The 54,509-nt window shown below is 67.9% G+C and carries 54 protein-coding genes, 1 tRNA gene, 10 pseudogenes and 1 riboswitch (2 of these 66 only partly in view); of the genes and pseudogenes, 33 read left to right on the plus strand and 32 right to left on the minus strand.

Features of this window, described 5'->3' with window-relative positions; translation table 11 throughout:
- From ASD25_RS29515 to ASD25_RS32050, 3 genes and pseudogenes are all read right to left on the minus strand, one after another.
- The coding region annotated (locus tag ASD25_RS29515) for an aldehyde dehydrogenase family protein (RefSeq protein WP_156389361.1) crosses the window boundary (this coding region is incomplete at its 5' end): on the minus strand, positions 1-376 show 376 of its 1,086 nt. 710 nt of the annotated region lie to the left of the window's left edge.
- Position 377: 1 nt separating this feature from the next.
- Positions 378-775, minus strand: a pseudogene (locus ASD25_RS32045) (aldehyde dehydrogenase family protein); the annotation flags it as partial.
- A gap of 1 nt (position 776) precedes the next feature.
- Positions 777-2,601, minus strand: a pseudogene (locus tag ASD25_RS32050) (proline dehydrogenase family protein); the annotation flags it as partial.
- A 214-nt stretch (positions 2,602-2,815) separates the two neighbouring features.
- Here ASD25_RS32050 and ASD25_RS32055 point away from each other — a divergent pair.
- On the plus strand, positions 2,816-3,252 hold a 437-nt coding region (locus tag ASD25_RS32055; protein ID WP_369816611.1), incomplete at its 3' end, for a glycosyltransferase.
- A gap of 1 nt (position 3,253) precedes the next feature.
- A pseudogene (locus tag ASD25_RS16015) lies at positions 3,254-4,053 on the plus strand (glycosyltransferase family 4 protein); the annotation flags it as partial.
- A 135-nt stretch (positions 4,054-4,188) separates the two neighbouring features.
- On the opposite strand, the gene ASD25_RS16020 reads toward ASD25_RS16015, so the two are convergent.
- The 6 genes and pseudogenes from ASD25_RS16020 to ASD25_RS16040 form a co-directional block, all read right to left on the minus strand.
- Positions 4,189-5,202, minus strand: coding sequence for a substrate-binding domain-containing protein (locus ASD25_RS16020; RefSeq protein WP_056618771.1), 1,014 nt, complete (start codon positions 5,200-5,202; stop codon positions 4,189-4,191).
- A 69-nt stretch (positions 5,203-5,271) separates the two neighbouring features.
- Positions 5,272-5,796, minus strand: a complete 525-nt coding sequence (locus ASD25_RS16025) for a hypothetical protein (protein ID WP_056618773.1) — start codon at positions 5,794-5,796, stop codon at positions 5,272-5,274.
- A 59-nt stretch (positions 5,797-5,855) separates the two neighbouring features.
- Positions 5,856-7,808, minus strand: coding sequence for a dihydrolipoyl dehydrogenase (lpdA, locus tag ASD25_RS16030; protein WP_255356168.1), 1,953 nt, complete (start codon positions 7,806-7,808; stop codon positions 5,856-5,858).
- A 12-nt stretch (positions 7,809-7,820) separates the two neighbouring features.
- Positions 7,821-8,020 (minus strand): annotated as a pseudogene (locus ASD25_RS30530) (2-oxo acid dehydrogenase subunit E2); the annotation flags it as partial.
- Positions 8,021-8,057: 37 nt separating this feature from the next.
- Positions 8,058-9,110 (minus strand): annotated as a pseudogene (locus tag ASD25_RS29530) (biotin/lipoyl-containing protein); the annotation flags it as partial.
- A 97-nt stretch (positions 9,111-9,207) separates the two neighbouring features.
- A pseudogene (locus ASD25_RS16040) lies at positions 9,208-10,140 on the minus strand (alpha-ketoacid dehydrogenase subunit beta); the annotation flags it as partial.
- Positions 10,141-10,184: 44 nt separating this feature from the next.
- Between ASD25_RS16040 and ASD25_RS33235 the strand changes: the two are divergent.
- On the plus strand, positions 10,185-10,252 hold a 68-nt coding region (locus ASD25_RS33235), incomplete at its 3' end, for a peptidogalycan biosysnthesis protein (RefSeq protein ID WP_369816612.1).
- 1 nt (position 10,253) lies between these two features.
- Here ASD25_RS33235 and ASD25_RS32060 read toward each other — a convergent pair.
- Together ASD25_RS32060 and ASD25_RS16050 are read right to left on the minus strand one after the other, a co-directional pair.
- Positions 10,254-10,649, minus strand: a pseudogene (locus ASD25_RS32060) (alpha-ketoacid dehydrogenase subunit beta); the annotation flags it as partial.
- A 229-nt stretch (positions 10,650-10,878) separates the two neighbouring features.
- On the minus strand, positions 10,879-12,090 hold the full coding sequence (locus tag ASD25_RS16050; RefSeq protein WP_235562752.1) for a thiamine pyrophosphate-dependent enzyme: 1,212 nt from the start codon (positions 12,088-12,090) through the stop codon (positions 10,879-10,881).
- A gap of 140 nt (positions 12,091-12,230) precedes the next feature.
- Between ASD25_RS16050 and ASD25_RS16055 the strand changes: the two genes are divergently transcribed.
- Together ASD25_RS16055 and ASD25_RS16060 are read left to right on the plus strand one after the other, a co-directional pair.
- The gene (locus ASD25_RS16055) at positions 12,231-12,719 is read left to right on the plus strand and encodes an Lrp/AsnC family transcriptional regulator (RefSeq protein ID WP_056618779.1); all 489 of its coding nucleotides are present in this window, start codon (positions 12,231-12,233) and stop codon (positions 12,717-12,719) included.
- A gap of 36 nt (positions 12,720-12,755) precedes the next feature.
- On the plus strand, positions 12,756-13,706 hold the full coding sequence (locus ASD25_RS16060; RefSeq protein ID WP_056618780.1) for a pirin family protein: 951 nt from the start codon (positions 12,756-12,758) through the stop codon (positions 13,704-13,706).
- A gap of 3 nt (positions 13,707-13,709) precedes the next feature.
- On the opposite strand, the gene ASD25_RS16065 is transcribed toward ASD25_RS16060, so the two are convergent.
- Positions 13,710-15,074 (minus strand): S9 family peptidase, encoded by a 1,365-nt coding sequence (locus ASD25_RS16065; RefSeq protein ID WP_082572463.1) that lies wholly within the window; start codon positions 15,072-15,074, stop codon positions 13,710-13,712.
- Positions 15,075-15,173: 99 nt separating this feature from the next.
- Between ASD25_RS16065 and ASD25_RS16070 the strand changes: the two genes are divergently transcribed.
- Positions 15,174-16,160: an LLM class flavin-dependent oxidoreductase gene (locus ASD25_RS16070; protein ID WP_056618788.1), complete on the plus strand. Its 987-nt coding sequence runs from the start codon at positions 15,174-15,176 to the stop codon at positions 16,158-16,160.
- Between the two features lie 152 nt (positions 16,161-16,312).
- On the opposite strand, the gene ASD25_RS16075 is transcribed toward ASD25_RS16070, so the two are convergent.
- The 5 genes and pseudogenes from ASD25_RS16075 to rpmH all read right to left on the minus strand — a co-directional run bounded on the left by ASD25_RS16075 (position 16,313) and on the right by rpmH (position 20,293).
- Entirely contained in the window at positions 16,313-17,272 is a 960-nt protein-coding gene (locus tag ASD25_RS16075) for an alpha/beta fold hydrolase (RefSeq protein ID WP_056618791.1), read from the minus strand.
- A gap of 41 nt (positions 17,273-17,313) precedes the next feature.
- Entirely contained in the window at positions 17,314-17,955 is a 642-nt protein-coding gene (gene yihA, locus ASD25_RS16080; RefSeq protein WP_056618795.1) for a ribosome biogenesis GTP-binding protein YihA/YsxC, read from the minus strand.
- Position 17,956: 1 nt separating this feature from the next.
- Positions 17,957-19,725, minus strand: a pseudogene (gene yidC, locus ASD25_RS16085) (membrane protein insertase YidC).
- 5 nt (positions 19,726-19,730) lie between these two features.
- The gene (gene rnpA / locus ASD25_RS16090) at positions 19,731-20,132 is read right to left on the minus strand and encodes a ribonuclease P protein component (RefSeq protein WP_056618798.1); all 402 of its coding nucleotides are present in this window, start codon (positions 20,130-20,132) and stop codon (positions 19,731-19,733) included.
- Positions 20,133-20,158: 26 nt separating this feature from the next.
- Complete coding sequence (gene rpmH, locus ASD25_RS16095) at positions 20,159-20,293, minus strand: 50S ribosomal protein L34 (RefSeq protein WP_003164000.1); 135 nt, start codon at positions 20,291-20,293, stop codon at positions 20,159-20,161.
- A gap of 119 nt (positions 20,294-20,412) precedes the next feature.
- On the opposite strand from rpmH, the gene ASD25_RS16100 reads away from it, so the two are divergent.
- The 6 genes from ASD25_RS16100 (at position 20,413) to ASD25_RS16125 (ending at position 25,605) form a co-directional block, all read left to right on the plus strand.
- Entirely contained in the window at positions 20,413-21,114 is a 702-nt protein-coding gene (locus ASD25_RS16100) for a TVP38/TMEM64 family protein (RefSeq protein WP_056618800.1), read from the plus strand.
- A 40-nt stretch (positions 21,115-21,154) separates the two neighbouring features.
- Positions 21,155-22,618 carry a sensor histidine kinase gene (locus ASD25_RS16105; protein WP_056618803.1) on the plus strand — a complete coding sequence of 488 codons (1,464 nt, stop codon included), beginning with the start codon at positions 21,155-21,157 and terminating at the stop codon, positions 22,616-22,618.
- Positions 22,619-22,721: 103 nt separating this feature from the next.
- Positions 22,722-23,201, plus strand: coding sequence for a hypothetical protein (locus ASD25_RS16110; protein WP_056618806.1), 480 nt, complete (start codon positions 22,722-22,724; stop codon positions 23,199-23,201).
- 72 nt (positions 23,202-23,273) lie between these two features.
- Positions 23,274-24,098, plus strand: a complete 825-nt coding sequence (locus ASD25_RS16115; protein ID WP_056618808.1) for a cytochrome b/b6 domain-containing protein — start codon at positions 23,274-23,276, stop codon at positions 24,096-24,098.
- The gene (locus ASD25_RS16120; protein WP_056618813.1) at positions 24,095-24,853 is read left to right on the plus strand and encodes a molybdopterin-dependent oxidoreductase; all 759 of its coding nucleotides are present in this window, start codon (positions 24,095-24,097) and stop codon (positions 24,851-24,853) included. Before ASD25_RS16115 ends, ASD25_RS16120 begins: the two co-directional genes overlap by 4 nt.
- Positions 24,835-25,605, plus strand: a complete 771-nt coding sequence (locus ASD25_RS16125) for an energy transducer TonB (RefSeq protein WP_082572464.1) — start codon at positions 24,835-24,837, stop codon at positions 25,603-25,605. Before ASD25_RS16120 ends, ASD25_RS16125 begins: the two co-directional genes overlap by 19 nt.
- Here the strand turns inward: ASD25_RS16125 and ASD25_RS16130 are convergent.
- On the minus strand, positions 25,602-26,642 hold the full coding sequence (locus tag ASD25_RS16130; protein WP_056618819.1) for an oxidoreductase: 1,041 nt from the start codon (positions 26,640-26,642) through the stop codon (positions 25,602-25,604). The two genes, ASD25_RS16125 and ASD25_RS16130, sit on opposite strands and share 4 nt — an antisense overlap.
- Before the next feature lie 4 nt (positions 26,643-26,646).
- Positions 26,647-27,702, minus strand: a complete 1,056-nt coding sequence (locus ASD25_RS16135; protein WP_056618823.1) for a ribonucleotide-diphosphate reductase subunit beta — start codon at positions 27,700-27,702, stop codon at positions 26,647-26,649.
- A 247-nt stretch (positions 27,703-27,949) separates the two neighbouring features.
- Here ASD25_RS16135 and ASD25_RS16140 point away from each other — a divergent pair, with 247 nt between their 5' ends.
- On the plus strand, positions 27,950-28,600 hold the full coding sequence (locus ASD25_RS16140) for a glutathione S-transferase family protein (RefSeq protein ID WP_056618825.1): 651 nt from the start codon (positions 27,950-27,952) through the stop codon (positions 28,598-28,600).
- Here the strand turns inward: ASD25_RS16140 and ASD25_RS16145 are convergent.
- Positions 28,597-30,693, minus strand: a complete 2,097-nt coding sequence (locus ASD25_RS16145; RefSeq protein ID WP_056618827.1) for a response regulator — start codon at positions 30,691-30,693, stop codon at positions 28,597-28,599. The two genes, ASD25_RS16140 and ASD25_RS16145, sit on opposite strands and share 4 nt — an antisense overlap.
- Positions 30,694-30,923: 230 nt before the next feature.
- On the opposite strand from ASD25_RS16145, the gene ASD25_RS16150 reads away from it, so the two are divergent.
- Together ASD25_RS16150 and ASD25_RS16155 are read left to right on the plus strand one after the other, a co-directional pair.
- Complete coding sequence (locus ASD25_RS16150) at positions 30,924-31,703, plus strand: nucleotidyltransferase family protein (protein ID WP_056618830.1); 780 nt, start codon at positions 30,924-30,926, stop codon at positions 31,701-31,703.
- A complete protein-coding gene (locus ASD25_RS16155) occupies positions 31,687-32,493 on the plus strand; it encodes a metallophosphoesterase (protein WP_082572466.1) in 807 nt (268 codons plus the stop codon). Before ASD25_RS16150 ends, ASD25_RS16155 begins: the two co-directional genes overlap by 17 nt.
- Here the strand turns inward: ASD25_RS16155 and ASD25_RS16160 are convergent.
- The 3 genes from ASD25_RS16160 to ASD25_RS16170 all read right to left on the minus strand — a co-directional run bounded on the left by ASD25_RS16160 (position 32,472) and on the right by ASD25_RS16170 (position 34,348).
- A complete protein-coding gene (locus ASD25_RS16160; RefSeq protein ID WP_056618833.1) occupies positions 32,472-32,837 on the minus strand; it encodes a VanZ family protein in 366 nt (121 codons plus the stop codon). The genes ASD25_RS16155 and ASD25_RS16160 overlap by 22 nt on opposite strands.
- Before the next feature lie 39 nt (positions 32,838-32,876).
- Complete coding sequence (locus ASD25_RS16165) at positions 32,877-33,404, minus strand: TMEM165/GDT1 family protein (RefSeq protein WP_369816613.1); 528 nt, start codon at positions 33,402-33,404, stop codon at positions 32,877-32,879.
- Positions 33,405-33,457: 53 nt separating this feature from the next.
- A riboswitch (yybP-ykoY riboswitch) is annotated at positions 33,458-33,589 on the minus strand.
- The gene (locus ASD25_RS16170) at positions 33,569-34,348 is read right to left on the minus strand and encodes a phosphatase PAP2 family protein (RefSeq protein ID WP_056618841.1); all 780 of its coding nucleotides are present in this window, start codon (positions 34,346-34,348) and stop codon (positions 33,569-33,571) included. (Overlaps the previous riboswitch by 21 nt.)
- A gap of 179 nt (positions 34,349-34,527) precedes the next feature.
- On the opposite strand from ASD25_RS16170, the gene ASD25_RS29535 reads away from it, so the two are divergent.
- The 4 genes and pseudogenes from ASD25_RS29535 to ASD25_RS16180 all read left to right on the plus strand — a co-directional run.
- A partial coding sequence (locus tag ASD25_RS29535) for a ribonucleotide reductase N-terminal alpha domain-containing protein (protein WP_304439656.1) occupies positions 34,528-35,082 on the plus strand: 555 nt, incomplete at its 3' end.
- Between the two features lie 4 nt (positions 35,083-35,086).
- Positions 35,087-35,369: pseudogene (locus ASD25_RS30545) on the plus strand (hypothetical protein); the annotation flags it as partial.
- 1 nt (position 35,370) lies between these two features.
- A pseudogene (locus tag ASD25_RS16175) lies at positions 35,371-36,732 on the plus strand (ribonucleoside-diphosphate reductase subunit alpha); the annotation flags it as partial.
- A gap of 183 nt (positions 36,733-36,915) precedes the next feature.
- On the plus strand, positions 36,916-37,788 hold the full coding sequence (locus ASD25_RS16180) for a lipid A-modifier LpxR family protein (RefSeq protein ID WP_056618843.1): 873 nt from the start codon (positions 36,916-36,918) through the stop codon (positions 37,786-37,788).
- 11 nt (positions 37,789-37,799) lie between these two features.
- On the opposite strand, the gene ASD25_RS16185 is transcribed toward ASD25_RS16180, so the two are convergent.
- Positions 37,800-39,560 (minus strand): gamma-glutamyltransferase family protein, encoded by a 1,761-nt coding sequence (locus tag ASD25_RS16185; RefSeq protein WP_056618846.1) that lies wholly within the window; start codon positions 39,558-39,560, stop codon positions 37,800-37,802.
- A 170-nt stretch (positions 39,561-39,730) separates the two neighbouring features.
- Between ASD25_RS16185 and ASD25_RS16190 the strand changes: the two genes are divergently transcribed.
- Positions 39,731-39,807, plus strand: a tRNA-Arg gene (locus tag ASD25_RS16190).
- Between the two features lie 393 nt (positions 39,808-40,200).
- Here the strand turns inward: ASD25_RS16190 and ASD25_RS16195 are convergent.
- The gene (locus tag ASD25_RS16195) at positions 40,201-40,626 is read right to left on the minus strand and encodes a MerR family DNA-binding protein (protein ID WP_056618848.1); all 426 of its coding nucleotides are present in this window, start codon (positions 40,624-40,626) and stop codon (positions 40,201-40,203) included.
- Positions 40,627-40,696: 70 nt separating this feature from the next.
- Between ASD25_RS16195 and ASD25_RS16200 the strand changes: the two genes are divergently transcribed.
- The 3 genes from ASD25_RS16200 to copD all read left to right on the plus strand — a co-directional run bounded on the left by ASD25_RS16200 (position 40,697) and on the right by copD (position 42,834).
- The gene (locus ASD25_RS16200) at positions 40,697-41,452 is read left to right on the plus strand and encodes a glutaredoxin (protein ID WP_056619238.1); all 756 of its coding nucleotides are present in this window, start codon (positions 40,697-40,699) and stop codon (positions 41,450-41,452) included.
- Between the two features lie 100 nt (positions 41,453-41,552).
- The gene (gene copC, locus ASD25_RS16205) at positions 41,553-41,915 is read left to right on the plus strand and encodes a copper homeostasis periplasmic binding protein CopC (RefSeq protein WP_056618851.1); all 363 of its coding nucleotides are present in this window, start codon (positions 41,553-41,555) and stop codon (positions 41,913-41,915) included.
- Between the two features lie 4 nt (positions 41,916-41,919).
- Positions 41,920-42,834, plus strand: coding sequence for a copper homeostasis membrane protein CopD (copD, locus tag ASD25_RS16210; protein ID WP_056618853.1), 915 nt, complete (start codon positions 41,920-41,922; stop codon positions 42,832-42,834).
- A gap of 16 nt (positions 42,835-42,850) precedes the next feature.
- Here copD and ASD25_RS16215 read toward each other — a convergent pair whose 3' ends face one another.
- Positions 42,851-43,342: a nuclear transport factor 2 family protein gene (locus ASD25_RS16215; protein ID WP_056618855.1), complete on the minus strand. Its 492-nt coding sequence runs from the start codon at positions 43,340-43,342 to the stop codon at positions 42,851-42,853.
- A gap of 49 nt (positions 43,343-43,391) precedes the next feature.
- Positions 43,392-43,865, minus strand: coding sequence for a DUF411 domain-containing protein (locus tag ASD25_RS16220; protein ID WP_056618857.1), 474 nt, complete (start codon positions 43,863-43,865; stop codon positions 43,392-43,394).
- A 180-nt stretch (positions 43,866-44,045) separates the two neighbouring features.
- Here ASD25_RS16220 and ASD25_RS16225 point away from each other — a divergent pair, with 180 nt between their 5' ends.
- The 10 genes from ASD25_RS16225 to ASD25_RS16270 all read left to right on the plus strand — a co-directional run bounded on the left by ASD25_RS16225 (position 44,046) and on the right by ASD25_RS16270 (position 52,220).
- On the plus strand, positions 44,046-44,312 hold the full coding sequence (locus ASD25_RS16225; RefSeq protein ID WP_235562753.1) for a hypothetical protein: 267 nt from the start codon (positions 44,046-44,048) through the stop codon (positions 44,310-44,312).
- Positions 44,309-44,749: a Spy/CpxP family protein refolding chaperone gene (locus tag ASD25_RS16230; RefSeq protein WP_056618862.1), complete on the plus strand. Its 441-nt coding sequence runs from the start codon at positions 44,309-44,311 to the stop codon at positions 44,747-44,749. Before ASD25_RS16225 ends, ASD25_RS16230 begins: the two co-directional genes overlap by 4 nt.
- Before the next feature lie 9 nt (positions 44,750-44,758).
- Complete coding sequence (locus ASD25_RS16235) at positions 44,759-45,328, plus strand: RNA polymerase sigma factor (protein ID WP_056618864.1); 570 nt, start codon at positions 44,759-44,761, stop codon at positions 45,326-45,328.
- Positions 45,329-45,454: 126 nt separating this feature from the next.
- The gene (locus ASD25_RS16240; protein WP_082572467.1) at positions 45,455-47,266 is read left to right on the plus strand and encodes a copper resistance system multicopper oxidase; all 1,812 of its coding nucleotides are present in this window, start codon (positions 45,455-45,457) and stop codon (positions 47,264-47,266) included.
- Positions 47,263-48,474 (plus strand): copper resistance protein B, encoded by a 1,212-nt coding sequence (locus ASD25_RS16245; protein ID WP_056618867.1) that lies wholly within the window; start codon positions 47,263-47,265, stop codon positions 48,472-48,474. The genes ASD25_RS16240 and ASD25_RS16245 overlap by 4 nt, the downstream gene beginning before the upstream one ends.
- 91 nt (positions 48,475-48,565) lie before the next feature.
- Positions 48,566-48,787 (plus strand): hypothetical protein, encoded by a 222-nt coding sequence (locus ASD25_RS16250; RefSeq protein WP_056618869.1) that lies wholly within the window; start codon positions 48,566-48,568, stop codon positions 48,785-48,787.
- Between the two features lie 191 nt (positions 48,788-48,978).
- Complete coding sequence (locus ASD25_RS16255) at positions 48,979-49,191, plus strand: DUF4287 domain-containing protein (protein WP_056618872.1); 213 nt, start codon at positions 48,979-48,981, stop codon at positions 49,189-49,191.
- A 288-nt stretch (positions 49,192-49,479) separates the two neighbouring features.
- A complete protein-coding gene (locus ASD25_RS16260) occupies positions 49,480-50,529 on the plus strand; it encodes a hypothetical protein (protein WP_056618874.1) in 1,050 nt (349 codons plus the stop codon).
- Positions 50,530-50,542: 13 nt separating this feature from the next.
- Entirely contained in the window at positions 50,543-51,559 is a 1,017-nt protein-coding gene (locus tag ASD25_RS16265) for a hypothetical protein (protein ID WP_056618877.1), read from the plus strand.
- A 10-nt stretch (positions 51,560-51,569) separates the two neighbouring features.
- On the plus strand, positions 51,570-52,220 hold the full coding sequence (locus ASD25_RS16270; RefSeq protein ID WP_056618879.1) for a hypothetical protein: 651 nt from the start codon (positions 51,570-51,572) through the stop codon (positions 52,218-52,220).
- Positions 52,221-52,223: 3 nt separating this feature from the next.
- On the opposite strand, the gene ASD25_RS16275 is transcribed toward ASD25_RS16270, so the two are convergent.
- The 5 genes in view from ASD25_RS16275 to ASD25_RS16295 are tightly spaced (at most 4 nt apart) and all read right to left on the minus strand, a layout consistent with a single transcriptional unit that may run on beyond the window.
- Positions 52,224-52,670 carry a hypothetical protein gene (locus ASD25_RS16275; protein ID WP_056618881.1) on the minus strand — a complete coding sequence of 149 codons (447 nt, stop codon included), beginning with the start codon at positions 52,668-52,670 and terminating at the stop codon, positions 52,224-52,226.
- Positions 52,667-53,269, minus strand: coding sequence for a response regulator (locus tag ASD25_RS16280; RefSeq protein WP_056618884.1), 603 nt, complete (start codon positions 53,267-53,269; stop codon positions 52,667-52,669). Before ASD25_RS16280 ends, ASD25_RS16275 begins: the two co-directional genes overlap by 4 nt.
- A gap of 4 nt (positions 53,270-53,273) precedes the next feature.
- On the minus strand, positions 53,274-53,624 hold the full coding sequence (locus ASD25_RS16285) for a hypothetical protein (RefSeq protein ID WP_056618885.1): 351 nt from the start codon (positions 53,622-53,624) through the stop codon (positions 53,274-53,276).
- On the minus strand, positions 53,624-54,166 hold the full coding sequence (locus tag ASD25_RS16290) for a chemotaxis protein CheD (protein WP_056618888.1): 543 nt from the start codon (positions 54,164-54,166) through the stop codon (positions 53,624-53,626). Before ASD25_RS16290 ends, ASD25_RS16285 begins: the two co-directional genes overlap by 1 nt.
- Positions 54,163-54,509, minus strand: the 3' portion of a protein-coding gene (locus tag ASD25_RS16295) for a response regulator (protein ID WP_056618889.1). It continues 43 nt past the right edge of the window; the window shows 347 of its 390 coding nt (coding positions 44-390); its start codon lies off the right edge, out of view; its stop codon occupies positions 54,163-54,165. Before ASD25_RS16295 ends, ASD25_RS16290 begins: the two co-directional genes overlap by 4 nt.

The raw sequence follows: 54,509 nt of genomic DNA on the forward strand, positions 1-54,509 counted from the left end.
ACATGCCATTCAGGCCGCCGGTCTCGGCGATGAAGGGGATGATGGCGCCCGGGCGGGCGGCCAGCGCCTTGTTGATCATGGTCGCCGTGTCGGTGCCGCCAGTGAAGGCGACGCCGTCGATGCCGGGATGCGAGACGAGGGCTGCGCCGACGGTTTCGCCGCGTCCCGGGACGAGGGCCAGCAGGTTCGGGTCGAGGCCGGCCCTGTAGTACAGGCGCACGGCCTCGGCGGCGATCAGGGGCGTCTGTTCGGCGGGCTTGGCCAGCACCGCGTTGCCGGCGGCCAGGGCGGCGACGATCTGGCCGGTGAAGATGGCCAGGGGGAAGTTCCACGGGCTGATGCAGGCGAAGACGCCGCGGCCGTGCAGGACCAGCTGNGCGTTGCCGGCGGCCAGGGCGGCGACGATCTGGCCGGTGAAGATGGCCAGGGGGAAGTTCCACGGGCTGATGCAGGCGAAGACGCCGCGGCCGTGCAGGACCAGCTGGTTGATCTCGCCGACCGGGCCCTTCAGCTCGGTGCGGCCGCCGAAGTCGCGTTCGGCCAGCATGGCGTAGTAGCGGCAGAAGTCGGCGGCCTCGCGGATCTCGGCGACGGCGTCGTTCAGGGTCTTGCCGGCTTCGCGCGACAGCAGGGCGACCAGACGATCCATGTCGGCCTCAAGCGCGTCGGCCATGGCGCGCAGGACGGGGGCGCGGCCCGCGCCGCCCTTGCGATCCCAGGCGACCTGGGCCTTGGCAGGCCCCGGCCCTGGCCGCCCGACGCGCCGTGGCCAGACNGCTTCGCGCGACAGCAGGGCGACCAGACGATCCATGTCGGCCTCAAGCGCGTCGGCCATGGCGCGCAGGACGGGGGCGCGGCCCGCGCCGCCCTTGCGATCCCAGGCGACCTGGGCCTTGGCGGCGGCATCAGCGGCAGCGTCGATGTCGGCCGACGAGGCCTCGGAGACATGGCCAAGGATCTGGGTCGTGTCGAAGGGATTGGTCACGGCCTGCGGGTTGGTTCCCGCCTTCAGCTTGCCGCCGATGATCGGGCCCGAGGTCAGTTTTTCGGCGTCGACCTTTTCGAGGGCGGCGGTGTGCCGGTCGCGGTCGGCGGCTTGCGAATAGTCGCGGCCGAGCGAGTTCTGGCGGTCCATGTACATGTCCTTCGGGGTCGGAATTTTCGCGTGGCGGTCGGGGTGCGCCTCGACGGCGGAGATGGGGTCGGCGGCGACGGCCGAGGCCGGCACTCGCTCGTCCAGCAGGGCGTGGACGAAGGAGGAGTTGGCCCCGTTCTCGAGCAGGCGGCGCACCAGATAGGGCAGCAGGTCCTCATGCCCGCCAACGGGGGCGTAGGCGCGGACCGTGACGGGGCCGAAGGCGTCGCGGGCGGCGTCGTACAGGGCCTCGCCCATGCCGTGCAGGCGCTGGAATTCGATCTTCACCTTCCGCTCGGAAGCCATCTTGTGGACGGCGGCGAGGGAGTGGGCGTTGTGCGTGGCGAACTGGCTGTAAATGTGGGGCGCGGCCTCGATCATCAGCTTCGCGCGTGGTGAAGACCGGATAGTCGGTGCGGCCGAAGACTTGGGCGCGCTTGATCTCGGTGTCCCAGTAGGCGCCCTTGACCAGACGGACCATCAGGCGGCGACCCGAGGTCTTCGCCAGTTCGGCGACGCGGCGGATCACCTCGGGGCAGCGCTTCTGATAGGCCTGAACGGCGAGGCCGAGGCCGGTCCAGTCTCCGAGGTCGGGTTCACGGGCGAGGCGGTCCAGCAGCTTCAGCGACAGGGCAAGGCGGTCGGCCTCTTCCGCGTCCATGGTGAAGTTGATGTCGTGCTTCGCCGCGATCCGGGCGAGGCGCAGGATGCGAGGATAGAGCTCGTCCCAGACGCGGGCCTCGTGCGTGGCCTCGTAACGGGGCGACAGGGCCGACAGCTTGACCGAGACTCCGTGGCCGGCCTCGGGGCCCTGCCCCTTTGCGGTCTTGCCGACGGCCTCGATGGCGTCGGCGTAGATCTTTTCATACCGCTCGGCGTCGGCGGCGGTGCGGGCGCCCTCGCCCAGCATGTCGAAGCTGCACAGCCAGCCCTCGCGGTTCGCCCGCTTCAGCGCCGCCTCGATGGTGCGGCCGACGACGAACTGTTCGCCCATGATGCGGACGGCGGCGGCGACGGCCTCGCGGATCACGGGTTCGCCCAGGCGGCCGACGATGCGCTGTCAGCATCAGCCCCCAGGTCGAGGCGTTGACGAACAGGCTGTCGGACTGGCCGAGGTGGGACGACCAGTCGGCCGAGCCGATCTTTTCGGCGATCAGACGGTCGCGGGTGTCCTCGTCCGGCGTGCGCAGCAGGGCCTCTGCCAGGCACATCAAGGCCAGACCTTCGCGGGTGCCGAGCGAGAATTCCTGCAGGAAGCTTTCGACCACCCCCTGCTTCTTGACGCTGGCGCGGGCGTGTTCGACCAAGCCGACAGCGCTGGAGAGGACTGCGGCGCGCTCGGCTTGATCCAGCGGCATGCGGGCCAGAAGGCCCTGCACCGTGGCGGTCTCATTGGCGAACTTGCCCTGATCCAGCGCATCCCAGTCCTGGGAGAGGGCGACCGGCGGCGAGACGTGTGCGTTCATGGCGCGCGTCCTAGACGCTTTTGAGCAAGAACGGGAGGGGGCGCGGCATCTCGCCAACGCCCGCCGGAACCGCTAGACCGTTTCCTCGATCAACGGCGGAGCCACCCGGCCCATATGCGCATCGTTCTGGCCACCGACGCCTGGGAGCCCCAGGTCAACGGCGTCGTCCGCACCCTGACCCGCACCGTGGCGGAATGCCGGNCACCCGGCCCATATGCGCATCGTTCTGGCCACCGACGCCTGGGAGCCCCAGGTCAACGGCGTCGTCCGCACCCTGACCCGCACCGTGGCGGAATGCCGGGGCATGGGGCACGAGGTCGACGTCATCGAACCCAGCCAGTTCAAGACCATCCCCTGCCCTACCTATCCGGAAATCCGGCTGGCGCTGGGAGCCGAGGAAGAGATTCGCGAACGTCTGCGCGCCTTCGAGCCCGAGGCCGTGCACATCGCCACCGAAGGCCCCATCGGCATCGCCACGCGGCGCATCTGCGTGGAATGGAAGCTGCCGTTCACGACCAGCTATCACACCAAATTCCCGGAATACGTCTCGGCCCGGTTCCCGATCCCGGTGCAGGTCGGCTACGCCTATATGAAGTGGTTCCACAAGCCGTCGGGCCGGCTGATGGTGGCCACGCCGACGCTGCGCGACGANAGCTGCCCTTCACGACCAGCTATCACACCAAATTCCCGGAATACGTCTCGGCCCGGTTCCCGATCCCGGTGCAGGTCGGCTACGCCTATATGAAGTGGTTCCACAAGCCGTCGGGCCGGCTGATGGTGGCCACGCCGACGCTGCGCGACGAGCTGGTGGCGCACGGGTTCCGCAACGTCTCGCCCTGGACGCGCGGCGTCGACACCGAACAGTTCAACCCCGACCTGCCCCGCATCTACGAGGAACTGGGCGGCAAGGACTGGCCCCGGCCCTTCTTCCTCAACGTCGGGCGCGTCGCCGTCGAGAAGAACATCGAGGCCTTCCTCGAGACCGACCTGCCGGGGACGAAGATCGTCGTCGGCGACGGGCCGGCGCGGGCCGAGCTGGAAGTGAAGTATCCGGACGCCAAATTCCTCGGCGCGCGTTTCGGCGAGGAGCTGGCGCGCTGTTTCCGCGACGCCGACGTCTTCGTCTTCCCCAGCTGGACCGACACTTTCGGACTGGTGATCCTTGAGGCCATGGCCACGGGTACGCCAGTCGCCGCCTATCCGGCTCACGGCCCCATCGACATCATTCCCGGCTCGAACGCGGGGGCGATCGACGAGGACCTGCGCACCGCCTGCATGAAGGCGCTGGAATGCGACCGCGCCGACGTTCGGGCCTATGCCGAGAAGTTCAGCTGGCGCGCCTCGGCGGAAGAGTTCGTGGAAAACCTGCAGCCCTACCCCGAGCCCGAGCGCGGCCGTTTCTGGCGCCGTCTGCGCCGGATCGCCCGGCTGAGGCGGAAGGTGGCGGCGTAGGAAATCCGCCTCTTCCTCCCCCTTGTGGGGAGGATGGTCGCGAAGCGACCGGGTGGGGAATTTCAGATGTACCCCACCCTGTCGTCGCTTCGCGCCGACATCCCTCCCCATGAAGGGGAGGGAGAGCGGTTCGTCCTACTTCGCCGGGGCCGTCATCGGCGTCATGGCCGTGGCGATGGCGCGCTGGGCCGCCAACTGGTCCGCCGGCAGCGGCACCAGACCGCGGTCCTGCAGATAGCCGCCGCGGCCGGCGGCGGCCTCGGACATGAACTCCATGACGAACTGCTCGAGGCCCGGGGTCACGCCGACGTGCTGCTTCTTGACGTAGATGTAGAGGCTGCGGGCCAGCGGATACGAGCCGTCGGCGATGGTCTCGGCCGAGGGGGCAACACCGTCGATGGTCTCGGGCTTCACCGTGTCGAGGTTCTGCTCGAGGAAGGAGAAGCCGAACACGCCGAGCGAGCCGGGGGTGCGGCTGAGGGTCTGGACGATGGCGTTGTCGTTCTCGCCCGAGTCCACCCAGGCGTTGTCCTCGCGCAGGGTGTGGGCCAGCGTTTCGAAACGGCCCTTGTCGGTGACGGCGGCGAGGGCCGGGATCAGTTTCGCGCCGGGAGCCATGCCCAGCTCGAGGAAGGCGTCGCGGGTGCCCGAGGTGGGCGGCGGGCCATAGACCTGGATGCGCTGGTTCGGCAGGGCCGGATTGACCTGGTTCCAGGTCGTGGCCGGGTTGGCGACGAAGGCGCCGCCGGCGCCGGGCACTTCCTTGGCCAGGCCAGTGTAGAGGTCCTGCAGGCGGAAGTTGAAGCTGGCGCCCGTGCGGGCCGTGGCGATGACGATGCCGTCGAAGCCGATCTTGATCTCGACGATGTCGGTCACGCCGTTGGTGCGGCACAGCTCGAACTCCGACGCCTTCATCGGGCGCGAGTGGATGCCGCCGCCGGTGCCCAGCGATTCGACGCGCGGCGCGGCGCCGCCCGAGGTGCGGGCGAAATTCTCTGCCACGCGGGTGGCGAAGGGGAAGACGGTCGAGGAGCCCGCGGCCCAGATGCCGGCGCGAGCGGTCTGGGAGCCGGCGGACTGGTCGTTGCCGCAGGCGCCGACGGCGAGCAGGGCGATCGCCGAGGCGGCGGCGAGAAGGGTGCGGGTCATCGTCAGTCTCCGGACAAACGGCTGGTGTCGAGCCGCTTGGACCACAGGTTTGTGACGGTCGACCCGATGCTACCGTGACGGTTCGGCGACGGCTACGGCCCCGACCGAAGCCCGCGTAGGAGAACTGGGGCCAGTCGCGCCGCGTTCGGGCACGCGCCAGTCGTCGACCACATAGCCCTCTTCGGCCAGACAGGTGGTCATGGCGGTCTTGATCTCGCGTTCCTTGTTGGCCCGCTGGATATAGGACACGCCGACGATCGCCAGAGGCGCGAAGACCACAAGGCCGATGGCGAGGCCCGCTCCCGCCGCCGTGCCGGCCAGCATGCCCGCGCCGGAGGCCGCGGAGGCTCCGGTGGCGATCGCCGCCGCGCCGCCGATGGCCATGCCGCCCGCCGCGGAGCCGCCGCGGCCCGAGCGGAAGCTTTCACGGCGGCCGGCCGCGACCTCGGCGCTGCAGACGTTGAAGGCGGTTTCGAACGCGGCCTGATCCGTCGGGACGACCGACATGACGGGCGCGAACCCGCGCGGGTGCGAGGCGCATCCGGTCATGCTGGCGGCCGCGATCAGCGCGACGACACGCGTGGATACCTTCATTGTCCCCTCCCCAGTGGATGACCGGAGAATACCCCGATCACGGACAATGTCGAACCCGGTTATATATGGATGGCGTGGCCCAGCGCGCGCAGCGACGCCTCGTGGAAGGCCTCGCCCAGCGTCGGGTGGACGTGGATGACCCCGGCGACATCCTCCAGAACCGCGCCCATCTCCAGCATCTGGGCGAAGCTGTTGGACATTTCGGCGACGTGCTGGCCGACGGCCTGGACGCCCAGCAGGCGGTGATCACCCTTCGACGCCAGAACGCGGACGAAGCCGCCGTCCTCGCCCGCCTCGATGGCCAGCGCACGACCGATCGCGGCCAGCGGGAAGACGGCCTGGATGACGTCGTCGCGGCCCTCGACGTCCAGCGGGCCGAGGCCGGCGGAGACGATCTCGGGCTCGGTGAAGCAGACGGCGGCGATGGTGACGGGGTCGAAGCAGCGGTCATGGCCGGCGATGATTTCGGCGACGACCTCGCCCTGCGCCGAGCCCTTGTGTGCCAGCATGGGTTCGCCGGTCAGGTCGCCGACGGCCCAGACGTTCTTCATCGAGGTCGCGCAGCGGTCGTCGATCTTCACGAACGGGCCCGCCATGGCGACGCCCATGTTTTCCAGACCCCAGCCCTGCGTGCGCGGGCGGCGGCCGACGGTGACGAGGACCTTGTCGGCCTTGAGCCGGATGGCGGCGCCGTCCTTTGTCGTGACGTTGAGCTGGCCCTTCTCGAACGAGCCGGCCTTGGCGCCGAGGTGCAGTTCGACACCGTGCTTCTGAAGCCATTTGGCGACCGGATCGGTCAGTGCCTTGTCGTAGAGCGGCAGCAGGCGGTCGGCCATTTCGACGATGGCGACCTCGGCTCCCAGCTTGCGGAAGGCGATGCCGAGCTCGAGCCCGATATAGCCGCCGCCGACCACGACCAGCTTCTTCGGCACGGCCGACAGCGACAGGGCCTCGGTCGAGGAGATGACGTCGCCGCCGAATTTGAGGAAGGGCAGTTCAACCGGCTCGGAGCCGGTAGCGAGGATGACGTGCTCGGCGCTGATCGTGACGTCGCCGTCAGCGGTCTTCACCGTGCAGGTCTTGGCGTCGGTGAAGTTCGCCCAGCCCTTGATGACCTTGACCTTCGACTTCTTGAGCAGGGCCGCCACGCCGTTGTTCAGCTTTTTGACGATGCCGTCCTTCCACGCCACCGTCTGCGACAGGTCGATGGCGGGTTTGGCGGCGGTGATGCCCAGCGTGCCGCCGTCGGCGGCCTTGCTGACCGTCTCGAACTTGCCCGCCGCGTGGATGATGGCCTTGGACGGGATGCAACCGACATTCAGGCAGGTGCCGCCCAGACCGTCGCCGCCATCGACCAGCACTGTGTCGAGGCCCAGCTGGCCGCAGCGGATGCCGGCGACATAGCCGCCGGTGCCGGCGCCGATGATCAGGACCCGCTGTACGAAGACCGCCGCGTCGTGGCCGTCGACAATGCGGTGATCGAAGCTGGAGGACAGGTTCATCATCTTGCGCACGACCATCTGGCCGTCCTTCACCACGACCCGTTCCTGGATCTTGTTGGGGCCGACGATGGCGACCTCGGGGTGGTTGATGATCGGGGTGTGGGTGATGCCGCCCAGTGTCCCCAGCGAGGTGATGGTGATAGTCGAGCCCGAGAGTTCGTCGCGCTTGGCCGAGCCGTCCTTGGCCGCGCCCGAGACGCGGGCGATTTCGAGGGCGGTGTCGTAGGGGTCGCGGGCCTCCGCGTTGCGGACCACCGGGACCATCAGGCCATTCGGCGTCTGGGCGGCAATGCCGAGATGGACGGCGTTGTGGGTCGTCAGCACGCCGGCCTCGTCGTCATAGTGCGAGTTGATGGTCGGCTGATCGCGCAGGGCCACGACGATGGCGCGGGCGATGAAGGGCAGGACGTTCAGCTTGGGCTGGTCCTTCTTCTTCGTCGCGTTGAGGTGGGCGCGGAGTTCCTCGAGGGCGGTGACGTCGATCTCTTCCACATAGGTGATGTGCCTCACCGAGATCGAAGNTCGCGCAGGGCCACGACGATGGCGCGGGCGATGAAGGGCAGGACGTTCAGCTTGGGCTGGTCCTTCTTCTTCGTCGCGTTGAGGTGGGCGCGGAGTTCCTCGAGGGCGGTGACGTCGATCTCTTCCACATAGGTGATGTGGGGGATGCGGCGGACGCTCTCGGCCATCTTCTCCGCGATCTTGCGGCGCAGGCCGATGATGCGGGTTTCGGTGGTTCCTTAGATCGGAAGAGCGTCNGTCGATCTCTTCCACATAGGTGATGTGGGGGATGCGGCGGACGCTCTCGGCCATCTTCTCCGCGATCTTGCGGCGCAGGCCGATGATGCGGGTTTCGGTCGTTCCTTCGGCCCTGGCGTAGGACGAGCCGGTCGATCCTCCGCCTACGGACGATCCGCGACCGCCCGAGGCGACGTAGCCGTCGAGGTCGGAATGTTCGATGCGGCCGGCGGGGCCGGAGCCCGGAACGAACTGGAGCTCGATGCCGAGATCACGGGCGCGGTTGCGCACGGCCGGCGAAGCCAGCGGGCGCTGACCGGCGGCGCGGGTGGTGAAGGCTTCGGCGACAGCCTTGGCCGGAGCCTTGGCGGGCGAAGCCGGAGCGGCGGCTTTCGCGACCGGAACGGGCGCAGCCTCGGCCTTCGGCGCGGGCGATGCGGCCGGGGCCGGAGCCGCCGCCTGATTGCCCTTGCCCGCGACGTTGAACGACACCAGCGGTCCGCCGACGGCGAGTTGCTGGCCGGCTTCGCCATGCAGGGCGACGACGGTCCCGGCGACCGGGGACGTCAGTTCGACGGTGGCCTTGTCGGTCATGACCTCGGCGAGAAGCTGGTCCTCGGTCACGGCGTCGCCAACCTTGACGTGCCAGCCCACCAGTTCGGCCTCGGCGGTGCCTTCGCCGACGTCGGGCAGCTTGAAGACGAAATTGCCGCCGGCCGCGGCCGGCGCGGCGGCGGGCGCGGCCTCGGCCTTCGGCGCTTCAGCCTTCGGGGCCGGTGCCGGTTCAGCCATTGCGGGCGCCGAGGCGGCCTCGGCGGACGCGTTCCCCGCGCCCTCGACCTCGAACTCCACCAGCGGAGAGCCGACGGCCAGTTGCTGGCCCGGTTCGCCGTGGGCAGCGGTGACGCGTCCGGCGACCGGGCTGGTCAGTTCTACCGTCGCCTTGTCGGTCATGATGTCGGCGATGATCTGGTCCTCGGCTACATGATCGCCGACCTTGACGTGCCAGGCGACCAGTTCGGCCTCGGCGGTGCCTTCGCCCACGTCGGGCAGTTTGAAGACGTAGCGGCCCATCCTAGCGCCCTCCGGTCATGACNCGTGCCAGGCGACCAGTTCGGCCTCGGCGGTGCCTTCGCCCACGTCGGGCAGTTTGAAGACGTAGCGGCCCATCCTAGCGCCCTCCGGTCATGACGGCCTTCAGGGCCGTGGCGACCCGTTCGGGTCCCGGGAAATATTCCCACTCGAAGGCGTGCGGGTAGGGGGTGTCCCAGCCGGTCACCCGCGCGATCGGCGCCTCCAGATGGTAGAAGCAGCGCTCCTGCACCAGAGCCGACAGTTCGCCGCCGAAGCCCGAGGTCTTCGGCGCCTCGTGAACGATGACGCAGCGGCCGGTCTTCTTCACGCTGGCCTCGATGGTCTCGATGTCCAGCGGCACGAGGGTGCGCAGGTCGATGACCTCCGCGTCGACGCCGGCGTGTTCCGCGCCCGCCAGCGAGACCCAGACCATGGTGCCATAGGCCAGGATGGTGACGTCACTGCCCTCGCGCATGACGCGGGCCTTGCCGATCGGCTCGACGTATTTGCCGGTCGGGACCTGGGCCAGCTCCTGCGCCTTCCAGGGCGAGACGGGCTTCTGGTGCCAGCCGTCGAAGGGACCGTTGTAGAGGCGTTTGGGCTCGAAGAAGATGACCGGGTCGTCGTCCTCGATGGCCGCGGTCAGCAGGCCCTTGGCGTCGTAGGGACTGGACGGGATGACGACCTTCAGGCCGGCGATGTGGGTGAACAGGCTTTCCGGCGACTGGCTGTGGGTCTGGCCGCCGAAGATGCCGCCGCCGTAGGGCGACCGCACGGTGATCGGGCTGGTGAACTGGCCGCCCGAGCGGTAGCGCAGCTTGGCTGCCTCGGAGACGATCTGGTCGTAGGCCGGATAGATGTAGTCGGCGAACTGGATCTCGACGACGGGGCGCAGGCCATAGGCCCCCATGCCGATGGCGGCGGCGACGATGCCGCATTCGCTGATCGGGGCGTCGAAGCTGCGGGTCAGGCCGTGCTTCTTCTGCAGATGGTCGGTGACGCGGAAGACCCCGCCGAAATACCCCGCGTCCAGACGCCGAAGGTGTAGTCGGAATAGAAGCTGGACCGTTTCCCGTGGTCCCCTTCCTCCATTTCGAGCTTTGCTACTATCAGGCCATCGAATTCGCGATCTCGCGCGGCCTNCACGGTGATCGGGCTGGTGAACTGGCCGCCCGAGCGGTAGCGCAGCTTGGCCGCTTCCGAGACGATCTGGTCGTAGGCCGGATAGATGTAGTCGGCGAACTGGATCTCGACGACCGGGCGCAGGCCGTAGGCGCCCATGCCGATGGCGGCGGCGACGATGCCGCATTCGCTGATCGGGGCGTCGAAGCTGCGGGTCAGGCCGTGCTTCTTCTGCAGATGGTCGGTGACGCGGAAGACCCCGCCGAAATACCCCGCGTCCTCGCCGAAGCTGAGTACGTTGGGGTCCTCCGACATCTTGATGTCGATGGCCGAGTTCAGGGCCTGGATCATGTTCATCGGCTGCACCGACGGTCCGGCCGCGGCTTCCGATTTCGGGGCGTGGTTCTGGTCGGCCATGTCGGGCTCGATGCCGTCCTGACGGTCCGCGTCGGTGAAGGTGGTTTGCTCGCTCATGATCAGACCCCCACCTCGCGGCGCTGTTCGGTGATGCGCCAGTCCTCGGTCGCATAGACCTCCTCGAACATGGTCTTCACCGAGGGGCGCGACTGGCCAAGCGTGCCGATGGCCTCGGATTCTTGCCGGCGGCGCGGACNCGCGTCGGTGAAGGTGGTTTGCTCGCTCATGATCAGACCCCCACCTCGCGGCGCTGTTCGGTGATGCGCCAGTCCTCGGTCGCATAGACCTCCTCGAACATGGTCTTCACCGAGGGGCGCGACTGGCCAAGCGTGCCGATGGCCTCGGATTCCTTGCCGGCGGCGCGGACCTGTTCGACGGCCTCAGCCTCGGCGGCCGTCTGCTGCTCGTCGGACCATTCGCCCAAGGCGATCAGGTGTTGCTTCAGGCGGGCGATGGGGTCCCCCAGCGGCCATTTGTCGTGCTCGTCGGCCGGGCGGTAGCGGCTGGGGTCGTCCGAGGTCGAATGCGGGGCGCCGCGGTAGGTGAACAGCTCGATGACCGTCGCGCCCTGGTTCGAGCGGGCGCGTTCCTCGGCCCACTGGGTCGCGGCCCAGACGGCCAGGAAGTCGTTGCCGTCGACGCGCAGGGCCGGAAGGCCATAGCCGATGGCCTTGGAGGCGAAGGTGGTCTCCAGCCCGCCAGCGATGCCCTGGAAAGAGCTGATGGCCCACTGGTTGTTGACGATGTTGAGGATGACCGGGGCGCGGTAGACGCTGGCGAAGGTCAGGGCGTTGTGGAAGTCGCCCTCGGCCGTGGCGCCGTCGCCGATCCAGCTGATGGCGATCTTGTCGTCGCCCTTGTAGGCGCTGGCCATGGCCCAGCCGACGGCCTGCGGCACCTGTGTGCCGAGGTTGCCGCTGATCGTGAAGAACCCATAGTCCTTGGCCGAATACATGATCGGCAGCTGGCGGCCYTTGATCGGGTCYTCRGCRTTSGAATAGATCTGGTTCATCATSGTCGCGAGCGGATAGCCSCGCGCGATCAGCAGGCCCTGCTGGCGGTAGGTGGGGAAGCCCATGTCCTCGCGGGACAGGATCATGCCCTGGGCGACCGCGATGGCCTCTTCGCCCGTGCACTTCATGTAGAAGCTGGTCTTGCCCTGGCGGTGGGCGCGATGCATCCGGTCGTCGAAGGCGCGCGTCAGGATCATGGCCTTGAGGCCGCGCCGCATCGTCTCGGCGTCCAACTTCGGATTCCACGGGCCGACGGCCTTGCCGTCATCGTCCAGCACGCGGATCAGCCGGAAGGCGTGGTCGCGCATGTCGAACGGCGTGGTCGAGACCTCGGGACGCTCGACGACGCCCGCCGGGTCCATCAGCAGGTGGCTGAAGTCCGTGGGGTCGCCCGGCCGGCCCGAAGGCTCCGGCACGCGCAAAGACAAGGCTTGGCTATTGTTGATCCGACCGCGTTTCCTGAGCGGGATTTAGCACGACGCTTGAGGCAAGGCTCGCCTGAATTTGACCTTGCACTATGCCCATCAGCGGTATTTTATTGCGCCATAACAAGATCAGGAGAAACGCCTTGGCTGACGATCTGGATCCCGTCGACGCCCGCATTCTGGATATCCTGCAACAGGACGCCGGATTGTCGGTCGCGGAAGTGGCGGATCGGGTCGGTTTGTCGGCGTCTCCCTGCTGGCGCCGGATCAAGCGGCTGGAGGACACGGGCTTCATCCGCAAGCGGGTGACCCTGCTGGACGCAACCAAGCTGGGCCTGGATTTCGAGGTCTACGCCATCGTCAAGCTGAGCCTGCCGTCGACCGAGAATCTGGACGCCTTCGAGTCCGCCGTGGCGGCCTGGCCCGAGGTGGTGCAGTGCGCCACCATCACCGGGCGCGAGGACTATGTGCTTCGGATCATCACTTCGGACATGCACGCCTTCGACCAGTTCCTGCGTCACAAGCTGCTGAGCCTGGGCATCGTCTCGGACTGCGAGAGCCACATCGTCACGCGCGGCGTGAAGAATGTGACCGCCCTGCCCCTTGGCATCGTCACCCCTCACGTCGGATAGTCCCGTTCGGGCGCGCGCCGCGCCGAGGGATTCGACATGATCGAGATGGTGATCGACGCCCGCCGCAAGGACCTCGGGGGTTTCGAGGTGGGCCGCGTTCTGCCGTTCCATGCGCGCCGCATGGTCGGCCCCTTCATTTTCCTGGACCAGATGGGGCCGGCCGAGTTCGCGCCGGGGTCCGAGGCTATCAACGTCCGCCCGCACCCCCATATCGGCCTGTCGACCCTGACCTATCTGTTCGAGGGCGAGATCATGCACCGGGACAATACCGGCGCGACCCAGGCCATCCGCCCGGGCGAGGTCAACTGGATGACCGCGGGCAGTGGCATCGTCCACTCCGAGCGCACCGATCCGCTGAAGAAGAGCCGGGGCGGCCCGATGCACGGCATGCAGGCCTGGATCGCCCTGCCGGAAGAGTCCGAAGAAACGGACCCGCGCTTCCATCACCACGGCGAGGCCGACCAGCCGGCCTATGAGAACGGCGGACTGTTCGCGCGGCTGGTGGCGGGCGAGGCTTACGGCGCCAAGGCCGCCGTGCCGGTGTCCTCGCCGCTGTTCTATGTCCACTGGGAACTGGCCGAGGGCGTGCGCACCGCGCCGCCGCCGGGCAAGGGCGCCGGCGGCTATTCCGAACGGGCGCTGTATGTCGCCAAGGGCGAGATCGAAGTCGGCGACCGCACGTTCCACGAGGGCCAGATGGTCATCCTCGAACCGACGGCCGAACCGACCATCAAGGCGCTGAAACCCTCGACCGTCATGGTGCTGGGCGGAGAGCCGGTCGGGCCCCGCATCATCTGGTGGAATTTCGTCCACTCGAAACAGGAACGGATCGATCAGGCCAAGGCCGACTGGAAGGCGGGACGCATGTCCCTGCCCAGCGAGGATTCGGTCGAGTTCATCCCCCTGCCCGACGTGCCCTCGACGCCTGAGCCGGCGCCGGCGGCGGCCGCCGCGGGGGTCAGGGTGGAGCCGACACACCCGGCCTGAGGATTACAGACCCGACCGGGCCGCGACCCAGTCCACGACCGTCCGGATCACCGACGGATCGAGCGTGGTCTCGATCTGTCCGTACTCAGCCATGAGGCCGGTGCCGGCCGGCTGGAACAGGTGATTCAGGCCCGGCAGAACGACCACCTCGGCGTCCGGCTTGAGCCGCGTGATCGCAGGCCCGTTCTGGTCGGCGGGCACCTGCACGTCCTTGCCTCCGTAGACGGCCAGCAGGGGCACGCGGATGGACCGGATCGACTCCGCCGGGTCATGGACGATCATCCCCCGGTACCAGTCGCTGGCCATCACAGCCGCAGCCCGGGCAGCCTCCGCGGGCGGTCGGCCTTCCGCGAGAAGCAGGGCCTCGACAGTACGTCGCACCGCCGCCGGGTCTTGCGCGTTGTCGGCGACGGCGACGACGGCGCGGCGCTGAAGGGCGTTGGTGCGTTCGACCTCTTCGGCAGGCAGGCCCGCCGCGACAGCGATGCGCCGCTGCTGCTCCTGGATGATCTCGCCGCCGGACACCGCCGGACCGGCCAGCATGACCAGCCAGGCCGCCTGCGCGCCGTCCTGCATGGCCAGGGGCGCGAAGGTGGCGCCCTCGCTGTGGCCGATCAGGCCGATGCGCGAACGGTCGATGTCGGGTCGCGCCGACAGCCAGTCGAAGGCCGCCTTCACGTCTGAGCCGAAGTCGGCCTGGGTGGCGGCAGCGAAATTTCCGGTCGAGCTGGCCACGCCCCGGTCGTCGAAGCGCAGCACCGCTACGCCCCGGCGTGTCAGGGCGTCCGCCCATATGGCGAAGGACTTGTGCCCCTCAATGGTCTCGTCGCGGTCCTGCGGGCCGGTGCCGGTGATCAGGATGGCCGCGGGGAAGGGCCCGGCGCCTTCGGGCAAGGTCAGGGTCCCGGCCAGCCGCACGCCCGGAGCCTCAGCGTTGTCGAAGGCGACGGCTTCGCTGCGATAGGGGAAGGGCCCAACGGGAGCCTGGGGCCGGGAGGCGATAGCCACCGTGGCCTCCGTGCGGGCCAGGACCAGCGGCAGGCTGACCCCTCCCTGCGACAGAACGCCCGTCAGGGTACGGCCGTCCTCTGACAGGGTCCCCTCGAACTGGCCGCGGATGACCGGGACGACGAAGCGGACGACGCCGCCCTCGACGATCGGGCGGTCGACCGCAATGTTGCGGGCGCCCTGATCGGGGCTGTCCACGACCGCATTGCCACCGGCGTCGACACGGAAGACGATGCGGATGGACTGGCCGCCGACGGCGATCCGACCCTCCCATGACCCACCCAGGTCGGGCGCGGACGCGGCGGCCTGGACGGGCGCGGCGACGATGATGGCGGCGGCCATGGCCGTGAGAATTGTCATGTCGGTCCCCTCTGCGTCCTGCCGACATTATGGCGCGGAGGCCGGGCCGCCAATCGGGCGGGTCTTGAATAGCAACCCGCGGACCCCGATCTGGCGGTCATGACCGCTTTCTCCGTTCTCGACCTGTCGCCCATCGTCGAGGGCGGCGACGCCCGTCAGGCGCTGCTGGAAACCACCGCGTTCGCACAGGCTGCCGACAGGCTGGGGTTCAAGCGGTTCTGGGTGGCCGAGCACCACAACATGCCCGGCATCGCCAGCGCCGCGACCGCCGTGGTGATCGGCCAGATCGCCGGGGCGACCGAACGCATTCGCGTCGGCTCGGGCGGGGTCATGTTGCCCAACCACGCGCCGCTGGTGATCGCCGAACAGTTCGGGACGCTGGAGGCGCTGTATCCGGGCCGGATCGACCTCGGCCTCGGCCGGGCGCCCGGCACGGACGGGGAGACGGCCCGCGCACTGCGCCGTTATTTCGAGGCCGCTGACCAGTTCCCGCGCGACGTGATGGAGCTTCAGCGTTTCCTCGACGATCCGGTCGAGGGGCAGCGCGTCACCGCCTGGCCCGGCGCGGGGGCGAAGGTCCCGATCTGGCTGCTGGGCTCCAGCCTGTTCAGCGCCGAGCTAGCCGCGCATCTGGGTCTGCCGTTCGCTTTCGCCAGCCATTTCGCGCCCGAGCTGCTGATGCAGGCGCTGGAGACCTATCGCGCCAGCTTCCGGCCGTCGAAGGCGTTGGCCGAGCCTTACTCGATGGCGGCGATCAACGTCTTCGCAGCCGAGACCGATGCGGCGGCGCAGCGGCTGTCGACATCGATGCAACAGGCGTTCGCCGCCGTGGTCACCGGCAAGCCGGGGCGGGTGAAACCGCCGGTGGACGACATCACCACCGTTCTGGACCAACGCCAGATCGCAGCGGTGCACAGCCGGCTGACATACGCCGCCATCGGCGGGCGCGAGACGGTGCGGTCGAAGCTGGACGCCTTCGCCAGCCAGACCGGCGTGGACGAGGTCATGGTCACCGGCATGGTGTTCGACATCAACGACCGCATCCGCAGCCTCGAGATCACGGCCGAGGCGGTGGCGGGGCTCTAGACCACGCCGCAAGCCCTTTCGTCATTCCGGCGAAGGCCGGAACCCAGCGGCGCGCCAGAGCGCGAAGCTTTCGGGAGCGCCGGAGGCGGACCGGTCGCCTTCGCTACGCTCCGGCGCCGCTGGGTCCCGGCCTTCGCCGGGATGACGACAGGTCAGAGTCCGTTCAAAAACTCAAGCAGCAGGCGGTTCACCGCCTCGGGCCGTTCCTGCTGGATCCAGTGGCCCGCGCCCGGAACGACGACCTGCATCCGCAGATCGGTCGCCCAGTCCTTCAGTCCCGCCTCGTGCTGGCCCGCATAGTGGCGCACGGGATCGCGCTCGCCGACGACGAAGGCCGACGGCACGCGAATGCGGAGATCCTGCAGATGGGCTGTCAGCGACCAGTTGAGGTCGAGGTTGCGGTACCAGTCGACCGGCCCCTTGAAGCCGCGGCCTGAGAAGGCGTCGACATATTCGGCGAAATGCTCCGGGCTCATCCACGGCGGCAGGGGCGCGTCGTCGGGGATGGTGGAGATGAAGCTTTGCCCCTCGGGAATGAAGCCGGTCGACTGGCGGCCGTCCGGCGTGGCTCCGTCATAGGCGTAGAACATCTTGCGCAAAGCCGTCGCCGGATCGGCGTCGAAGACCGCGTGGGCGTCCGTAGCCTGGAAGCGGCTGATGTAGAGATCGCCCAGCCCCAGCCGTTTCGAGATGGCCGCCATGGCCGGCGTCGGCGGGCCCTTGGGCCGGCGCGGCTGGAAGGGAACCGACAGGCCGAAGACGGCGCGGAACATGTCCGGCCTCATCAGGGCGCAGTGCCAGGCGACCGGCGCGCCCCAGTCATGACCGACGACGACGCACGAGGTCTCGCCCAGCGCCCGGACCAGATCGACCATGTCGCCGACCAGATGCAGGATGGAATAGTCCGCGACGTCGTCCGGTTTCCCGGTTGAACCATAGCCGCGCATGTCAGGCGCGACGGCGTGGTAGCCTGCCTCGGCCAGAGCCTCGACCTGCGCCCGCCAGCTGATCCCGAGCTCGGGGAAGCCATGGATGAGCAGCACCAACGGGCCGGTCCCGGCCTCAAGGATGTGCTGGCTCAGGCCGTCTGTCTGGATCGTGCTCGACTGCATCCGGATACCGGACCACTCGCGGGCGTGGGCCGCAAGTCCGCCTAGAGCTCTGCGCCCGTTGTGCGCATGATCTCGGCGCGCAGTTCGGGCATGCCGTCGCCCTTCTCCGCCGAGGTTACGATCACGGCCGGATAGGCGGCCGGGCGTTTGGAGATGGCCTTCAGCGTCGCGGCCTGGACCTTCTCGGCCTCGCCCTTCTTCAGCTTGTCGGCCTTGGTCAGGACGATCTGGTAGCTGACCGCCGCCAGATCCAGCGCGTCCAGCGCCTCGTCGTCGACCTTCTTGAGGCCGTGACGGGAATCGATCAGCAGATAGACCCGCTTCAGCGTGACCCGCCCTCGCAGATAGTCGCGGCCGAGGTCCTGGAATTTCTTCACCGTCGATTTCGACGCCTTGGCCCAGCCGTAGCCGGGCAGGTCGACCAGCCGCATCTTGCCGTCCAGATCGAAGAAATTGACCTCGCGCGTGCGGCCCGGCTCGTTCGAAGCCCGCGCCAGCTTGTGCATGCCGACCAGACCGTTGATCAGGCTGGACTTGCCCACATTGGAACGACCCGCGAAGGCCACCTCGGGCAGGTCAGGGTCGGGCAGTTGCTCGATCTTGGCGCACCCCATGACGAAGGTCGCGGGGCGCGCGAACAGGATGCGCCCCTGCTCCAGTTCCTCTGGGGTGAAATCGTCCAACTCAGGCCTTCGCCTTCTTCAACCGCGCGATGAAGGTGTCGATCGGGTTCTCGGCCTTCAGGCGGTGCATGATCACATACTGCTGGAAGATGGTCAGGATGTTGGACCACGCCCAGTAGATCAGCAGGCCGGCCGGGAAGGTGGCCATGATGAAGGTGAAGACCACCGGCATGAAGGCGAAGATCTTGCGCTGCATCGGGTCCGGCGCGGGCGGGCTCATGGCCATCTGCAGCCACATGGTCAGGCCGTAGAAGATGGCCAGGATGCTGAGCGCGAAGGTGCCGGTCAGATAGCCGCCGATCAGCGGAGCCGTTGACGGATCCCACGGGATCAGGCCGTAGAGGTTCCAAAGGGTCGAGGGGTCAGGCGCCGACAGGTCGCGGATCCAGCCGAAGAAGGGCGCGTGCCGCATCTCGATGGTCACGAACAGCATCTTGTAGACGGCGTAGAAGACCGGGATCTGCAGCAGCAGGGGCAGACAGCCCGCCAGCGGATTTTCTGCTGGGCGGCCGGATCGTCGGGGTGTTTCTTCTTCAGCTCCTCCATCTTGGGCTGGAGGGTCCGCATCTTGGACATGCTCTCGTAGCTCTTGTTGGCCAGCGGGAACATGATCAGGCGCACGGTCAGGGTCAGGCACAGGATGGCCAGGCCGAAGTTTCCGAGGATGCCGTAGAAGAACTCGATCAGAAGGAAGATCGGGCGGGTCAGGAAGAACAGGAAGCCCCAGTCGATCGCATAGATGAAGCGCGGCAGGCCGAGGTCCTTCTCATAGGCGGAGAGGATTTCGTTGCGCTTGGCGCCGGCGAACAGGCGCTGGGTCTCGGTGATCTGGCGGCCAGGGGCGATCGTATGCGTCTCACCCAGCATGGTGGCCGAGTGGATGTCGGCGTGGGCGGCGTCGGTGACGCGGAAGGCGGCTTGAATACGCTCGTCCTGCTGCGGGATCAGGGCGGCCAGCCAGTATTTGTCGGTGATGCCCATCCAGCCGCCGGTCGAGGTGTGCTCCTGCACCGGCTTCTTGGCCCAGCCTTTGTACTTGAGCTGCTGGGTCGTGTATTTTCCATCCGAGCCGAAGGTGCCGATGCCGCCCTCGTGCAGGATCTGGTTGGTGCCCAGATTGGTCGGCACGCCTTGCCGCTCGATCCGGCCCCAGGGCGCGATACTGATCGGCTGGGCGCTGAAGTTGGCGACCGTGTCGGTGACGGTGAACAGATACTGGGCGTCGACGGCGATGCGGCGCGTGAAGCGCAGGCCCGCGCCATTGTCCCACGTCAGGGTGACCGGGGTCATCGGCGTCAGGGTCGCGCCCTCGGTCAAACGCCAGGGCGTCTGCGGACCGGGCACGCCGCCGGGGACGTTGGGACCGTTCCAGCCGAACTGGGCCTGATAGGCGTGGCGCATGCCCTCGGGGCGGAACAGCTCGACGGCCGGCGACCCGGCTTCCATCGTCTCCTGATATTTGGTCAGGAACAGATCATCGATCCGCGCGCCGCGCAGCGACAGCGAGCCGGTGACGGTGTCGGTCTTGATCGGCACGCGGGCCCCGCCGCGCGCGAGGGCGACGGTGCGGTCGGTGGTGAAGACAACGGCGCCCGGGGTCGACGACGGCAGGGCGGTCGGCGAGGCCGTGGTCTGCTCCGCGGCGGCCTGCTGGGCGGCCTTGCGGCGCTGGGCCTGCGGCTCCATCACGAAATAGCTGTAGGCCAGCAGCATTATGCCGGCGATCACGACAAAGAGGATCGTGTTTCGGCTGTTGTCTTGAGGAGGCATGGAGATCAGGAATCCTGGCCGGCGTTTGCGGGCGTCGTAGGCGCAGTCTTGGGCGCCGGCCGCGGGGTCGCGAGCCTTGTAAGCGCCGATTTCACATCGTCAAGCAAACGGTCCCAGGGACGGTCGGCCGTGCCCGCTCGGGCCACGAACACATAGTCGCTGCCGGGGACCGCCAACAGGGGCGCCATGGCACGCGCCGCTTCGCGCAGGCGGCGTTTGGCGCGGTTGCGGATGACGGCGTTGCCGACCTTGCGCGTGGCGGTGAAGCCGAGGCGCACCATGGGCAAATCGTCGCCCCGGTCCAGACGCTGCACGACCACCGCGCCGCGGGCCTCTGAAACGCCCTTCGCGGCCGCCAGAAACTGGGGCCGCGAAGTCATGCGTTCGATTTTGAAGAGTTCGGCCATGCGCCCGAGCACAGGCGCCGGACGACTTAGGCCGTCAGGCGCTTGCGGCCCTTGGCGCGACGCCGCGCAACGATCTTCTGTCCGTTCTTGGTGGCCATCCGCGAACGGAAGCCGTGACGGCGCTTGCGCACGAGTCGCGACGGCTGATAGGTCCGCTTCACGTTCGGCTCCTGGGACTGAATACAGAGGGGCGACGGAAAGACGTCCGTCGCGGGAAGGGCGGGCGTATAAGCGGCAGGGCCTGAACTGTCAACGCCAACAGCCCTTCGGCGGAGAGAGAATGAACCGGTTCAAACGCTTTGCGCCTCTGATCGTACTGGCCGGCGTCATCGCCCTGATCTTCGCCATGGGCTGGAACCGCTATCTGTCCGGCGCGGATTTTCACGCCTTCAAGGACGCCAACTACATCCTGTGCCTGCTGATCCTGATGGCGGTTTTCGCCGTCCTGACGGCCAGCGTGGTGCCCGGCGTCTTCTTCGTCACCATCACCGCAGGTTATTTGTTCGGGCCTTGGGTCGGCGGGATTTCCACCTCGATCGCGGCCACGGTCGGCGCCCTGATCGTCTATGCGGTCGCCCGGTCGGCGCTGGGCGAGGCCCTGAGACAGAAGGCCGAACGCGACAAGGGAATGATGCAGAAGGTCTGCAACGCCATCGACCGCGACACCTTCTGGTATGTGCTGGCCTCGCGCCTGGCCGTGGTGGTCCCGTTCCATATGATCAACATCGCCGCAGGGATCATGGCGGTGCGGCTGGGCCCCTATACGATCGCAACGGTGATCGGCCTGCTGCCGGCGCACATCATCTACTGCTGGATCGGGGCGCGGTTGAACGAACTGCTCATGACCAACCCGAACCCCGACTTCCAGGCCCTGTTCGGCCAGTTCTGGGCGCCGATGGCGGGCGTTTTCGTGCTGGCGGTCGTTCTTCCGTTCGGCCTTAAGGGGCTGCAGAAGGCCCTCGGCCGGAAGACGACGGCATGAACGGCGCAGCTTTTGGCCCCAGCTTTGCGTTAAGCGCCGCATGAACCGTTTCCGGCCCCTGCTGAGCGACGTCCGGCGGGCCCTGCGCGTGCCGGCGGACTGGCGCGACCTGTTGAAATTCCACGCGCCCGACGCCCTGGCGTGGCGGCTGCTGCTGCTGACCTTCGTCTTCACTGCCGTGGTCGAGATCCTGATCATCGTCCCCAGCGCGGCCAGCTTCCACGAGCGCTGGCTGCTGGACCGGCTGCAGTCGGCGGAACTGGCCTCGGTCGGGGTCGAGGCCCTGCCCTATTCGGCGGTCGAGGATGACGCCGCCGAACAGCTGCTGGCCATCGGGGGCGTGCAGGCCGTGGTCGTCGGGGATCAGGGGGTGCGCCGGCTGCTGCTGCAGGCCCCCAACCTGCCCCGTACGCCCGATCTGATCGATCTGAGGCAGCGCCGGCCCATCGCCCGCACCATCGACCCTTGGCGCACCCTGTTCGGGCACCCGGACCGCTCGATTCGGGTTCAGGCCCGGCCGCGCTACCGCTCAGGCGACTTCATCGAGATTCTGGCCCCGGCCCAGCCGCTGAAGGCGGAACTGCGGGCCTTCCTGCTGAACAGCTTGCTCATGTCGCTGTTGATCTCGCTGGTGGCGGGGGGGCTGCTGTACGGCGGTCTGGCCTTCCTTGTGCTTCAACCCTTGCGACGGGTCACGCGGTCGATCGAGCATTTCGCCCACGATCCGGAAGCCGAGGGCGATCCGCCCAGCGACCGTCACGACGAGATCGGCCGGGTCGAGCGCGAACTGGCGCGGATGCAGGAGGAGGTGCGCGTCTCGCTGCGGTCGCGCGCCCGGCTTGTCGCCTTGGGCGAGGCGGTGGCCAAGATCAATCACGACCTGCGCAACATGCTGACCTCGGCCCAGATGGCGTCCGAGCGGTTGGCCGACTCCCCCGATCCCGAGGTGGCGAAGGTGCTGCCCCGTCTGGAGCGGGCGCTGGGCCGGGCCGCCGCCCTGTCACGCAATGTGCTGGAGTATGGCAAGAGCGAGGAGCCGCCGCCCCAGCGCGTCCGGATCGCCCTTGCGCCCGCACTCGCCGCGGCCGCCGAGGATGCCGGCCTGACCGCCGAGGGCGTACGTCTGACAAAGGCCCTGCCCGCCCGGTTCGCGGTCCATGCCGATCCGGATCAGCTGCACCGCATACTCGTCAATCTGATGCGCAACGCCCGCCAGGCGATCGAGGGCGACGCCACACGCCGCACCGGCCGCAGGGGCGTGGTTCGGGTCAGCGCGTCGGGCGAAGACGGCGACTGCGTGATCCGGGTCGCGGACGATGGACCCGGCATTCCGCCACGCCTGTCCGAAAGCCTGTTCGAGCCCTTCGTCAGCGGCCGCGCCTCGGACGGCGCCGGGCTGGGTCTGGCTATTTCACGGGAGCTCGCGGCCAGCCATGGCGGCGAGCTGACACTGGTCGAGACCGGACCGACTGGCACCACCTTCGAACTGCGCCTGCCGCATTAACCCCGGCGGCTCCAAATCGCCCGACCGGCGTTATGTGTGGCGGACCGCTGTGAAACGGTACAGCTTCACCGCAACGCCTTTCGACTCTCCCAAGGAGCCTTCCATGACCCGCTTCACTCTCGCCGCCGTCGGCGCCCTTCTGCTCGCCGCCTCCCCCGTGCTGGCCCAGACCACCGCGCCGCAGACGACCGTCTCGGCGAAGGTCCAGACATCGGCCGCCCCGGCCGGATCCGAGGAATGGCTGCGTCAGCGCGGTGAAACCTACCGCGCGGCGCCGGACTCCGAACAAGACCCGGCCGAGGTCGCCGAGACCGTCCGGCTGAACGCCCAGATCGCAGCCCGCAACGCCGCCGCCGAACGGGCCGAGGCCGAGGGCGCCGCGACCTTCGAACGGGAAAGCGCGCAGTGGCGCGCGGAGACCGCCCGACTGGAGACCCAGCGCGCCCAATACGAAGCGGATCTGGCGGCCGCGAACGCGGCACGCGCGGCTTACGAGCGGGCCCAGGCCGCCTGGGAGGCCGAGGTCGCGGCCTGCGAGCGCGCCCGGCGCGTCTGCGTCACCACCCCGCCCGCAAAATACTGAGATCCGGCTGTAACTTTTCGGCCCGCTTCGTCGTAGCTTCCCTCCAGGCGCGTGCGTCGCGCCGGAGAGACCATGACCGACACCGCCGCGGACCCGCCTCTGGACGATGCTGAAGGCCGCCCCGATGGGCGCGCCGACCGTTCCCTGCCCGGCGGTCGTGTGGACACCTGGCGCCATCCACCGCTGGTGCGGATCAGCCATTGGCTGAATGTGGTCGCCGTGGTGGTTCTGATCATGAGCGGCCTGAACATCCTGCTGGCCCATCCGCATCTCTACTGGGGCGTCCGGTCGACCTTCGCCGATCCGTGGGTCAGCATCCCGCCGCTGCCTGACTGGGCGCTGATCCCCCAGGGACGCAATCTGGCGGAGGCGCGGAACTATCACTTCCTGTTCGCCTGGATCTTCGTCGCCAACGGGCTGGTCTATCTGGTCTGGAGCCTTGTGACCGGCCGGTTCAGACGGCGCATCTGGCCAACAGGGAAAGAGATCAGGGGACTCGGCGCCTCCGTGGCCGAGCACGCCCGCTTCCACTTCCCCACCGACGATCACGCCCGCGCGTACAATGTGATCCAGAAGCTGACCTATGCGGCGATGATCCTGATCGTTCTGCCGATGATGCTGGTCACGGGCCTGTCGATGTCGCCGGGGTTCAACGCCGTTGGCGGCACCCTGCTTGAGATCATGGGCGGGCGGCAGTCGGCGAGGACGCTGCACTTCATCTCGGCCGCCCTGATCGTCGGCTTCATCGTCATCCACGTCGGTCTGGTGATCTGGACCGGGCCGTTCAACAACATGCGGTCGATGATCACCGGCTGGTTCGTGATCCAGCCGCCGGGCTCGACCGCCGGGCCGAAGCTCGGGCGGCGACGCCGGACCGACGACGGAGACGCGCAATGAACCGCCGCCGCTGGCTGACCGGCGCCGTCGCGACGGCTGCGACCACCCTGCTTTCCGCCTGCGGTCAGGCCGGGACCAGTCTGGCCGAACAGGCGCGGCGGATGGGCGAGGGTCTGACCCGCCGGACCCAGCGCCTGCTGATCCCCCGCGACGCCCTGGCCCCGACCTACAGTCGGGCGGAGATATCGCCGGACTTCCGCGCCAATGGCTCGATCGATCCGGCGGCGGCCGACTATGTGGCGTTGAAGGCCGGAGGCTTCGCGGACTACAGGCTGGTCATCGACGGACTGGTGGAACGGCCGCTGTCGCTGACTCTCGCCGAGCTGCGCGCGCGCCCGGCGCAGTCGCAGATCACCAAACACGACTGCGTCGAGGGCTGGACCTCGATCGCCGAATGGACCGGGGTGCGGCTCGAAATCCTGCTGGACGAGGCCGGGCTGAAGCCCGGGGCGAAATACATCGTCTTCCACTGTTTCGACGCGCTGGATCAGCGCGAGGATGGCGAGCGGTACTATGAGAGCATCGACCTGATCGACGCCCGCCATCCGCAGACGATTCTGGCCTATGGCATGAACGGCGAGACCTTGCCCGTCCCGCACGGGGCCCCGCTGCGGCTGCGGGTCGAACGCCAGATCGGTTACAAGCACGCGAAATACATCAAGCGGATCGAGGTGGTCGCCAGCTTCGCCGGTGTCGGCGGAGGCAAGGGCGGCTACTGGGAAGACAGGGGGTACGAATGGTTCGCCGGCATCTGACATTGTGCGCGGTCGCGGCTGGACTGGCGCTCGGCGGCTGTGCGCAGACGGTCATCGTTGATCCGTCCTGGTCCTCGATCCCGGACGGCGAGGCGATGAGCGACGCCTATCCGGGTTTCGCGTCCTGGATCGGCGTATCCGGATGGGCTCAGGTGCGGTGCCGAGGCGACCTGCTCGGCAATCTGGCGGAGTGCCGGGTGATCAAGGCGGTTCCGGCGGGTCTGGGTTTCGACCGCGCCGCCCTGGCCCTGACGCCGAGGTTCAAGATGAATCCGCGACAGGAGAATGGCGAGGTCGAGAAATCGTCGGTCGAGTTCACCGTCCGGTTTCTCCTGCCGCCGGAAGAACCGATTGTCCCGTGGACCGGTTCCGAGCCGTCGGCGGAGACCATGGCGCTGGCCCGCATCGCCGCGTCGCGGATGGCGGAGACGAGAGGGGGTCCCGCGACGAGAATTCTGGCCGATCTCGACGTGGATGCCGACCGCATCGAACCGGTGACCGCCATGGTGGAACGCGTGAGCACGGAGTATGCGGCCCGGAGTCCCGAGACCGGTGCCCTGATGCTGGCGCGAACGGGCAACCTCGATCAGCTTCGCGCCTTGGCGGAGGGTCGGCGGCCCCCGGGGCCCATTCCTTCGCGGGAGGCTATCGAGGCCGCCAGCGCGGAAAGCGAGGCTCTGGGCCGCGAGTTCGGTCAGCGGCTGCGCGAACGGTACTGCGCCCGCTACGCCTGTCCCGCCGACGGCGACTAGACCGCCGCGGGGATCTGCACCTCGGCCCGGCGGCGGTCGCTTTCCAGCCCGGCGTCGATGATCTCCATGACCTCGAGCGCCTGCTCGGGCGGGACAGGGTTGGGGCCCTCGCCGCGCAGGGCGGCGGCGATGCCTGCATAGAAGGCTGGATAGTCGCCGGTCGGACCCGCCGTCGGCGAACGGGCGCCCGTCTCGCCGTCGACGAAGATCGCCGGGGCCGGGTCGACGCCCCACCCGGGCGCCTCGACGACCATGCCCGCCTTGAGCTGGTCCTCCTGCACGTCGAGGCCGGACTTGAGCCAGCTGCCCTCTGTTCCATGAACGGCGAAGCGGACGTCGGGCGCGGCAATGACCATGGCGGCGTTGAGCTCGACCCGAAGACCATCGGCGTATCGCAGGGTTGCGCGGGCCCGGTCGGGGCTGAGACCGCCTTCTCGCTGGATCGACAGGTCGCAGGCGACGGCGAGCGGGCGGCCGAACAGGACCAGCATCTGGTCGATCAGGTGCGGACCCAGATCCAGCCAGACGCCGCCGCCCGGCCCCTCGCGCCAGCGGTCCCGGACGACCGGGCGGTGGCGGTCAAAGCGGCTCTCGACCGTGACCACGCGGCCCAGTCGGCCGTCGGCGATCACGGCCCTGAGGGCGAGGAAGTCGGCGTCCCAACGACGGTTGTGGAAGACCGAGAGCAACAGGTCCTTCGACCGGGCAAGCGCCACAACGCGGGCCGCGTCGGCGTGGGTCAGGGCGAAGGGCTTGTCGACGACCACCGCCTTGCCGGCGTTCAGCGCCGCCTCCGCCTGTGGCGCGTGCAGGGTGTCAGGCGTGGCGAGGACGACGAGGTCGATCTCAGGATCGTCCAGCACCGCGTCCAGCGACGGCGCGACCCGGATCCCCGGCCAGACGGCGGTGACCTCATCAGGCCGGCTGCTGACGATCGTATGCAGCGTCAGGCCCGGCTCGGCCGCGACAAGGGGCGCATGGAAGGTGCGGCCCGCGTTTCCGAAGCCGACGACGGCGACGTTCGCGGGCCGGCTCAAGGGATCAGGCCTCCGCGCCCTCGGCCCGCTTCTTCATCATGGCGTCGAAGCTGCCCCAGACGCCCTCGGCCCCGTGCCAGGCGCCGGTGGTGGCGGCCTTGGAGTATTCGGTGGCGCGGGCCTCGAAGAAGTTGGCGTGTTCGACGCCCGACAGCAGCGACTGCAGCCAGGGCAGCGGGTTTTCCTTCACGCCATAGACTTCCGGCAGGTGCAGCTGGCGCAGGCGCCAGTCGGCGATGAAGCGGATGTACTGTTTGATGTCGTCCGGCGTCATGCCGTTCACCGGGCCCATTTCGAAGGCCAGGTCGATGAAGCGATCCTCCATCTCGACCACGGTCTTGCAGCATTCGACAATGTCGGCGGCGACCTCGGGCGTGACGGCCCCGGTTTCCTTGTTGAACGCATGGTACAGCTTGATGATGCCTTCGCAGTGCAGGCTCTCGTCACGCACCGACCAGCTGACGATCTGGCCCATGCCCTTCATCTTGTTCTGGCGCGGGAAATTCATCAGCATCGCGAACGAGGCGAACAGCTGCAGCCCTTCCGAGAAGCCGCCGAACATGGCCAGCGTCCGGGCGATGTCGGCGTTGGTCTCGACCCCGAACCGGCCCATGAAGTCATGCTTGTCGCGCATGGCCTCGTATTCCATGAAGGCGCCGAACTCGCTCTCGGGCATGCCGATGGTTTCGAGCAGCAGGGCGTAGGCCGCGATGTGGATGGTCTCCATGTTGGCGAAGGACGCCAGCATCATCTTGACCTCGGTCGGTTTGAACACCCGACCGTATTTTTCCATGTAGTTGTCCTGCACCTCGATGTCCGCCTGGGTGAAGAAGCGGAAAATCTGGGTCAGCAGGTTGCGCTCGGACGGCGTCAGATTGACCGCCCAGTCCTTCATGTCCTCGCCCAGCGGCACCTCTTCGGGCATCCAGTGGACCTGCTGCTGCTTCTTCCACATGTCGAACGCCCACGGGTAGCGGAACGGCTTGTAGGCCGCCGACGGGGTCAGCAGGCCGGGGGTCGCGCCCCCCTTGGGGGTTTTGATCGAGACGTGCGCGTTCATGGGTGCTGGGCTCTGTCGGCGAATCCGAGGGTCGGTTCACCATGCGTTCGGACGGGTCCGGCGCCAAGCCGAATTACGGCTATATTGCGATCACTTTTTTCGCGACCGCTAGATGTGGTGTCCGCAGGACACGGAACTGGGGATGCGGCTGGGGACAAGCCCAAGGCCTGTCTATGGCGGCCGCGGGAACTCTCGGGCGCGCAAGCCGTCGCTGCGGAGTAGCCTGATCCGTCGAAGGAGCGCAGCCATGACCTACACTGTTTACGGCGCCGCGGGTTCCGGCTCAGTCCCGGTCGAAGCCGCCCTGACCCTGATCGGCGCGCCCTACGGCGTGGTCGAGGCCGTGACCTGGGGGGGCGAGGCCGAGCGCGACAAGGTCGCCCCGGTCAATCCGATGCGGCAGATTCCGGCCCTGATCACGCCCGCAGGCGAAACGATCACGGAGAGCGCCGCCATCCTGATCTGGCTGGCCGAACAGCATCCCGAGGCGGCGCTGGGGCCCGAAGCCTGCGATCCGCGGCGGGCGCAGTTCCTGCGCTGGATGACCTTCATCCCGGCCTCGATCTATTCGGTGTACTGGGTCCGCGACGAGCCGTCCCGGCTGGGCGGAGACGACCCGGCGGCGCAGCAGACCATCCTCGGCCGTACGGCGGACCGGATCGCGGACTGCTGGGCGAAGATGGAAAGCCAGATCGTTCCCGACCGTTTCCTTCTTGGCGCTGAGCCGACGGTGCTGGATCTGTATGTCGCCGTCGCCAGCCGCTGGACCCCGCATCGCAAGCGGTTTCATGAGGTGGCGCCACGCATGGGAGTGGTGATGCGCCGGGTCGACGCCCTGCCCGAGCTCAAGGATTTCTGGGCGGAACGCTTCCCGCTTGAGGGCAAATACGGAAGCTAGGCCGCCTCCGCTTCCCGGGTCACGCGCGCATCCGGCAGATCTCCTGCCAGGGCGCGGTTCACCATCGCCAGCAGGCCGGCCTGGCTGATCGGCTTGGCCATGTGGGCATTCATGCCCGACGCCAGACAGCGCGCCACGTCCTCGGGCATGGCGTCGGCGGTCATGGCGACGACGGCGACGTCGCGCCCGGATCCTGGCAGGGCGCGGATGCGGCGCGTGGCCTCCAGCCCGTCCATCAGCGGCATGCGCACATCCATCAACACCAGATTGAACGGCTGACCGGCGACGGCGTCTATGGCGTCCTGGCCGTCGCAGACCTCGACCACGTCGCAGCCGAAGGCTTCCAGCATGATTCGGGCGACCTCGCGATTGACCGGATGGTCGTCGACGACCAGCACGCGCGGTGTCGCGGGGGCGACGGATTCGCCTGTCTGTTCGTCAACGATTGCGGGTGCGGGCCGGTCGTTCTCTTCCGACGCATCGGGGGCCCGCGGCAGGGGCAGGGTGATGATGAAGGTCGAACCCTCGCCGAGGCGGCTGTCGACGTCGATGGCGCCGCTCATGCGGCGGACGTGTCGGGCGACCAGCGCCAGACCCAGACCGGCCCCGCAATGGCTCCGCCGAATCGAGGCGTCGCCCTGGGCGAAGGCTTCGAACAGTTCCGGCAGCAGCGCGGGCTCGATGCCCGGACCGGTATCCGAGACGCGGATGCAGACGCCGTCTGATGACCGGTCCAGACGGACGGTGACGGACCCCTGTTCGGTGAATTTGACCGCATTGGCGATCATGGGATGCAGCGTCTGGCGCAGCGCCCGGCGGTCGCACATGAAGCGCGCATTGGCCGGCAGGCGATCGTCGATCGTCAGGCTCAATCCCTTGGCCTCGGCCGCGGTTCGGCTGGGCGCCATGGATTCGTGCGCCACGGCGGCCAGATCCAGCGGTTCGGGCGACACAGCGTCGTCGCCGCGGGCGAAGTCCAGAATATCCTCGACCAGCATCAGCAGACCGTCGCTGGATTCCCGTATCTGGCGCGCCTGACGCAGGGCGGTGGCGTCCAGTCCGGGCCGGCTGGCCAGCACGTCAGCAAAGCCGGCGACGCCGTTCAGGGGGGTGCGCATCTCATGGCTCATCATGGCCAGGAAGCGCGAGCGTGCGGCGGCGGCGTCCTCGGCCTTGCGGCGCGCTTCCTGCGCCGCGACCGTCCGGGCGCGCAGCCGCGCCTCGAGCCGACGACGCTCAGTCATGACCGTGGAGACGGGCAGGATAGTTACGACCATAGACAGCAGGAACAGGTTGTAGACGCCCAGCCGACGCAGCATCGGCGCGACCGTTTCCAGACCGGGCACATCCATGAGCCGGGTCAGGTGCACCGGACCATGGCCGGTCATGGTAGCCACGCCGCTGACGGCGGCCAGGCCGATCAGGGCGACCGCCGCCGTCGTCGGCGACAGCCGCAGGGCGATCCACAGCATGGGCAGGAAACAGAGGAAGCCGATCGGCGCGTCGTTCTGCCAGAAGGCTAGCGCGGTCACGGCCAGCATTACGGCGATCAGGATGGCCGCCTCGGGCCAGCGCGCGCGAGTGGTTCCATGGAACCGGTGCGCCCGGGCCATAAGCAGCAGCACGGGGGTTACAAGCAGCAGGCCGAGCAGCTCGACGATGACGAAGGAATAGATGTTGAAGACGCCCGCGGCGGTGAGCGGCGTCTGGCGGATCAGCATGGTCAGGCCGAATCCGAGAGCCGCGGTCACGGCGACCGCCGGCAGGGCGGCGAACAGACCGAAGGCGAACAGCCGTCGCGGGCGGCGCATGTCGAGGGCGGCGCCGCAGACGCGTCGCGCCAGAAGGGCAGCCAGGGTCGCCTCACCAAGATTCATCACGGCGTTGAGCCACATGAGCATGCCGGGATCGCCGCGAATGGCGTTGCTGAACAAGTTGATCAGGAAGCAGGCCAGCACCACCATGATCGCCGGACGCCGGTGCAGCTGCAGCAGCGCCGCCGCCATGATGCCGTTGGAAAGCCAGATCAGGACCGCGCCATAGGTCGCCACGCTCCAGTGGCCGATCAGCTGGGAGGCGGCGAACAGCAGCACATAGGCCCAGGGCGGCGGGCCAGCGACGCAGCCCGCTTCATGCCTGAATAAACGCCAACGACCCTTCAACCCGAGCCTCCCCGGCCCTTTACTGAACGGTCGAGGACTAATGCGAATGCGTAAACAAATCCGACTCATGCGCGATACAAGGCCGCGTCGCAGGAACCGCGGCCCGACCGGAGCCGTTTTCAGACCCGCGCCGTTACCGGCCGAAAATAGAGAGCCGGATCATGTCAGACACCGTCGCCGACCCCAGCTTCCATCCGCCTCAGGAAGCTGTGGCCTTCTATGAGGAATCGCTGCGCCTGCTGAAGGAGAGCGGCATCCCTTTCCTTCTGTCGGGCACCTATGCGGTCACGGCCTACACCGGCATCCAGCGGCCGACCAAGGATCTGGACGTCTTCTGCAAGCCCGGCGACTACCCGCGCATCCTCGCCTTTTTCCAGGCCCGGGGTTACCGCACCGACGTCGAGGACGAGCGCTGGATCGCCAAGGTCTGGAAGGACGAGAAGCATTTCTTCGACGTGATCTTCGCCATGTCCAACGGCACGATCGCGGTCAATGACGCCTGGTTTGGTCCCGACACGATCGAGGTCTACGGCCACGAGGTCACCATCACCTCGCCCACGGCGCTGATCCTGTCCAAGGTCTTCATCCAGGACCGCTACCGTTACGACGGGGCGGATGTGAACCACATCATTCTCAAACAGTCGGGGGCGATCGACTGGAAGAGCCTGCTGGACCAGATGGACCTCTATTGGGAGGTGCTGATGGCGCATCTGTTGAACTTCCGGTTCGCCTATCCGACCGAGCGGGACAACATTCCCGCCTGGCTGATGCACGAGCTGACCGAGCGGCTGCGCGCACAGGTCGACCTGCCGGCGCCGCGCGTGAAGGTGTGCCGGGGGAGGCTGTTCAGCGCGCGCGACTATATCTCGGACATCTCGGAGTGGGGCTTCGGCGACATCGTCGGCAAGGGGCTGGAGGAGCGCCATGACCCCATCCACTGATCCCGCCACGGCGGAGAGCGCCAGCGCCGGGGGCGACCCGCAGACGCCGCAGCCCGGCATGGAGGCGGGGCCAAAGAAGAAGCTGCGCGTCGCGGCCGTCGGCGACCTGCACGTCGGCGAGACCCATGACCGTCCGCACCGCGAACTGTTCGAAAGGGTCCACGAGGACGCAGACGTTTTGTGCCTGTGCGGGGACCTGACCAATTTCGGCAAGACGCGCGAGGTCGAAATCTTGCTGGAGGACCTGCGGGCCTGCAAGGTTCCCATGGTGGGAGTGCTGGGCAACCACGAGCACGAGTGCGGCCAGCCCGAGCATGTGACGAAGATGCTCTGCGACGCCGGGGTGAAGATGCTGACCGGTCAGGCCTATGAGATCGAGGGCGTCGGCTTCGCCGGAGGCAAGGGTTTCATCGGCGGGTTCGGCCGCTACATGCTGAGCCCGTTCGGGGAGGCCTCGATAAAATCATTCGTGCAGGAGGCGGTGGAGGACGCCAACGGCATCGAGAACTCGATCCGCATGCTGCGCACCGAGCGGTCGGTGGTGCTGCTGCACTATTCGCCCATTGTCGACACGGTGATGGGTGAGCCGCCGGAAATCCACGCCTTTCTGGGCTCCTCACGGCTGGGCGAGACCATCGACCGCTACGACAACATCAGCCTGGTGGTGCACGGCCACGCCCATCGCGGCGCGCCGGAAGGCCGGACCAACAAGGGGGTGCCGGTATACAACGTTGCCCTCCCGGTGCTCCGGACGCTGGGCGATACGCCCTACAGGGTCTTCGAGGTCTGAAACGCCGTGCGCGGCTGGAAGCCCCGCCAGACCGCCCAGAGCAAAAGGGCGGTGAGAACGCCCAGCCCGTCGGCCAGCAAGTCGCCCCAGCTGGCGTCGCGGCCGACCATGCCCTGAACGATCTCGACAGCGCCGCCGAGGATCAGGGCGGAAAGCGCCGCGAGGGTGCGGGGCAGGCGGCGCCACAGGACGCCGATGCTCCACAGGATCAGGCCGAAAGCGACAAAGTGCATCGCCTTGTCCCAGACGTGGGTGCCAGCCTCGGCGTTCTGGAACGGACCGACCATGGCGCCGATGATCACGACCAGCAGGACGACCGCCGTCAGGCGCATCAGAAACTTCATCAATGTGGGCTCTCGTCGGCGGGAGGACGGGGGCTTCTATCAGCGCGCGAGCAGAACCCACACCCCGGTTGCGGCGAACCCTAGAGCCGCGGCGAGGCGAATCCATGTCAGCGGCAGTTTGCGCGCCGCGGCCTCGCCCAGCAGGACCGCCGGGCCGTTGACCAGCATCATGCCCAGCGTCGACCCCGCGACGACCAGCGGCAGGTTCTGGAACTGCGCCGCCAGCATGGCGGTGGCGACCTGGGTCTTGTCGCCCATCTCGATCAGGAAGAAGGCGGCGGTCGTGGTCCAGAACACGCCGGCGAAGGTCTTTTCGGTCATGTCAGGCTCTTCGTCGAACCGGTCCGGGATCAGGGCCCAGGCGGCGAAACCGATGAAGGCCAGGCCGACGCCCCAGCGCAGCCATTCCGCATCCATGAACCGGGCCAGCACGGAACCGGCCAACGCCGCGAAGGCGTGATTGGCCACGGTGGCCGCCATTATGCCGAGGATGATCGGCAGCGGACGCCGCCAGGTCGCCGCCAGCATGATGGCCAGCAGCATGGTCTTGTCCCCGATCTCCGCGATGGAGACGAGGCCGCGGACAGACCATTGGCATCCGCAGCCGGCCCCCGCGTGGAAGCACCCTGCGAAGCCAGCGGTCTTGCCATGGCCCGATGGGCCAGATCACGCCATTCCCTCCGGGCGAGGGAAAGTATGTTGACGTAAACCCCGCTGAGAGACGCGGGCGGCTACTCCCCGATGACGGCGGGCGGTGTATCCGCCACAGGCTCCGGCGGCAAGACCTCGTCATGGAGCCCCTTGTCGCGAACGGCCTGTCGCCGTCCGACGGCATAGGCGACCAGCCAGAGCGCCATGGCCCAGGCGGCCCCGGCGCACCAGCCGGCGAAGACGTCCGTGGCCCAGTGGGCGCCGAGATAGACGCGGGTCAGTCCGATCAGCAGTGCGATCAGGAGCGACGCTCCCAGCACAAAGGCCTTCAGATGAGCCCGCGGGAAGGCCCGCGTCAGCATGACGCCGAGCGTCAGATAGAAGACGGTCGACAGCAGGGCGTGGCCGGACGGGAAGCTGGCGTTCAGCGTATCCACCGCCTGAAAGTCCAGCGGGGGCCGTTCGCGTCCGAACATGGCCTTCAGACCCTCGCTCAGAGCGACGCCTCCGGCCAGACCGACGACCAGAAGCAGGGCCGAGAGATGTTTGCGCTGGAGCAGAAGGAAGACGAAGGCGATCACCGCGAACAGGGCCAGCACCGATATGCCTCCCAGAGAGGTCAGATCCGCCGCCGCCTCCTTCAGCCACCACGGACCCCGGGGTTCGCCTGCTACCGGCTGCATCCACGCAAGGACCGCATGATCGAAGGCCTGACCGTCGGCCTCGGTCATGTCGTCGGCCACCTCGACGAACGTCATGATCCCGAGAGCGACGACAAACAGGGCGGAAACCGCCGCGATTTCGGTCCGCGCGATACGCAGCATGCGGCGGAAAAACGTGATCGTCTGTTCGGTGGTCATCGGCTGCTAACGGTCCCGCTTGTGTGACTGTTCCACTCACGCGTTCGTGATCGGATATGGTGAGGCTTGTCACGCCCTCGTCGCGGCCTGTCCACAGGCTCATCCCCCGTCTTGAACGCGATTCGGGCAGAAAGTGATCGTCAACCCCGTTGACGGTTGGTTAGCCATCTGCGCCCCATATGTGGGCTTGGGGAGCGCTTCAGCCACTAGGTCTTGTCGTGGCCCCTGCGGAGGGTGATGCGACCGCGCGTCCCCATCTGTCCGTGGTGAGATCCATTCAGCTCGACCGGTCCCGTGACGACCTGCTGACCGACTTCGGCAAGAAGACGCTGGAGGACCGCTACCTGTTGGCCGGCGAGAGCTACCAGGACATGTTCGCCCGCGTCGCCACGGCCTACGCCGACGACGCCGACCACGCCCAGCGCGTCTACGACTATATGTCCAAACTCTGGTTCATGCCCTCGACGCCGGTGCTGTCGAACGGCGGCGCGGATCGCGGCCTGCCGATCAGCTGCTTCCTGAACGCCGTGGCCGACAGCCTGGACGGCATCCAGTCGGTCTGGAACGAGAACGTGGCCCTGGCCTCGAACGGCGGCGGCATCGGCACCTACTGGGGCGGCGTCCGGTCGATCGGCGAGAAGGTCAAGGGCGCGGGTCAGACCTCGGGCATCATCCCCTTCATCCGCGTGATGGACTCCCTGACGCGGAAGACGACGTCGAGCCGCCGGTTCGGGNGCCCTGGCCTCGAACGGCGGCGGCATCGGCACCTACTGGGGCGGCGTCCGGTCGATCGGCGAGAAGGTCAAGGGCGCGGGTCAGACCTCGGGCATCATCCCCTTCATCCGCGTGATGGACTCCCTGACGCTGGCGATCAGCCAGGGTTCGCTGCGCCGCGGTTCGGCCGCCGTCTATCTGGACGTCCACCACCCAGAGATCGAGGAGTTCCTCGAGATCCGCAAACCGTCGGGCGACTTCAACCGCAAGTCTCTGTGGGCCGCCTGTCCAGCCGGAGCAAAGAAAANCTGGCGATCAGCCAGGGTTCGCTGCGCCGCGGTTCGGCCGCCGTCTATCTGGACGTCCACCACCCAGAGATCGAGGAGTTCCTCGAGATCCGCAAACCGTCGGGCGACTTCAACCGCAAGTCTCTGAACCTGCACCACGGCATCAACATCTCGGACGCCTTCATGGAGGCGGTTCGCGACGGCAAGACCTTCGACCTGCTGTCGCCGAAGAACCAGGAGGTGGTGAAGACCGTCGACGCCCGCGCCCTGTGGCAGAAGATCCTCGAGATCCGCCTGCAGACCGGCGAGCCCTATCTGATCTTCTCCGACACCGTGAACCGCCAGATGCCGCAGCATCAGCGCGATCTGGGCCTGTCGGTCAAACAGTCGAACCTGTGCTCGGAAATCACCCTGCACACCGGCCGCGACCACCTGGGCGTCGACCGCACCGCCGTCTGCTGCCTGTCCTCGGTCAACGCCGAGAGCTTCCTGGAATGGCGCGAGGAGCCCCGCTTCATCGAGGACGTGATGCGCTTCCTCGACAATGTGCTTGAAGACTTCATCCGCCGCGCGCCCCCCGCGATGGCCGCGGCCGTCTATTCCGCCAAGCGCGAGCGTTCGGTGGGTCTGGGCCTGATGGGCTTCCACTCGTTCCTGCAGGCGCAGGGCGTGGCCTTCGAATCCGCCATGGCCAAGTCGTGGAACATGCGGCTGTTCAAACATCTGCGCCGCGAGGCCGACAAGGCCAGCCGCCTGCTGGCCGAAGAGAAGGGCGCCTGCGAGGACGCGGCCGAGCGCGGCGTGCTGGAGCGTTTCAGCCACAAGCTGGCCATCGCCCCGACCGCCTCGATCTCGATCATCTGCGGCGGCACCTCGGCCGGCATCGAGCCGATCCCGGCCAACATCTATACGCACAAGACCCTGTCGGGCTCGTTCGCGGTCAAGAATCCCTATCTCGAGAAACTGCTGGGCGAGAAGGGTATCGACACCACCGAGGTCTGGTCCTCGATCCTGGAACACGAAGGATCGGTGCAGCACCTCGACACGCTGACCGACGACGAGAAGGCCATCTTCAAGACCGCTTTCGAACTGGACCAGCGCTGGATCGTGGAACTGTCGGCCGACCGCTCGCCGGAAATCTGCCAGGCCCAGTCGATCAACCTGTTCATCCCGGGCGATGTGAACAAATGGGACCTGCACATGCTGCACTGGTCGGCCTGGGAGAAGGGCGTGAAATCGCTCTACTACCTGCGCTCCAAGTCGGTTCAGCGGGCAGCCTTCGCCGGCGCGGAAGACAAGGTCGAGGCCGAGGTCGATCCGAACCAGCCCGATCTCTTCTCGGCCGCACGCACCGACTACGACGAGTGCCTCGCCTGCCAGTGACGGCGGACTGAGGCAGGCTCGCGCGCGGCGGGTCTGCGACTCGCCCGCGGGGTTCACCCGATTGCGGAACCCTGCCCGCCGGTCCACGTTGATCGGCCGAACCGTGACGCTCGAAAGGGTGTTGGCGAGACGGCCTGCATCGTGCAGGGTCGGAGTCGTTAGCGGGTCGGGGAGGAACCGTTGATGCGCAGGTCGGCGATCCTTGCCGGAGTGTTGGCGACTGGAGCCCTTTGGGCCCCGGCGTTCGCAGCCGCTTCGCAAGCCGTCCCGGCCGTTCAGACCGATCCCTGGAGGGTCGTTCCGGAACGCCCGGCCAACGTCGCCGACCTTCTGACCCGTCTGGACCGGAACGCCCGCTATGCAAACGATCCCGCATGGGACTCTGCCGGCGGCTGGACGGGCTACGCGCCCGAGCGCGACCGGACTTCGCAATGGGCCGCCTCGAGCCGTGACGTCTGGTTCGAAAGCGGCGGCTATGACGACCGCCTGCGCCTGCGCACCGAAGGGGCTGTCCGCCGTCTCGACGGCTCGCCCCTGCCTCCCGGACCGCTGGACCCCGCGACCTTCGACGCCGAACACTATGACTTGACCTATACGCGGGGCTGGACCGAGACCTTGGGCCAGACGGCGTCCGGTCTGGACGTCACCCTGACGCCGCACGTCGGCTTCGGCGTGGGAACGCGCGGTGGCACGACCGAGGCCGGCGCCACCCTGCGCATCGGCCGCGGCATCGAGAAACTGGTCCCGGATGGCGGCGACGCCTTCGGCGAGCGTCCGCGCTGGTATCTGTACGCGGCGGGCTCGGGCCGGGCCGTCGGCTATAATTTCGCCCGCACCCGCGACGGGGACTTCGCGCGATCCGGCTACAGCCAGGACTCAGGCAATTTCCTCGGCGACGCCTCGGTGGGCGTGGCCATGCGCCGGGGGCCGGTGCACACCTCGGTCAGCCTGGCCTATCGCGAGATCGAGACCGAGGGCCTGCGCGCCGGCCACGGCGTCGACACGGACGTGTCCGAGGGCGTGATCGCCTTCCAGCTCAGCATCAAGCCCGAGTAGGGCCCAGACCGCTACTGCGTCCGCGCCACGCCCTCGCGGCGGTCGTCCGCGCCGCCGTCCCAGCTCCAGCCGGTCGCGCCCTGTCGCCAGATCGCGCCGTGCAGGCCTGAGTTCTCGCTGGCGTTGGGACTGAGCGTCACGCCGCGCTCGGCCAGACCGGCGCGCAGGGCTTCCGGGAAGCGGTCCGTGTCTGCGCCAAAGCCGTCGCCGCGCGCCACCAGATTGGGCAGGTCGAACGCCGCCTGCACCGGCAGGCCCCAGTCCAGCACGGCGATCAGGGCCTTGGCGTTATACGCGAGGATCGAGGGCCCGCCCGGCGAGCCGAAGGCGCCGAGCAGGCGGCCCTGGCGGTCGAGGACGATCACCGGAGACATCGACGACCGCGGCCGCTTGCCCGCCGCCACCGCATTGGCCGCCGCGGCGCCGTCGGGCCGCGTCGGGGTGAACGAGAAGTCCGTCAGCTGGTTGTTGAGAAAGAAGCCCGCCGCCATCCGGCCCGAGCCAAACACGCTCTCGACCGTCGTGGTCATGCTGACCGCATTGCCCTGCGCATCGACGACAACGAGATGCGAGGTGCCCGCCGGCTCGTGGGTGGCGTCGGGCCCCGAAAACACGCCGCCCGGCGGCGTACCCGGTTCCGCCGCGCCGGTCAGACCGGGCGCAAGGGCCGCGCGGGCCGCGACGTAGTCGGGATCCAGCAGACCCTGCACCGGCACCCGGACGAAGCCGGGGTCGCCGACATAGCGGTCGCGGTCGGCGTACATCAGCCGCTGGAGCTGGGCGAAGGCGGTCCAGGCGCCGGCGCTGTCGGGGCCCGCGTGGATGTGCGGGGTCTGCTCGGCCATGGCGAGAAGCTGCAGCACGGCCACGCCACTGGACGGCGGCGGCGGCACGCAGACGACATAGACCCGGTACGGGCGGCACAGGGCCCCGCGCTCGATCGGCTGATAGGCGGCGATGTCTTCGGCCGTCAGGGCGCCGGGCCGCGGCTCCTGCGCCACCGTGGCGGCGATCTCGCGTGCGATCCGGCCGTTGTAGAAGCCCTCGGCCCCGCCTGCGGCCAGTTCGGCCACCGTCTCGGCGTAGGCCGGGTTTCGCAGCACGTCTCCGGCGACGTAGCGCGTCCCGTCCGCCTTGGTGAAATAGGCGTCGGCCCAGCGGGTGCGCGCCTGTCCCCGCGTCGCGGCGATGAAGCCGGCCAGTCGTGGGCTGACGATAAAGCCGTCGCGGGCCAGCCGTTCGGCGTCCCCGAACAGGGCGTGCCACGGCAGCCGTCCATGCGCCCTGTGCGCCATCGCCAGCATGGCCACGGCCCCCGGGGCCCCGGTCGAGCGTCCGCTCAGGACCGCGTCGCCCACGCCCAGCGGCCGTCCGTTCTCGTAGAAGAGCTCGGGCGTCGCCGCCGCGGGCGCCGTCTCGCGACCGTCGTAGCTGGTGATCTGCCCGCTCGCGGCGTCATACGCCATCATGAAAGCCCCGCCGCCCAGGCCTGAAGACTGCGGCTCGACCAGCCCCAGCACGGCCTGGATGGCGATCGCGGCGTCCACGGCCGAGCCGCCTTCGCGCAGCACCGCCATCCCCGCCTCGACCGCCAGCGGATTGGCGGCGGCGACAAAGGGGCCGCGGGCGGCCGGAGCGGCGACGGGCGCGACCGGGCCGGCGACAGGGCCGCCCGTTCCGAGGGCTCCGCCTCCGCAACCGCCAAGCGCGAGCCCGGCCGCGACGAGCACGGCCGTGAGGGCGCGGACAGACCGGTGCGGAAGATGGATCATAGAAAGCTCAGGTCTGGTTCGCGGGACGAATTCGGGAGAGGCGGAGCCACCCTGCCCCGCCGCCCGCGCGAACGAAAGCCCCGCGCCGCGCCCTTCTGGCGCCCATCTACGCGGCGAGGCGGAAAACCCGTCATCCGGCTATTGCCCCCCGCCGCCGTTCGCGGCCAAGCGCGCCCGTAGCTCAGCTGGATAGAGCATCAGACTACGAATCTGAGGGTCGGACGTTCGAATCGTTCCGGGCGCGCCATTTTCTTCTTTACGAATCAACAACCTGATGATGTTGGCTCCGTGACGGGGCAGGCCGGTTACAGCGTCTGTTCGGCGGGGTTCAGGAGGGTGGGATTCCTCGCGCGGCGGCGGATCAGCGCGTCGACCTTCTCCTGGCCGTCGTCGGCCCCGGTCTCCCGCTTGGCCTGAGGTAGATATATACGCGCCGTAAAAGCCGTCGTGTGTTCGAGTGAGCCATGATTTGGAACTCCGAGGCGCCAGCGTAGCCTCCCGGCCGTCCCTGGAGCGGGCTCGTGAATAGGGACCTTTCGTCGCGTCGCACTCGACCATGATCTCGGTGAGGCCTGTTGCGGACCTATTTCGGGTGTCGGCGCCGCCAAGCCGGGTCGAACGCTCTGCTGTGCGAGGCAGCCTAGTTTCGCGAGGTGTCGAACGCCTCAATGATCGGACACGGCCCGACCTGCGATGCAGCGCAAGCATGCGCCAATCTGCGCAGGGCTGAACGCGCGTTCTCCAGCTCGGCTATACGGGCGTCGAGGTCGACCAGCCGTTCCTCGGCCAGCGCCCGGGCCCGCGCCCTGTCCTCGCTTGCGTCCAGCGCGAGCAGTTCGCCGATCTGTTCCAGGGTGAAGCCCGCCGACTGCGCCGAGCGAATGAAGCGCAGCCGCCTTACTTCCTCCGAACCGTAGCGCCGCACCCCGCCGCCCAGACCGCCGCCGTCTGGCCTTTCAGGCGTCTCCAACAGGCCGCGCCGCTGGTAGTAGCGCACCGTCTCCACACCCACGCCGCCGGCTTCAGCCAGCCGCGCGATGGTCAGACCCGACTGTTGGCCTCTCATCGCTTGACTCCGTACTATGGTACGGAACTTACATGGGGCGGGTTCCCTTGTGATCAAGCCGGAGACCCACATGACTGACCCCGCGAAACACGCCGTCCTCTACCGCATGGTGATGCCTGAGCACGTTTGCCCCTGGGGGCTCAAGGCTCGCCACCTTCTGCGCAGCAAGGGCTTCACCGTTGACGATCACTGGCTCGAGACACGCGAGGCGAATGACGCCTTCAAGGCCGAGCACGGTGTGAAGACCACGCCGCAGGTCTTCATCGACGGCGTTCGGGTCGGGGGCTACGAGGACCTGCGCCGCCACCTCGGCCTCAAGGCGCCCGATCCCCAGGCCAAAACCTACGGCCCGGTGCTGGCGGTGTTCGCGGTCACGGCCCTGATGGCCTTGGCGGTCAGCCATGCCGCGTTCGGCTCCGCCCTGACCTTCCGCGCCCTCGAATGGTTCATCGGCCTGTCGATGATGGCCCTGGCCATGCTCAAGCTGCAGAACCTCGAAACCTTCTCGACCATGTTCCTCAACTATGACCTGCTGGCGAAGCGGTGGATCCCTTACGGCAAGGTCTATCCCTTCGCCGAGCTGGGGGCGGGGGCTCTGATGGTTGCGGGCGTCCTGACCTGGCTGTCCGCCCCGGTCGCCCTGTTTATCGGCGGCGTCGGCGCAATCTCGGTGTTCAAGGCCGTGTATCTGGACAAGCGCGAATTGAAATGCGCCTGCGTCGGGGGGTCAGGCAATGTCCCGCTGGGATTCCTGTCCCTGACCGAGAACCTGATGATGATCGCCATGGCGGTCTGGATGGGTGTGATGGCCTTGCAGCACGGATAGGCCGCCCGCCGGATCGCCCCCGCCCGAATAAGGGATATGCCCGGACGGCGCGTAGAGGTACCGAAGGCTGAAGAAGGCCGAACGTATCTGGAGACCGAGTATGCGTATTTTCGATCCTGTTCCGTACGTGGCCATAGCAGCCGTCGGAGCCCTCGCGGCCGGCCCGGCGTCGGCCCATGCGCGGCTGATCGGCGCGACCCCTGCGCCGAACGCCACGGTCGCGGCCACGCGGTCGGTGAGCCTGACCTTCAGCGAGCGAACGATTCCTGCCTTCTCGGGGTTCGACGTCGTCAATGCGGCAGGCGAGAAAGTCGCGATCACTACCTCAGTCGCGGAAGACGGCAAGACCCTGACAGGCACGCTGGCCCGCCCGCTTGCCGCCGGAGCCTATCGCGTCGACTGGCGCATCGCGTCGAGCGACGGTCACCGCATGACGGGTTCCTACACCTTCTCGGTACGCTGACCCCATGCTCGAAGTCGCGGTCATTGGGCTCCGCTGGCTTCAATACAGCGGCGCCGTCGTTCTTCTCGGCGCGCCGCTGTTCCTGCTCTACAGTTTCCGAGGCGTAGAGGCCCCGCGCTTCGGCTGGGTGAAGCCGACACTTGTGATGGCGGCGCTCGTCGTCGCAGTCGGCTCGCTCGCCGCTCTGGTGGCCCAAACCGCCGTCATGGCGGGGTCGTTGAGCGAAGCCGTCAAACCCGCCTCGCTGTCCTTCATGGTCACTGGCACCGCCTTGGGGATGGCCATGGTCGCTCGGGCCATCGTCGCCATGGTTGGGCTTGTGGCGGTCATCGCCCTGAAGCCGGGGCGCGCGACTTGGCTGATCACGGTGGCGTCAGGTCTGATCATCAACGCCAGCTTCGCATGGACGGGTCACGGCGCGGCCACCGAGGGGCCCGGCGGGCTTCTCCATCTCGTCTCGGACATCATTCACGCGGTCGCCGCTGCCTTGTGGCTGGGAGCCTTGGCGGCCTTGACGATCCAACTGCTACGCCGGGCCGCGCCTGACAGCCCCGCGATCCATCGCGTCCTGCACAGCTTCGCCGGCCTGGGGACGCTCGCCGTCGTTCTACTGGTGCTGACGGGCCTTGTGAACAGCTGGTTCCTGATCAGCCCGGCACGCGTCGGCGACTTGGGAGCGAGCCTCTACGGCCAACTTCTGATTACGAAACTCGTCCTGTTCACCCTGATGCTCGCAATGGCAGCAGTGAACCGCTTCCGCCTGACACCGATGCTGGGATCGGTCCTGGCGAAGGGTGATGATCCTCGACAGGCGCTTCAACGGCTGCGACGCAGCGTGGTCGCGGAAACGCTGGTCGGGGGCCTGTTGCTTGCTGTCGTTGCGGCCATGGGCACGCTCGCTCCGCCGTCGGCCATGTGACGGAGCGAGTGCGCGCCTAGCTGGGCGTGCGCGAGGACCAGTGGATGTGGTGAATGCGCCAGCCGTCGGCGTGCCGTTTCAACACCATCGTCTCGGTGGTCAGGCTGTCGACGGGACGGCCGTTGAACTGACCCGTCGTACGGCCTTCGCTGGTGATCCAGGCAACGGCGCCATCGATCCAGCCCGACCGCCTCTCGACCACCGCTTGCGACGAGGCCGCGAACGCCGCGTCCGAGCCGAGGTGATGCGAAGCGTATTCGTCGCGCGATCGCTCCACGTAGCCTCCTTCGAAAATCATCACGTCAGGAGACATCAGGGCGAGCGCGGCGGCGGTGTCGCCGCCCTTCAGCGCGGCGTGGAAAGCGTCGACGGCCGTGGCAGCCTCCGCCGCACCGGCGGCAACAGTTCCTGCAGCGTGGCCGTGACCATCTGCGTGGTCCTGCGCAAGGGCGGGCGTCGCCGAAAGAAGGGCGGCTGAGAGGACGAATACGAGGGATGTGCGGGACATTACAGGCTCCGGTTGGTGGGCGATCTGAATGGACTGAGCGCGATCTGCGTCAGGTGGGCTGATTGTGGCGAGCGAACACGCGGGTCGCGCCCGACCGGAGCACCAGCAGAGTGTCGTAGGGCTCCTTGTGTCCCTGCGGCGTCTCCATGCCAGGCGAACCGAGCGGCATGGCCGGCACAGTGATACCCACCGCCTCAGGTCGTTCGGCCAGCAAGCGCATGACATCCTGAGCCGGCACATGACCCTCGACCAGATAGCCGTCGATCAGTCCGGTGTGACAGGACGCCAAGGCGTCCGGCATTCCTCGACTGGTCCGGAGCGACTGGAGACTCGGAAGAACCGTGATAGTCGCGCTGAAGCCCGCCTCCCGCATGTGCGCGATCCATCCGTCGCAGCAGGCGCAGGTCGGCGTCTTGAAGACAGTCAGGTTTCTCGATGGGCGCGTCTGGGCGCAGGCGGTTCCGGTCATGCCGATGAACACAGCCGCGCCCAGCAGCAGACGGCGGTTCAGTGTCGATTGCATCAACTCTTGCTCTCCATGCGTGGAGTGGACCGTCGCGCCCGACGCGCGTCAACCTTGCGCTCAGGAAAGCCCATCCCGCCTCTCATCTACGCGAGATAGCCTTCGACCCCTCATGAGGGGTATCGCGAACAGCCGCGTATGGCAGATGGGGCGTGACGCAGGTGCGCAATGACTGACGACATGAACAGACTGATCGGAGCGATCGCGCCGGGCGACGCCGCGCGCCTTGCCGGTGTGGAAGACGCTGTCTGGGTGCGGATCGGCGAGCGCAGGGAGCATGCCCGCATGGGTCAGGTCCGGGTCGCCGCCGTCGCCCTCGCGTTGGTAATCGGCGTCACGAACGGCGGCCTGATGCTCCTGGCGCGTCGGCCGGTGCCTTCCGAGATGCGAATCTTCACCGTGTCGGCCGGCTTGTCGCCGCTCGCCAGCCTGGATGTCCGAGGATGAGGGCGACCTGGAAATCCATCGTCATCACCGCGATCCTGGCCGCGCTGGCCAGTGGTGCAGCGACGTGGGCAAGCGCGACCTGGGTCATGCGGGAGCGGCAGCCGCCGAGCCTGCACAGTGTCGTCCATGAGCAGCTCGATCTGAGCGCGGAGCAGGATCGTCGGCTGGACGTCATCGAAGCCCGCTTCGCCGCTCAGCGCCCCGCGCTGGAGGCCGAGGTTCGCGCCGCCAACCGCGAATTAGCCTCCGCTATCGCCGCCAGCGACGGCGACACCCCGCAGGTCCAGGCGGCGGTCGATCACTTCCACGCGGCCATGGGCGATCTCCAGAAGGCGACGATCACTCATGTCTTCGAGATGCGGTCGGTGTTGACCCCGGCCCAGGCCGAGGTGTTTGACGCAGCGGTCGTGGACGGCCTGCGCGACGACGCCGGCTAAGCGCGGCGCGTGAGGGCCGACGAGAGCATAGAGGGCCGAGCGGCGGGTGGAGACCGGGCCGCCTTCACCGCCTTGATGACCGCCACCAAGGCCGACCTCTACCGGTTCGTTCGCCGCTACGTCGGCGACGAGTCCGAGGCGCATGACGTGCTTCAGGAAGCGTATGCGTCCGCGTGGCGCGCCATGCGGCGGTATGATCCGGCGCGGCCGTTCGAGGTCTGGCTGCGCTCCATCGCCCTGAACAAATGCCGCGACTGGAGTCGTCGTCGCGCGGTTCGCCGCGTCGTGCGCGGGGTCATGGGCCTCGATGCACCCGAGGCGACGGCGGTGGGCGACGAAACACCCACGCCCGAGGCCCGGCTGGACGACCGGCGCAGGGCTGGAGACCTGCAACGGGCGCTGTCCGACCTTCCGGACACCTTGAAGGCGCCGCTGCTGCTTGCCGCGCTCGAAGGGCGGTCTCACGCCGAGATCGCCTCCATACTTCGCATCACACCCAAGGCCGTGGAAACGCGTATCGCCCGCGCCCGCAAGAAGCTGGCCGAAGCCTTGGCGTGGACGCCGGGCGAAGCCGCTTGACCTTGCCATGATGGGAAGGTGCACAAAGGTGATCTCGACGGCTGTGGCGACCTGACGCAAGGGGTGCGCCGCCGGGATGCGTATCTGAACGAACGGCTGAATTGCCGGCCAAGGAACTCCTCGCTGATGTCGACCATGCGCCTCGATCGCCGAATGCTTCTCCGTGGCGCCGCCGCCGGCGGTTGGCTGCTGGGACTGCAAGGCCTGCTGCCCGCATGGGCGCAGACAGGATCGGGGGGCCTCCGTTCGGACCTGCCGACGCTGACGGGGCCGAACATTGACCTGACCGTGGGCCACTCGCCCTTCATCGTGGGCGGACGCACCGGCCATGCGGTCACGATCAACGGAGTCCTGCCGGCTCCGCTGCTGCGCCTGCGGGAAGGCCAGAATGTCCGCCTGTCCGTCACAAACAGCCTGGACGAGGACACCTCGATCCACTGGCACGGCTTGCTGGTGCCGTTCCAGATGGACGGCGTGCCGGGCATCAGCTTCCCCGGCATCAAGGCCCGCGAGACCTTCGTCTACGAGTTCCCGATCAAGCAGTCGGGCACCTTCTGGTACCACAGCCACTCCAACCTTCAGGAGGCGATGGGCCACTACGGTCCGATCGTCATCGACCCGGCCGGCGCCGACCCGGTCGCCTACGACCGCGAGCATGTGCTGGTCCTGTCGGACTGGAGCTTCATGCACCCGCACGAAATCCTGTCGAAGCTGAAGAAGAGCCCCGGCTACTTCAATCAGCAGCGCACCACCCTGGCTGGCCTGATGGACGGCCGCGACCGCATGGGCCTGGAGGAGCGGCGCATGTGGGGTCAGATGCGGATGGACCCGCGCGACATCCTCGACGTCAACGGTTCGACCTACACCTATCTGATCAACGGCCACGGCCCCGAGGAGAACTGGACCGGGCTATTCCGGCCCGGCGAGCGGGTGCGGCTGCGCATCATCAACGCGTCGGCCATGTCGATCTTCAACATCCGCATCCCCGGACTGCCGATGACGGTGGTCCAGGCGGACGGTGAGAACGTACGGCCTGTCGAGACCGACGAGTTCCAGATCTCCGTCGCCGAGACCTACGACGTCATCGTCCGGCCGATCGAGGATCGCGCCTACACCATCGTGTCCGAGGCCATGGACCGCTCCGGCATGGGCCGGGCGACCCTGGCGCCCCGCCTGGGCATGACCGCCGAGGTCCCGGCGCTGCGTGAGGTCCCGAACCTCACCATGCGCGACATGGGCATGGGCGGGATGGATCACGGGAAAATGGCCGGTATGGCCGGCATGGATCACGGCGCGATGGTCGGCATGGACCACGGAGCCCCCGCCCAAGGGGCGGCGCCGGCGGACGACATAGCGGGGATGTCCATGGCCGGCATGAACATGCGCGACCCCGAGAACGCCCCGCCGGACATGGCGGTCGGCGTCGGCGTCGATGCCGTCGCCATGGACCCCGCTAACCGCCTCGGCGAGCGTCCGATCGGTCTCACGAGCGTCGATCACCGGGTCCTCGTCTACACCGATCTGGTGTCGCTCCAGCCCAACAAGGACCAGCGGCCGCCGTCGCGGACGATGGAAATCCACCTGACCGGCAACATGGAGCGGTTCATGTGGGGCTTCGACGGCCGCAAGTTCAGCGAGCTGGTCGAGCCGATCCGCTTTGAGCGCAATGAGCGGGTACGCGTCACCTTGGTCAACGACACCATGATGGCCCACCCCATCCACCTGCATGGCCATTTCTTCGAACTGGTGACGGGCGGACCCGCCGGGCATCAGCCGTTGAAACACACGGTCAACGTCGCGCCCGGCGGCAAAGTGACTTTCGACCTGACCGCTGACGCCCCCGGCGACTGGGCCTTCCACTGCCACATGCTGATGCACATGCACGCCGGGATGTTCAACGTCGTGACGGTGCGGCCCATGGACGGAGCCGCCCGATGACCCGTCTCGCCATCGCCATCGCTCCGCTCATCCTTGCCGCCAGCGCTTTCAGCGCCCATGCCCAGGACCCGCACGCTGGTCATGTCATGCCGCCGGCAACGCGACCCGCGCCCGCTCCAGCCGCCACGCCTCAGACACCTGTCCGGCCGACAACGCAGGACCCGCACGCGGGGCATGTCACGCCACCTGCGCAGACCCCGCCCGCGACCGATCCTCACGCAGGCCATCAGATGCCCACTCAGCCCGCGACGGTCGATCCCCATGCGGGCCACGACATGTCCGCCCCGGCGTCCACCCCGGCGTCCACCCCGGCGCCCGCCCAGCCTGATCCACACGCCGGCCATGACATGTCCACCATGGCGCCCGCTCAAGCCGATCCCCACGCCGGGCATGATATGTCGACCATGAGCATGGGACCGCCCGACATTCCGACAAGCGCCGACAATCCCGGCCGTCCGCCGGAGGACCCGCTCCCGACCGCCGCTCTGAGCGGCCCGACGCACGCCGCCGACCTGGTCTTCGGAGCCGAAGCAATGGCTGCCTCTCGCCGGACCCTCGTCCGCGAGAACGGCGACGTACGCACTACGGCCGTTGTCATCGACCGCCTCGAAGCCGGGTTCGGCGACGGTGAGGAGACCTGGCTCTGGGACGTTCAGGGCTGGAGCGGCGGCGACATCAATCGCTTCTGGTGGAAGTCCGAGGGCGAGGGCGACTTCGACGACGGTCTGGAAGAAGCCGAACTCCAGGCGCTCTACAGCCGCGCCGTCCTGCCCTTCTGGGACGTGCAGGCCGGTGTACGCCAGGACGTCCGCCCCGACGGCGAGGACACGACCCATCTGGTTCTCGGCCTGCAGGGCCTTGCGCCCTACTGGTGGGAAATCGACGCCGCCGCCTTCCTGTCGACGGAGGGCGACCTGACCGCGCGCGCCGAGGCCGAATACGACCAGCGCATCACCCAGCGCCTGATCCTCCAGCCGCGCCTCGAAATCGACGCCTCGGACAGCGACATTCCGGAACTGGAGATCGGCTCGGGCCTGACCTCGGTCGAGGCCGGCCTGCGGCTCCGCTACGAATTCCGCAAGGAGTTCGCCCCCTACGTCGGCGTCGAGTGGAGCCGTTCGTTCGGCGACACCGCCGACTACATCGAAGCCCGAGGCGGCGACGCTGACGACACCCGCTTCGTCGTCGGGCTCAAGGCCTGGTTCTGAGGAAGGCATCCATGATGAGCAGATTGGTCCACGTGTTCGCCGCGCTCGGCCTGGCGGCCTGCCAGCTTCGTGGTTCACTAGGAGAACGCCGATGAAAGTTTCCACCCTGCTGGCTGCCGCCGGCGCGATCATCACGCTGAGCGCTGGCGCGGCCGTGGCCGCCGAGGCCTGCGAATGCTGCAAGGACATGGCGGCAGACTCCGACAAGTCCTGCTGTGACAAGATGGCTGCGCCGCAGTCGCCGACACCGGACGCGCCGCCTCCGGCCCCGACGGCGCCCTCGCCGGATGCGCCCGAGCCGGCCGAGCCCTAGCACCACTAGGCTTTTACTCGGAGCGGCGTCCAGATCGCCCTCGGCATCTCGCCAGTTCTTGCGATCCCTACCGCAATGCGGATGAAAGAGAACTGGCCAGGCGCCGTACCAGAGTTGACGATGGAAGCCTCTCCGCGTTGCAGCCGTGCGTGTTCAACCGTTGCTACGGAACCAGCGAACGAGGATGAGGCATGAGCGAACCGATAAAGGGACCAGCGTCCTATTTCCCCTCAATCGAGAAGACGTACGGACGTCCAATCTCTGATTGGAAAGATCTGGTCCGAAGACGTTATCCGGCGGCGCACATGGAGCTCGTAACGATGCTCAAGAACGATCACGGTTTCGGACACGGACACGCCAACGCTATCGTCGCACATACGTTGGCCGAGGACGGCCTGAAGTAAATAGCCGCCGCACTCTCCCGCCTGTCGGCGCGGAACCGCGCCGCCTTGTACCGGGCCCGCGCCAAGGACGTCCGGAGACCACCGCCGTCATCCTCCGCAGGGCAGGAGAAACCCGACGATGCGGAGCTGCTCCAGATTTCTGAGGCGTTTGGACCCGGTGAACCCGACCGTCAGCGCTCCCGCGTTCGTTCGACCTCCAGTCCTGGAGAGAGTTTCGAATAGCAACTTTATCGAAATTTCGTCGCAGATCGATTGCCCGGGCGCACGTGCGCCGGACATCATTTGCACATGCGAAACAGCACATCCCGCCAGGCGGCCGGCGCCGCGGCCCTCGCCCTCCTGCTTGCCTCGGGCGCGGACGCGCTTGCGCAGGCGCAGGATCCGTATGCCCCCCGTCCGCAGGCCGCGCCGGCGCCGAGCCGCGACCTCAGCCGCGTGACGCCGCTTCTGACGGTCGAGGACGGCACGCCACGCTACCAGCTCGTCCCGGCGGGTTCGCTGAGCCGCAGCGACGCCATGAATTCGCAGATGCTGGCCTTCAGCCTGCAGGACTTCCTGCCGGTCGGCGCCGGGCGCAGCAGCCCGGTCACGACCGGCGAACACGGCGGGGAGTTCGCCGTCGAGTGGCACTACGTCGTCAGGTTCTGGGAAGAGTGGCCAAACGCCAAGGACCGACCGGGCCATGTCGAACGACTGGGCGAGACCGATTTCGAGATTCGCCAGAACACGCCCCTCACGCCCCCGCCGGCGGTGAAACGCGTGCTGGACGCCCAGGCCGAACGCCTGCGCGACGCCGTGAAGGCCCACCCCTTCATCCAGCGGTCGGCGGATGTCATGACGCGCGTCCGCATCGAGTATCACCGCGACAGGGATCGGTCCGGGACCGAGGTGTGGGGCTTCAAACTGACCTTCGGGTTGGGACCTGAAACCATGCGGCCCGAGCAACTGCCAGGCGGTCGCTGGCGCTGGACGTCGTATGACTGGATGTCGCTCGACATATGTTCGAACTGCTTCGCCGAGCTGAGCGCGCCGACCGGCCGTTACCGAGGCCTGCAGACCATGACCCACGTCGCGTTGGTCGACTCTCTGGCCGCCCCGCTCTGGGTCAGCGAGTACCGAAGCGGCGAAGGGCCCCTGATCCCCAACCCGGAACTCTATGACGCCGCCCGGCCGACGGACATCCAGATCCTGACCGTCGAGGCGCCGCTTTGGATCGGCGCAGCCGCGGCGGTCGGTCCCGACGATCATCATGCCCGCGCCATCGCCGCCGTCTGGCTGACCGACTGGAAGACCCTGGTGACCCAGGCCAACGGCCCGTCCGCCCCCCGCGCCGACTGAGGATTTCGACGCCATGATCCGTTTCGCCCCCGCCTTCGCCGCCCTCGGCCTTTCGCTCGCCGTCGCCACGCCCGCCGCCGCCCAGATGCGCGAATATCCCATCACCACCCCGGTCCCGGCCGGAGCGGTCGAGCTGAGCGCCGGCGTCTATCCGCGCGAGGGCCAGGTGGTCCTTCAGGACAACATGCCCGGCCACCGCCGGTTCAAGGCGCCGCTGTTCCCCAACGCTGGCTGGGACAGCCCGGTGCGCGCGGACGGGGAAAAGGACTACGACCGCTATCTGATCGAATACTGGCGCGCACCGTCATTGTCCCCGACGGAGCTCAATCCGGCCTATCCCGGTCAGGAGCAGCGCGGCTACGTCTCGCCCGGCCCGCACGCGGCCCAGATCGCCCGCAGCGCCGCGACAGCGGCCGAGGACGCCCTGTTCGAACGGCGGATGCAGTTCATCACCGAACAGCTGCTGGCCTCGACGCCCCTGCGCAATCTGCACGGCGCAAGCCTCGAGCCGCTGTTGACGGTCGCGGGCTACGGCGAGGCCCACGGCGGACGCGGCGACGGCGTCATGCGCGGCGAGATCGCGCTGGAGCTCGATGTCATCGCGCCCTGGGCCGGCGTCACCGAACGCATGCCCGACGGAACGATCAAGTCCAGCTATTCGGGTCCCACCCTGCGCATTCACCTGAACCCGGCCTTCATCAACTGCGCCGGGCCGTCGCGGCGCACGGGCGGCGGCGTCGATTGTGCGCGGTCGGATGGCCGCCTGTGGCTCAACACCCAACGCGACGCCGTCATGGAGTTGGGGCAGGGCGCCGAGGCCGTAGCCATGCTGAACGACGGACTCTACGCGGACCGCCGTCCGGCCACCGACCTTCGGGCCGTGTTCGTCCAGCACGACCGCAACGGCCGGGCCGCCAGCGACATCTCGCGCGGACGGATGCATCCGCACGACCCGCTGGGACGCGTCATCGGAGCCATGAACCTGGTGGACTGGGACGATCTGCTCAGCCGCGCCGCGCAGATCCAGTAGGAGGTCGACCATGGAACGCCTCATCTCCCTGACCCTGTTCGCCCTCGCGCTCGTCACGGCGCCGTCGGCCTGGGCCCAGACGACGACCACCAGCATGGCCGGCATCGGCGACTCCGAGGAACGTCCCGTCGGGGCCTGGACGTTGCCGGACGGCATCGTGCTCGCGCGGCCGATTACCGGCTATTCGGTCTTCACGCCGGAGCTCTGCGAACCGGCCGAGGAGCCCGTCGGCTCGGGCGATCTGGTGCAGCTCTGCATCAGCCTTCGGCACACCGGCCAGCGCAACGGCGCGCCCTACAGACTGCCGATCCACGTCGAGATTCCGGCGGGCCTGATCTTCATCTCGGACAACCTCTCCACCCAGAACGGCATCATCCTCCAGCGTTTCATCGTCGAGGTGCGTCCGGGCCAGACCATCAATATCCCGGTCTTCGCCATGTGCGCGAACGACGGCCGAAGCGGCAGCAATCCATCGGCCGGCTATCAGCTGGGCCCGGTGCTGCAGAACCCGGCTTTCGACGCCCTGTTCAAGCAGCTGGAAGGCAAGCGCATACCGCAGACGGGTGCTGTGGACATCCAGGCCGCAGTCTGGGCGATCGCGGAAGGAGATCCTGTCTCGCCCCGGCATCAGGCCTATATCGACGCCCTGCCGGACGCCTGAGGATCAGAACCGGCGGAGGATGGTCGACAGGCCTTCCAGGATCAGGGCGGCCTGTTCCGTTTCCCGGCAATCGTCAGCGAGAATGAGCCGGAGAGCGCGAACATGGACGGCCACTGACGGCCAGGTCCAGGCGCCGGTCTCGATCATGCGGTCGGACAGCTCGCACAGGCTGAACGCCGCCGCATAGAGGGGCCCGGTGTCGAAGAAGCCCGCCATGTCCAGCAGCGCCGCCGCCTGGTCGTAGACGCCGCGCTCGCTGCCCGGACCTTGCGCCGCGCAGGCCGCCTCAAGAGCGGCGACCCGATCGACCAGCGCGGCCATGGCGGCGGCGCGATGCTGCTCCAGTCCGGTGTCCGCCCGGGCGACGGCGTCCGCGACCGAGCGGCCGCCGGGCGCCGACATCTTGCGGGCGAGGTTGGTCCTGTATTTGAAGGTTCTGGCCTCGGTCACAGGGCTATCCGGCGCGGCTTGATCAGGGAATCGATGTCGGACTGGTCCATGTTGCTCTCTACCGCCGCTCCGAGATGGGCCGAGAGATCGCCCTCGCGGCGTCCCGTCATGCCCAACGGAGGGCCGAAATTCCTCACCCGACGATCAGGGCCGACGTAGGTTTCGCTCTGGACGAACTCGCGCTCGTCGCCCGCCAGCCACAGTATCCGCTGAAGCAGAACCCGGGGGGTCAGCGGCTTGGTGACCACGAAACTGGCCCCGCAGTCGCGGCTCTTGCGCACGTGGGACGAGGAAGCGTGTCCGGTCAGCATGATGACCGGCGTCAGGCAGGTGGGCTTCGGCGTTTCCCGCCGCAGCCAGCGCACGAAGTCGCACCCGTCCATCTCCGGCATGGCGCAGTCGACCAGGATCAGGTCCACCTGCCGACGCTTCAGCACTTCGGTCGCGGCGATGGCGGATTCGCAGCGGATCTGCTCGCGGACGCCGAAGCCCTGAATGACGGAGCTGAGGATATCCAGGGCCTGCGGATTGTCGTCGATGAACAGGACCGTGGCCTGCTCCAGGTTGACGCGGTTTCCGTTCGGGATGAACTGGCTCATTGCGCTACTCGAACAGCAGCAGATCGCCCGCCGTCGGCCGGGGCGCCGCGATGGGGGCGGAGGCGAGGACGACGCCTCGCAGACGGGATTGCAGATCGGCCAGACGGACGCCGCCGATCGCGGCGGCGACATCTTCTCCCCGCGCCACGGCGGCGGCCACTTCGCTCAGCGCACTCAAGCGCTGGCTCAGATCGTCGATCGACTGGGCGTCAACCAGGGCGCGATCGCGCGCGCCGCCCTGGCTCTGGCGGACATGGTCCGCCGCCATTCCGGAGAGGCCATCGACCGTCTGCATCATCGCGGAAAGTTCGGCGGAGAGCGCGGAGAACAGGGCGCAGGACGAGGTGGCGGACATCAGAACAGCTCCAGGGCGCCGGCCTCGACGGCGGTCTGCGGAACGCGCACGGCCTCTGGCGCCGCGCGATCGGTGACGGCCCGCTGCAGCGCCCGCCCCGTAGCGGGCCAGTACTGGACGCGACGCCCGCCGGATCCCCGCAGGCTTCCGCCGACCAGGGCGATGCCCTCGTCACGCAGGAAGCGCTCGGCGAAATCGGCATTGGCCAGGCCGACGTCCCTGAGGGAGTCGAACATCCGCCCGCCGCCGAACAGTTTGGCCTCGAGCCGGTCGCGGCGCGCGCCCCTCTTGAGGCAGTCGTTGATCAGGACTTCCATGGCATAGGCGCCGTAACGCCGCCCCGCGTCAGCGCCCGAGCCGGCCCCTTCCGGCAGCAGAAAGTGGTTCATCCCGCCGATCCGGGCGCCGGAATCGCGCAGGCACATGGCGACGCAGCTGCCCAGAATGGTGGTCAGCATCACGCCCGGATCGTCGGTGACGAAATGCTCGCCCTGACCGACGTGGATCCGGCGGACGGTGTCGAGAGTCGCGGCGGCGGTCATGTCAGCGGACCGAAGACGCCCTCGACCTTGTCCTTGAGCTGGACGACGGTGAACGGCTTGACCAGATAGTTGTTGACCCCGAACTGGACGGCGCGCTGGACCAGTTCGCGGTCGGCCCGGCCCGTCAGCATGATGAAGGCCGCGCCCGCCGTGGGCGGATGGGCGCGGACGGCGCGCAGCAGACCAAGCCCGTCCAGATTGGGCATGTTGAAGTCCGAAATGATCAGGTGTGCGGGCCGGCTGATCATCTCACGCAGGCCCGCCTCGCCGTCGCCGGCCTCGCGGAACTCCCGGAACCCGAGGGCCTGCATGCTCGTGCGGATCAGGGCGCGCATGGAGGCCT

The sequence above is a fragment of the Brevundimonas sp. Root1423 genome, from assembly GCF_001426805.1.

Excerpts from the sequence above, each read along its gene's own strand:
- ASD25_RS16060 (WP_056618780.1), top strand. The coding sequence starts at position 12,756 with ATGATCGAGATGGTGATCGACGCCCGCCGCAAGGACCTCGGGGGTTTC.
- ASD25_RS16125 (WP_082572464.1), top strand. The coding sequence starts at position 24,835 with ATGGTTCGCCGGCATCTGACATTGTGCGCGGTCGCGGCTGGACTGGCG.
- ASD25_RS16290 (WP_056618888.1), bottom strand. The coding sequence starts at position 54,166 with ATGACCGCCGCCGCGACTCTCGACACCGTCCGCCGGATCCACGTCGGT.
- rnpA (WP_056618798.1), bottom strand. The coding sequence starts at position 20,132 with ATGGCCGAACTCTTCAAAATCGAACGCATGACTTCGCGGCCCCAGTTT.
- ASD25_RS16155 (WP_082572466.1), top strand. The coding sequence starts at position 31,687 with ATGACCCCATCCACTGATCCCGCCACGGCGGAGAGCGCCAGCGCCGGG.
- ASD25_RS16285 (WP_056618885.1), bottom strand. The coding sequence starts at position 53,624 with ATGTCCGCCACCTCGTCCTGCGCCCTGTTCTCCGCGCTCTCCGCCGAA.
- ASD25_RS16065 (WP_082572463.1), bottom strand. The coding sequence starts at position 15,074 with ATGACAATTCTCACGGCCATGGCCGCCGCCATCATCGTCGCCGCGCCC.
- ASD25_RS16020 (WP_056618771.1), bottom strand. The coding sequence starts at position 5,202 with ATGACCCGCACCCTTCTCGCCGCCGCCTCGGCGATCGCCCTGCTCGCC.
- ASD25_RS16230 (WP_056618862.1), top strand. The coding sequence starts at position 44,309 with ATGAGGGCGACCTGGAAATCCATCGTCATCACCGCGATCCTGGCCGCG.
- ASD25_RS16160 (WP_056618833.1), bottom strand. The coding sequence starts at position 32,837 with ATGAAGTTTCTGATGCGCCTGACGGCGGTCGTCCTGCTGGTCGTGATC.
- ASD25_RS16140 (WP_056618825.1), top strand. The coding sequence starts at position 27,950 with ATGACCTACACTGTTTACGGCGCCGCGGGTTCCGGCTCAGTCCCGGTC.
- ASD25_RS16025 (WP_056618773.1), bottom strand. The coding sequence starts at position 5,796 with ATGAAGGTATCCACGCGTGTCGTCGCGCTGATCGCGGCCGCCAGCATG.
- ASD25_RS16105 (WP_056618803.1), top strand. The coding sequence starts at position 21,155 with ATGAACCGTTTCCGGCCCCTGCTGAGCGACGTCCGGCGGGCCCTGCGC.
- ASD25_RS16260 (WP_056618874.1), top strand. The coding sequence starts at position 49,480 with ATGCGAAACAGCACATCCCGCCAGGCGGCCGGCGCCGCGGCCCTCGCC.
- ASD25_RS16215 (WP_056618855.1), bottom strand. The coding sequence starts at position 43,342 with ATGTCCCGCACATCCCTCGTATTCGTCCTCTCAGCCGCCCTTCTTTCG.
- ASD25_RS16240 (WP_082572467.1), top strand. The coding sequence starts at position 45,455 with ATGTCGACCATGCGCCTCGATCGCCGAATGCTTCTCCGTGGCGCCGCC.
- ASD25_RS16180 (WP_056618843.1), top strand. The coding sequence starts at position 36,916 with ATGCGCAGGTCGGCGATCCTTGCCGGAGTGTTGGCGACTGGAGCCCTT.
- ASD25_RS16220 (WP_056618857.1), bottom strand. The coding sequence starts at position 43,865 with ATGCAATCGACACTGAACCGCCGTCTGCTGCTGGGCGCGGCTGTGTTC.
- ASD25_RS16110 (WP_056618806.1), top strand. The coding sequence starts at position 22,722 with ATGACCCGCTTCACTCTCGCCGCCGTCGGCGCCCTTCTGCTCGCCGCC.
- copD (WP_056618853.1), top strand. The coding sequence starts at position 41,920 with ATGCTCGAAGTCGCGGTCATTGGGCTCCGCTGGCTTCAATACAGCGGC.
- ASD25_RS16075 (WP_056618791.1), bottom strand. The coding sequence starts at position 17,272 with ATGCAGTCGAGCACGATCCAGACAGACGGCCTGAGCCAGCACATCCTT.
- ASD25_RS16270 (WP_056618879.1), top strand. The coding sequence starts at position 51,570 with ATGGAACGCCTCATCTCCCTGACCCTGTTCGCCCTCGCGCTCGTCACG.
- ASD25_RS16195 (WP_056618848.1), bottom strand. The coding sequence starts at position 40,626 with ATGAGAGGCCAACAGTCGGGTCTGACCATCGCGCGGCTGGCTGAAGCC.
- ASD25_RS16250 (WP_056618869.1), top strand. The coding sequence starts at position 48,566 with ATGAAAGTTTCCACCCTGCTGGCTGCCGCCGGCGCGATCATCACGCTG.
- ASD25_RS16185 (WP_056618846.1), bottom strand. The coding sequence starts at position 39,560 with ATGATCCATCTTCCGCACCGGTCTGTCCGCGCCCTCACGGCCGTGCTC.
- ASD25_RS16280 (WP_056618884.1), bottom strand. The coding sequence starts at position 53,269 with ATGAGCCAGTTCATCCCGAACGGAAACCGCGTCAACCTGGAGCAGGCC.
- ASD25_RS16150 (WP_056618830.1), top strand. The coding sequence starts at position 30,924 with ATGTCAGACACCGTCGCCGACCCCAGCTTCCATCCGCCTCAGGAAGCT.
- ASD25_RS16135 (WP_056618823.1), bottom strand. The coding sequence starts at position 27,702 with ATGAACGCGCACGTCTCGATCAAAACCCCCAAGGGGGGCGCGACCCCC.
- ASD25_RS16200 (WP_056619238.1), top strand. The coding sequence starts at position 40,697 with ATGACTGACCCCGCGAAACACGCCGTCCTCTACCGCATGGTGATGCCT.
- ASD25_RS16245 (WP_056618867.1), top strand. The coding sequence starts at position 47,263 with ATGACCCGTCTCGCCATCGCCATCGCTCCGCTCATCCTTGCCGCCAGC.
- ASD25_RS16070 (WP_056618788.1), top strand. The coding sequence starts at position 15,174 with ATGACCGCTTTCTCCGTTCTCGACCTGTCGCCCATCGTCGAGGGCGGC.
- ASD25_RS16170 (WP_056618841.1), bottom strand. The coding sequence starts at position 34,348 with ATGACCACCGAACAGACGATCACGTTTTTCCGCCGCATGCTGCGTATC.
- ASD25_RS16255 (WP_056618872.1), top strand. The coding sequence starts at position 48,979 with ATGAGCGAACCGATAAAGGGACCAGCGTCCTATTTCCCCTCAATCGAG.
- ASD25_RS16115 (WP_056618808.1), top strand. The coding sequence starts at position 23,274 with ATGACCGACACCGCCGCGGACCCGCCTCTGGACGATGCTGAAGGCCGC.
- ASD25_RS16100 (WP_056618800.1), top strand. The coding sequence starts at position 20,413 with ATGAACCGGTTCAAACGCTTTGCGCCTCTGATCGTACTGGCCGGCGTC.
- ASD25_RS16225 (WP_235562753.1), top strand. The coding sequence starts at position 44,046 with ATGAACAGACTGATCGGAGCGATCGCGCCGGGCGACGCCGCGCGCCTT.
- copC (WP_056618851.1), top strand. The coding sequence starts at position 41,553 with ATGCGTATTTTCGATCCTGTTCCGTACGTGGCCATAGCAGCCGTCGGA.
- ASD25_RS16120 (WP_056618813.1), top strand. The coding sequence starts at position 24,095 with ATGAACCGCCGCCGCTGGCTGACCGGCGCCGTCGCGACGGCTGCGACC.
- ASD25_RS16265 (WP_056618877.1), top strand. The coding sequence starts at position 50,543 with ATGATCCGTTTCGCCCCCGCCTTCGCCGCCCTCGGCCTTTCGCTCGCC.